This window comes from Xanthomonas sp. BRIP62411, assembly GCF_003993525.1.
GTDB classification, from domain to species: Bacteria; Pseudomonadota; Gammaproteobacteria; order Xanthomonadales; family Xanthomonadaceae; genus Xanthomonas; species Xanthomonas euroxanthea.
In genome coordinates, this window is sequence record NZ_QEZI01000006.1 from 1 (window position 1) to 57,671 (window position 57,671).

General features: G+C 66.6%; 40 protein-coding genes and 1 other RNA gene (1 of these 41 running past the window's edge). 20 read left to right on the plus strand and 21 right to left on the minus strand.

The genetic code is table 11. The annotated features are described in order from the left end of the window. The first annotated feature begins 393 nt into the window (after nt 1-393). The 3 genes from mutM (at nt 394) to EO139_RS03040 (ending at nt 4,166) form a co-directional block, all read left to right on the plus strand. Entirely contained in the window at nt 394-1,209 is an 816-nt protein-coding gene (mutM, locus tag EO139_RS03030; protein WP_126969267.1) for a bifunctional DNA-formamidopyrimidine glycosylase/DNA-(apurinic or apyrimidinic site) lyase, read from the plus strand. Nucleotides 1,210-1,393: 184 nt separating this feature from the next. After that, nucleotides 1,394-2,497: a DUF4380 domain-containing protein gene (locus tag EO139_RS03035; RefSeq protein ID WP_126969268.1), complete on the plus strand. Its 1,104-nt coding sequence runs from the start codon at nt 1,394-1,396 to the stop codon at nt 2,495-2,497. A 67-nt stretch (nt 2,498-2,564) separates the two neighbouring features. Next, entirely contained in the window at nt 2,565-4,166 is a 1,602-nt protein-coding gene (locus tag EO139_RS03040) for a glucan biosynthesis protein D (protein WP_104649900.1), read from the plus strand. 134 nt (nt 4,167-4,300) lie between these two features. On the opposite strand, the gene EO139_RS03045 is transcribed toward EO139_RS03040, so the two are convergent. Next, nucleotides 4,301-5,545, minus strand: a complete 1,245-nt coding sequence (locus tag EO139_RS03045) for a GAF domain-containing sensor histidine kinase (RefSeq protein WP_104586277.1) — start codon at nt 5,543-5,545, stop codon at nt 4,301-4,303. Nucleotides 5,546-6,052: 507 nt separating this feature from the next. Next, nucleotides 6,053-6,688 (minus strand): thymidine kinase, encoded by a 636-nt coding sequence (locus EO139_RS03050; RefSeq protein WP_016904282.1) that lies wholly within the window; start codon nt 6,686-6,688, stop codon nt 6,053-6,055. A 113-nt stretch (nt 6,689-6,801) separates the two neighbouring features. On the opposite strand from EO139_RS03050, the gene EO139_RS03055 reads away from it, so the two are divergent. After that, entirely contained in the window at nt 6,802-8,778 is a 1,977-nt protein-coding gene (locus tag EO139_RS03055; protein ID WP_126947251.1) for a UvrD-helicase domain-containing protein, read from the plus strand. Between the two features lie 65 nt (nt 8,779-8,843). After that, complete coding sequence (locus EO139_RS03060; RefSeq protein WP_126969269.1) at nt 8,844-9,434, plus strand: GNAT family N-acetyltransferase; 591 nt, start codon at nt 8,844-8,846, stop codon at nt 9,432-9,434. A 4-nt stretch (nt 9,435-9,438) separates the two neighbouring features. On the opposite strand, the gene EO139_RS03065 is transcribed toward EO139_RS03060, so the two are convergent. Then, nucleotides 9,439-9,514, minus strand: a non-coding RNA gene (locus EO139_RS03065) — sX9 sRNA. 77 nt (nt 9,515-9,591) lie between these two features. Here EO139_RS03065 and EO139_RS03070 point away from each other — a divergent pair. Further along, nucleotides 9,592-10,626, plus strand: coding sequence for a DUF4272 domain-containing protein (locus EO139_RS03070; RefSeq protein ID WP_126969270.1), 1,035 nt, complete (start codon nt 9,592-9,594; stop codon nt 10,624-10,626). A 136-nt stretch (nt 10,627-10,762) separates the two neighbouring features. On the opposite strand, the gene EO139_RS03075 is transcribed toward EO139_RS03070, so the two are convergent. Further along, nucleotides 10,763-11,431, minus strand: coding sequence for a DUF480 domain-containing protein (locus EO139_RS03075; protein ID WP_104649835.1), 669 nt, complete (start codon nt 11,429-11,431; stop codon nt 10,763-10,765). 300 nt (nt 11,432-11,731) lie between these two features. Here EO139_RS03075 and EO139_RS03080 point away from each other — a divergent pair, with 300 nt between their 5' ends. Further along, nucleotides 11,732-12,694 carry a 5'-nucleotidase, lipoprotein e(P4) family gene (locus EO139_RS03080; RefSeq protein WP_126969314.1) on the plus strand — a complete coding sequence of 321 codons (963 nt, stop codon included), beginning with the start codon at nt 11,732-11,734 and terminating at the stop codon, nt 12,692-12,694. Then, entirely contained in the window at nt 12,691-13,416 is a 726-nt protein-coding gene (gene pyrF, locus EO139_RS03085; RefSeq protein WP_126969271.1) for an orotidine-5'-phosphate decarboxylase, read from the plus strand. The genes EO139_RS03080 and pyrF overlap by 4 nt, the downstream gene beginning before the upstream one ends. A 247-nt stretch (nt 13,417-13,663) precedes the next feature. Here pyrF and EO139_RS03090 read toward each other — a convergent pair whose 3' ends face one another. The 4 genes from EO139_RS03090 to EO139_RS03105 all read right to left on the minus strand — a co-directional run bounded on the left by EO139_RS03090 (nt 13,664) and on the right by EO139_RS03105 (nt 22,857). Next, a complete protein-coding gene (locus EO139_RS03090) occupies nt 13,664-15,184 on the minus strand; it encodes a tryptophan halogenase family protein (RefSeq protein ID WP_126969272.1) in 1,521 nt (506 codons plus the stop codon). A 110-nt stretch (nt 15,185-15,294) separates the two neighbouring features. Next, nucleotides 15,295-18,327 carry a TonB-dependent receptor gene (locus EO139_RS03095; protein ID WP_115678155.1) on the minus strand — a complete coding sequence of 1,011 codons (3,033 nt, stop codon included), beginning with the start codon at nt 18,325-18,327 and terminating at the stop codon, nt 15,295-15,297. 313 nt (nt 18,328-18,640) lie between these two features. Beyond that, entirely contained in the window at nt 18,641-21,670 is a 3,030-nt protein-coding gene (locus tag EO139_RS03100; protein ID WP_126969273.1) for a TonB-dependent receptor, read from the minus strand. 134 nt (nt 21,671-21,804) lie between these two features. Next, nucleotides 21,805-22,857, minus strand: a complete 1,053-nt coding sequence (locus EO139_RS03105) for a LacI family DNA-binding transcriptional regulator (RefSeq protein WP_119129925.1) — start codon at nt 22,855-22,857, stop codon at nt 21,805-21,807. Nucleotides 22,858-23,263: 406 nt separating this feature from the next. Here EO139_RS03105 and EO139_RS03110 point away from each other — a divergent pair, with 406 nt between their 5' ends. From EO139_RS03110 to EO139_RS03120, 3 genes are all read left to right on the plus strand, one after another. Then, nucleotides 23,264-24,241 carry a hypothetical protein gene (locus EO139_RS03110; RefSeq protein ID WP_164738978.1) on the plus strand — a complete coding sequence of 326 codons (978 nt, stop codon included), beginning with the start codon at nt 23,264-23,266 and terminating at the stop codon, nt 24,239-24,241. Then, nucleotides 24,241-26,910, plus strand: coding sequence for a glycerol-3-phosphate 1-O-acyltransferase PlsB (gene plsB / locus EO139_RS03115; protein WP_126969274.1), 2,670 nt, complete (start codon nt 24,241-24,243; stop codon nt 26,908-26,910). Before EO139_RS03110 ends, plsB begins: the two co-directional genes overlap by 1 nt. A gap of 323 nt (nt 26,911-27,233) precedes the next feature. Beyond that, entirely contained in the window at nt 27,234-28,214 is a 981-nt protein-coding gene (locus EO139_RS03120) for a zinc-binding dehydrogenase (protein ID WP_126969275.1), read from the plus strand. A 406-nt stretch (nt 28,215-28,620) separates the two neighbouring features. Here the strand turns inward: EO139_RS03120 and EO139_RS03125 are convergent, their stop codons facing one another. Next, nucleotides 28,621-28,824 (minus strand): YdcH family protein, encoded by a 204-nt coding sequence (locus EO139_RS03125; RefSeq protein WP_164738977.1) that lies wholly within the window; start codon nt 28,822-28,824, stop codon nt 28,621-28,623. Nucleotides 28,825-29,556: 732 nt separating this feature from the next. Here EO139_RS03125 and EO139_RS03130 point away from each other — a divergent pair. Next, nucleotides 29,557-29,910, plus strand: coding sequence for a ribonuclease E inhibitor RraB (locus EO139_RS03130; RefSeq protein ID WP_126969276.1), 354 nt, complete (start codon nt 29,557-29,559; stop codon nt 29,908-29,910). Nucleotides 29,911-29,997: 87 nt separating this feature from the next. Here EO139_RS03130 and EO139_RS03135 read toward each other — a convergent pair whose 3' ends face one another. The 4 genes from EO139_RS03135 to EO139_RS03145 all read right to left on the minus strand — a co-directional run bounded on the left by EO139_RS03135 (nt 29,998) and on the right by EO139_RS03145 (nt 36,613). Further along, nucleotides 29,998-30,531, minus strand: coding sequence for a lipocalin family protein (locus EO139_RS03135; RefSeq protein ID WP_126969277.1), 534 nt, complete (start codon nt 30,529-30,531; stop codon nt 29,998-30,000). 342 nt (nt 30,532-30,873) lie between these two features. Then, nucleotides 30,874-31,908, minus strand: a complete 1,035-nt coding sequence (locus tag EO139_RS21620) for a glycoside hydrolase family 43 protein (protein WP_241235899.1) — start codon at nt 31,906-31,908, stop codon at nt 30,874-30,876. Between the two features lie 33 nt (nt 31,909-31,941). After that, nucleotides 31,942-33,429, minus strand: a complete 1,488-nt coding sequence (locus tag EO139_RS21625; RefSeq protein WP_241235900.1) for an MFS transporter — start codon at nt 33,427-33,429, stop codon at nt 31,942-31,944. A gap of 241 nt (nt 33,430-33,670) precedes the next feature. Further along, entirely contained in the window at nt 33,671-36,613 is a 2,943-nt protein-coding gene (locus EO139_RS03145; protein ID WP_164739704.1) for a TonB-dependent receptor, read from the minus strand. Nucleotides 36,614-37,079: 466 nt separating this feature from the next. Between EO139_RS03145 and EO139_RS03150 the strand changes: the two genes are divergently transcribed. The 6 genes from EO139_RS03150 to EO139_RS03175 all read left to right on the plus strand — a co-directional run bounded on the left by EO139_RS03150 (nt 37,080) and on the right by EO139_RS03175 (nt 46,282). Continuing rightward, on the plus strand, nt 37,080-38,405 hold the full coding sequence (locus EO139_RS03150; protein WP_126947277.1) for an MFS transporter: 1,326 nt from the start codon (nt 37,080-37,082) through the stop codon (nt 38,403-38,405). 10 nt (nt 38,406-38,415) lie between these two features. Then, nucleotides 38,416-39,408, plus strand: coding sequence for an endo-1,4-beta-xylanase (locus EO139_RS03155; protein WP_126969278.1), 993 nt, complete (start codon nt 38,416-38,418; stop codon nt 39,406-39,408). Nucleotides 39,409-39,459: 51 nt separating this feature from the next. Beyond that, complete coding sequence (gene uxaC / locus EO139_RS03160; protein ID WP_126947283.1) at nt 39,460-40,881, plus strand: glucuronate isomerase; 1,422 nt, start codon at nt 39,460-39,462, stop codon at nt 40,879-40,881. A 184-nt stretch (nt 40,882-41,065) separates the two neighbouring features. Continuing rightward, nucleotides 41,066-43,744, plus strand: a complete 2,679-nt coding sequence (galB, locus tag EO139_RS03165; protein WP_126969316.1) for a beta-galactosidase GalB — start codon at nt 41,066-41,068, stop codon at nt 43,742-43,744. A gap of 239 nt (nt 43,745-43,983) precedes the next feature. Beyond that, the gene (locus EO139_RS03170) at nt 43,984-45,168 is read left to right on the plus strand and encodes an endo-1,4-beta-xylanase (protein WP_164739705.1); all 1,185 of its coding nucleotides are present in this window, start codon (nt 43,984-43,986) and stop codon (nt 45,166-45,168) included. 76 nt (nt 45,169-45,244) lie between these two features. Then, nucleotides 45,245-46,282 carry an SMP-30/gluconolactonase/LRE family protein gene (locus EO139_RS03175; protein ID WP_126969279.1) on the plus strand — a complete coding sequence of 346 codons (1,038 nt, stop codon included), beginning with the start codon at nt 45,245-45,247 and terminating at the stop codon, nt 46,280-46,282. A 142-nt stretch (nt 46,283-46,424) separates the two neighbouring features. Here the strand turns inward: EO139_RS03175 and EO139_RS03180 are convergent, their stop codons facing one another. Both EO139_RS03180 and EO139_RS21810 read right to left on the minus strand, forming a co-directional pair. After that, nucleotides 46,425-47,471, minus strand: coding sequence for a kelch repeat-containing protein (locus EO139_RS03180; protein WP_126969280.1), 1,047 nt, complete (start codon nt 47,469-47,471; stop codon nt 46,425-46,427). Between the two features lie 539 nt (nt 47,472-48,010). Next, complete coding sequence (locus EO139_RS21810) at nt 48,011-48,622, minus strand: hypothetical protein (RefSeq protein ID WP_126969318.1); 612 nt, start codon at nt 48,620-48,622, stop codon at nt 48,011-48,013. A 284-nt stretch (nt 48,623-48,906) separates the two neighbouring features. Here EO139_RS21810 and EO139_RS03195 point away from each other — a divergent pair, with 284 nt between their 5' ends. Further along, on the plus strand, nt 48,907-49,329 hold the full coding sequence (locus EO139_RS03195; RefSeq protein ID WP_104584323.1) for a hypothetical protein: 423 nt from the start codon (nt 48,907-48,909) through the stop codon (nt 49,327-49,329). A 67-nt stretch (nt 49,330-49,396) separates the two neighbouring features. Here the strand turns inward: EO139_RS03195 and EO139_RS03200 are convergent, their stop codons facing one another. The 4 genes from EO139_RS03200 to EO139_RS03215 form a co-directional block, all read right to left on the minus strand. Next, nucleotides 49,397-51,019 (minus strand): lactate permease LctP family transporter, encoded by a 1,623-nt coding sequence (locus EO139_RS03200; protein ID WP_126969281.1) that lies wholly within the window; start codon nt 51,017-51,019, stop codon nt 49,397-49,399. A 39-nt stretch (nt 51,020-51,058) separates the two neighbouring features. After that, nucleotides 51,059-52,063, minus strand: coding sequence for a 2-hydroxyacid dehydrogenase (locus EO139_RS03205; RefSeq protein WP_126969282.1), 1,005 nt, complete (start codon nt 52,061-52,063; stop codon nt 51,059-51,061). Nucleotides 52,064-52,298: 235 nt separating this feature from the next. Beyond that, complete coding sequence (locus EO139_RS03210; RefSeq protein ID WP_104584391.1) at nt 52,299-52,457, minus strand: DUF2256 domain-containing protein; 159 nt, start codon at nt 52,455-52,457, stop codon at nt 52,299-52,301. A gap of 325 nt (nt 52,458-52,782) precedes the next feature. Beyond that, entirely contained in the window at nt 52,783-53,082 is a 300-nt protein-coding gene (locus EO139_RS03215) for a SymE family type I addiction module toxin (protein ID WP_241235901.1), read from the minus strand. 464 nt (nt 53,083-53,546) lie between these two features. Here EO139_RS03215 and EO139_RS03220 point away from each other — a divergent pair, with 464 nt between their 5' ends. Next, nucleotides 53,547-53,933: a VOC family protein gene (locus EO139_RS03220; RefSeq protein ID WP_126969283.1), complete on the plus strand. Its 387-nt coding sequence runs from the start codon at nt 53,547-53,549 to the stop codon at nt 53,931-53,933. A gap of 160 nt (nt 53,934-54,093) precedes the next feature. On the opposite strand, the gene EO139_RS03225 is transcribed toward EO139_RS03220, so the two are convergent. Together EO139_RS03225 and EO139_RS03230 are read right to left on the minus strand one after the other, a co-directional pair. Then, the gene (locus EO139_RS03225; RefSeq protein ID WP_126969284.1) at nt 54,094-55,557 is read right to left on the minus strand and encodes a mannitol dehydrogenase family protein; all 1,464 of its coding nucleotides are present in this window, start codon (nt 55,555-55,557) and stop codon (nt 54,094-54,096) included. Nucleotides 55,558-55,705: 148 nt separating this feature from the next. Then, on the minus strand, nt 55,706-57,671 hold the 3' portion of the coding sequence (locus EO139_RS03230; protein WP_206515113.1) for a glycoside hydrolase family 3 protein. The gene runs 671 nt beyond the window's last position; the window shows 1,966 of its 2,637 coding nt (coding positions 672-2,637); the start codon falls outside the window, past its right edge; it ends in the stop codon at nt 55,706-55,708.

Here is a 57,671-nt window from a genome sequence, read left to right on the forward strand (position 1 = left end):
CAGGACTGAGGGTTTCTTTTTGTCCAAAATCCGCAACGTAACCGCCAAAGACACCGCACAAGGACGCACGCTGACCAGCGGATCCGCATCCGCAGGCTCGACGCTCAGGCTGAGCCAGGTACTGGTGCCAGGGCTCGCGCCTGGCGCTTGTGTTGAAGCAGGACGCGCTAGCAAGGCCGAAAGGTCTGAATGTCACCGCAGAACCCGGACCGGCAAGGCGCAATCGGAGCAGGGCACCGATACCAGGACACGTACTTGACGCTGGGGAGCCGACTTCCTGGTACTGCAGCGGCACCTACCTTGCCCTGATGATCGCAAAGCTGGATTTACCGCGTTTGGCCACCATATTGATCCGCTCCGGCGTGCCGCCGGCCTGGTCGATTGGAGTTGTGCATGCCCGAGCTGCCCGAAGTCGAAACCACCTTGCGTGGGCTGGCACCGCATCTGGTCGGCCAACGCATCCACGGCGTCATCCTGCGGCGGCCCGATCTGCGCTGGCCCATCCCTGAGCAGATCGAACGTCTGCTGCCCGGCGCGACCATCACCGACGTGCGTCGCCGGGCCAAGTACCTGTTGATCGATACCGATGCCGGCGGCAGCGCGCTGCTGCATCTTGGAATGTCCGGAAGCCTGCGCGTGTTACCCGGCGATACGCCGCCGCGGGCGCATGATCATGTGGATATCAGCCTGCAGAATGGCCGTATCCTGCGCTTCAACGATCCGCGCCGGTTTGGTTGCCTGTTGTGGCAGGGCGATGCGCACGTGCACGATCTGCTGGCGGCACTTGGCCCGGAGCCATTATCGGATGCATTTACTGGCGATTATCTGCATGCACTGGCGAGTGGCCGGCGCGCGGCAGTGAAAACCTTTCTGATGGATCAGGCGGTCGTCGTCGGCGTGGGAAACATCTACGCGGCAGAAAGCCTGCATCGCGCCGGAATCAGCCCATTACGCGAAGCGGGCAAAGTGTCATTGGACCGTTACCGGCGCCTGGCCACGGCAGTGAAAGACATCCTCGGCTACGCCATCCAGCGCGGCGGGACCACGCTGCGCGATTTCATCAGCCCGGACGGGGCGCCCGGTTACTTCGAGCAGGAACTCACGGTGTATGGGCGCGAGGGTGAAGCCTGCAAGCAGTGTGGACGTTTGCTGAAACACGCCACGATCGGGCAACGCGCGACGGTGTGGTGCAGCAGTTGCCAGCGTTGAACGCCGGCCAGCTGACCCTCGTTGATCGAAACACCAGCCTCCAGCTCTGGATCAGTTACGACCGCTGGCCAGTAGCCCTCGGATAACAGCAAACAGCGCGCTTGGAGCAGCAGCGGCCGATTGCTTGATGGTGCGTTGCCGTGCATCGCGCCACAATCGTGACGTCCCGTGATTGGAGTCGTCCATGCCTGCCTCACTGCGCTACTTAATGCCGATCATGCTTGTGGGTGCATCAGCGTTGCCGCTGGCAACAGGCGCATACGCGGATGAGCTTGCGTCCAGCACCAAACCTGGAGTTGAGCGCATCCAGTTGCACAACGGAGTTGTTGAACTCAGTGCTACGCCCGCGTTCGGTGGGCGCGTGCTGTCCTTCAATTTGCGTGGACACCCCAACGTGTTGAAGACCGGCGAGGCGGTTGATCAGCAGCCCGCGCCAGAAGTGTCCGCGACTGCAGGCGATATCCCGTATCTCGGCCACGATGTGTGGGTGGGGCCGCAGAGTCAGTGGTGGGTGCATCAACAGGTCAACCTCACACGTAAGGCCGCCACCGCGGTTTGGCCGCCGGATCCGTATCTGTCGCTGGCAACCACACGTGCAGTCACCCGTAGTGGCGATGAACTGATGTTGGAGGGGGGGCCCAGTCCGGTCACCGGCGTGCAGCTCCGCAAGCGCGTCGCGCTTTCATCCACGCGCGCCGATACCGTGGAGGTGGAGGCCACTGCACGCAATATCCGCAAGGATCCGATCAGTTGGGACCTGTGGTTCAACACGCGGGTTGCGGCGGGCACGCGCGTGTTCGTGCCGGTTGCCGAGGCGGCAGACATTCGCCTGCAACCACCGACCGAGCCTGGCACGGTTGCGCCCACGTATCGGCATCACGGTGGTGTGTTTGCGTTGCGCGCCGATGCACGAAAGGACGGGCTGATTCAGCGCGGCAAGGTGTTGCTGCAACCTTCGGCGGGCTGGATGGCGGGCTTTGCCGGTGATCAGGTCCTGGTGATCCGCTTTGCGCATCAGCCGCTGGCGGCGATCCATCCGGAACAGGGGCAGGTGGAGTTGTATCTGGATGCGCCGCCGCAGCATCCCGAGCGCGGGCTGCTGGAAATGGAAGTGCACGCGCCGTATCGGCAGCTGGCCCCGGGTGCGCACATGCAGGCGAACGAGCAATGGACGTTGCTGCGTTATTCCGGGCCGGACGCGCAGCAGGCGCAACAACAGTTCCTGTGCAGCAAGGCGCAGGAGCTGCAGCTGATCAATGCCTGCGCGCCTTCGTCTGCGGGGCCCTGACCTGCGCATTACCTCCGTGCCGCGCTGTGGCTATGATGTCGGCCATTCCCTGATCAGATCGATGCGCATGCAACGACGCCATTTCCTGAAGAATGCCGCTGCCGCATTGGCCGCGCTCGGTCTGCCGGCGCTGCCGCAGTGGGCGCTGGCGGCCAAGGCCGTTGGCCTGCGGCGCTTGGGGCAACCGCAGCCGTTCGACTATGCCTGGCTCAAGGGGCAGGCGCGTGCGTTGGCCACGGCGCCCTACAAGAGCCATAAGCAGCTGCTTCCCGGGCCGCTGGAAGCATTGAACTGGGATCAATACCAGTCGATCCGCTACCGCCAGGATCACGCGCTATGGGCCGACGGCAACGGCAAGTTCCAGGCGAAGTTCTTTCACCTGGGGCTGTATTTCCATACCCCCGTGCACATCTACGACATCGTCGATGGCAAGGCGCAGCAACTGGCCTACGACCCGGCGGCGTTCGATTACGGCAGCAGTGGCCTGGGCGGCAAGCAGTTGCCCAAGGACCTGGGCTTTGCGGGCTTCCGTCTCAATACACGCAAGGACACCGACCGCGATTTCTCCGCCTTCCTGGGCGCGAGCTATTTCCGCGCAGTCGGCAAGGAAGGCCAGTACGGGCAGTCGGCACGCGGGCTGGCGATCGACACCGGCACCGGCGGACCGGAGGAGTTCCCGGACTTCATCGCCTACTACCTGGAGCAGCCGGCAGACGATTCGAACACCGTGGTGGTGTACGGGCTACTGGACTCGCCCAGCGTTGCCGGTGCGTATCGCTTCGCCATCACCAATGGCGAGGTGCTGGTGATGGAAATCGACAGCGCGCTCTACCCGCGCAAGACCATCGAGCGGCTGGGCATCGGCCCGTGCACCAGCATGTATCAGGTCGGCGAAAACGATAACCGCATGGATTGGGACTGGCGCCCGGAGATCCACGATACCGATGGCTTGGCAATGTGGACCGGCGGCGGCGAATGGATCTGGCGGCCGTTGTGCAACCCGCCGCAGCTGCGCTTCAACATGTTCGTCGATGAGAATCCGCGCGGGTTTGGCCTGTTGCAGCGCGATCGCAACTTCGACCATTACCAGGACGATGGCGTGTTCTACGAGAAACGCCCTTGCCTGTGGGTGGAACCGAAGAGCGGCTGGGGCAAGGGCTCGGTACAGCTGGTCGAGATCCCGACCGTGGACGAGACCTTCGACAACATCGTGGCGTTCTGGAATCCACAGGACAAGCCGCAGCCGGGCCAGGAATTGCTGATGGGGTACCGGCTGTACTGGGGCGCGCATCCGCCGGCCAGCTCGCCGCTGGCGCATTGCGTGGCCACGCGCACCGGCCTGGGCGGCATCGTCGGGCAAAAGCGCAGCCATTTCTCGTGGCGGTTTGCGGTGGATTTTGCCGGCGGCGAACTGGCTGCGTTGACCAAGGACCCGAACGCCAAGGTCGAGGCCATCCTCCAGGTCTCGCGCGGGAGCACCGAAATCGTGTCGGCGCGTCCGCTGCATGAGCTCAAGGGCTATCGGGCGATGTTCGACCTGGTGCCGCCGGATGACAGCACCCGGCAGATCGATATCCGGCTGTTCCTGCGCGCCAACGGCAAGCCGCTGACCGAAACCTGGCTGTACCAGTGGACGCCGCCGCCGCCGAGCGAGCGCAAGATCTACTAGCGCAAGGCCACGCGCGGCCGGCAGCCAGCGCGGTCCTTGCGCCAACGGCGCATCGAGATCGCGCCGGGCCGGGGAGCCGGCACGCTGCTGTTGCCACCACGCGCACGCCGAAGCGGTGCGCGACCGCGGGTCTGCTAGGCCTGGTTCGTTTTGGCGACAAGCTGCATGCGTCCACGCGGACGCATGCACGCCAGTTCCACCCGGAAGCAGGTGCCGTCCTTGCCGCTGATGATGCGCAGCTCGCCTTGATGGGCACGGGCGATCTGCGCGGCCATGTGCAGGCCCAGATCGACTTCGGGCAAGGGGCGCCCGCCGGTGTGCACGTGGGTGGAGGCGTGCAGCACGTCGAGCCGGCGCGGGTCGATACCGTCCAGATTGCAGACCTCGATGCGCAGTCGGCCCTGCTCGGTCACCGCGATCGCCTTGATCAGCGAGCTCTGTTGCCCCTGCACCACGGCGTTGATCATCAGGCTGCCGAACATCTGCGCCAGGCGCACCGCATCGCCATGCACCGGTTCGTCGATGGCCACGTGCGTGGACAGCACCTGGTTCGGATACGCGGCGCGGGTTTCGTCGACGACCTGCGATAGCGCATCGAGCAGATCGCTGCCGTTGCCGTAGTCCAGCTGCAGCCAGTCGCGCTCGATGCCGCGTGCGAAATCGCTGGCAAAGTCGATCAGCTCTTCCATGCGCCGCAGGCTGCGCTGCATCGACCGGATCGCGCCACCCTGGCGCTGGTTGAGCGAGTCGATCGCCAGCATGTCCACCACCGCATGCATGGACTGCAGCGGGTTGCGCAGGTCGTGGCCAAGGATGCCGATGAACTCTTCGCGCAGCCGGGCCGAGGCGCCGACACGCCCCAGTTCGCTGCGCGCGCGCAGCGATTCCTGCGCGCTCTCTTCGGCGCGTTGTTCGGCCTGGATCTGCGCTGCCAGCAGTTGCGCCAGCAGTTCGACCTTTTCCACCAACGGTGCGTCCATGACGCGCGGCAACGGGTCCAGCGCACACAAGGTGCCGAACACGCTGCCATCGTCGAACTTGATCGGCACCGAAACATAGCTTTCGAAGCCGTACAGCCGCGGCGTAGGGTGGTCGCGGAAGACCGGGTGCTCGGAGGCATGGCCGAACCACAACGCGTTGCCCTGGGTGCGCACGCTGTCGCAGAAGGTGGTGACCAGCGGCAGCTCGTCGCCGGGCGCCAGACCGAACGCCAGGTCGTCGCGCACCTGGCAGGTGATCCAGCGCGTATCGGTCACGCGCGCGACGGCGGCGAACCCCATGCCGGTCAGACGGGTGAGAACGGTCAGGACATCGGGCACCGACGATAGCCGGCCAACACGCGCGATATCGGCGCGTAACTCGGGAGGAAGCGGACCCATGTATTGCCTCCCGACAAGTGGATGGTCGCCAGTTTACAGGACTGCGGTTGCGCCTGGTTGCGCGCGGATCGCTGCAACGGCCCCGCAACGATACGCCTGTTGATGTGTAGCGAAGATGCAGTGGCGACCGCATGCCTGCAAGGGTTTAGCTACGCATCACAAGCGCATACCAGGCAGCGCGCCAAGAGCATCCGGCTGAATTCTTCAGCTGCCGCCCCGCCGGGGTTAGCCGTCCGCTGGCACGTAAATACCGGGCCGATAATGCCGAATCATCCGGGAGCTGGAGGATCGCGAGCGCGCATCAGGTCCATCGGGCGGGATCGGGTAACGGCCGCCGTGTGTCGCTGCAGTTGCGCGTATTCAATGCGTCGCCAGGTGCGAAACGACGTTGGCACGCCATGCCACCCGCGTCGGTGGCATGTCGATGGCCGGTCTAAGGAAGATCGGCGTTGCCAGCCGCGGGCAACCCGTCCAGCGTCGCGCTGCCCTTCCAACAGGGCGTGGGCGTTATGCGCCCGCCGGTGGCAGCGGCAATGCGATCTGCAACGGGTCGATGCGCCCTTCGCCACGCATGATCTTCTTGAACTCGGCGCGGCTGACCGACACGTAGCGCTCGTTGCCGCCGATCTCCACCTGCGGGCCGTCCTGCACCGCGTGCCCTTGCGCATCCACGCGCACGGTCATGGTGGCCTTGCTGCCGCTGTGGCAGATGGTCTTGATCTCCTCCAGCTCGTCGGCCCAGGCCAGCAGGAACTGGCTGCCCTCGAACAGCTCGCCGCGGAAGTCGGTGCGCAACCCGTAGCACAGCACCGGAATGCGCAGGCGGTCGACCACCTCGCTCAACTGCCAGACCTGGCCGCGATTGAGGAACTGCGCCTCGTCCACCAGCACGCAGTGCAGCGCGCCTTCGGCCTGGATGTCGCGCTCGATCAGCTGCTGCAACTCGGTGTTGCGATCGAAGGTGCGCCCATCCGCGCGCAGCCCGATCCGCGAGGCCACCACGCCGCTGCCGGCGCGGTGATCGAGCTTGGGCGTGAGGATCAGGGTGCGCATGCCGCGTTCGCGGTAGTTGTGCGCGGACTGCAGCAAGGTGGTGGTCTTGCCGGCATTCATTGCCGAGTAGTAGAAGTAGAGCTTGGCCATCGGTGGATTTTACCGGGCCGGGCGGCCGGCGGTGACAGCCATCTGCATGAACCGGCGGCGCAGGCCTGCCCGACGCGGCGCCGGTACAATGGCCCGCTCTGTTGGAAGTCTCTATGCACGGTCTCAATCCCCCGCAAAGCGCCGCAGTGCTGCACTGCGAAGGTCCCCTGTTGGTGCTGGCCGGCGCCGGCAGCGGCAAGACGCGCGTGATCGTGGAGAAGATCGCGCACCTGATCGCCACCGGCCGCTATCCGGCCAAGCGCATCGCCGCGATCACCTTCACCAACAAGTCGGCCAAGGAAATGCGCGAGCGTGTGGCCAAGCGCATCCGTGGCGATGGCGCCGATGGCCTGACCATCTGCACCTTCCACGCGCTGGGGTTGAAGTTCCTGCAGATCGAACACGCCGCTGCCGGCTTGAAGCGCGGCTTTTCGATCTTCGATTCCGACGATGCCGCCGCCCAGATCAAGGACCTGATGCACGGCGCCAAGCCGGATGCGATCGAGGATGCCAAGAACCTGATCTCGCGCGCCAAGAACGCCGGCCTGTCTCCCGAACAGGCGATGGCGGCAGCGCGCAGCAATCGCGAAAAGGAAGCCGCCAGCCTGTACGAGCTTTATCAGGCGCGGCTGACCACCTTCAACGCGGTGGACTTCGACGACCTGATCCGCCTGCCGGTGCAGATCCTGGAGGCCAACGAAGAGATCGTACTGGGCTGGCGCGAGCGCATCGGCTATCTGCTGGTGGACGAGTGCCAGGACACCAACGATGCGCAGTACCGGTTGCTGAAAATGCTGGCCGGGCCACGCGGCAACTTCACCTGCGTGGGCGACGACGACCAGAGCATCTACGCCTGGCGTGGCGCCAATCCGGAAAACCTGCAGCAGATGGGGCGCGATTATCCGGCGCTGGAAATCATCAAGCTGGAACAGAACTACCGCTGCTCCAACCGCGTGTTGCGTGCGGCCAATGCCTTGATCGCGCACAACCCGCACGAACACCTGAAGACGCTATGGAGCGACCAGGCCGATGGCGAGCGCATCCGCGTGTGGGAATGCCGCGACAGCGAGCACGAAGCGGAAAAGGTCGCCGCCGAGATCTCGTTCCTGGGGACCGCCAAGCAGGTGCCGTGGAGCGATTTCTGCATCCTGTTCCGCGGCAATTTTCAATCGCGGCCTCTGGAAAAGGCGCTGCAGCTGCTGCGCGTGCCGTATCACCTGACCGGTGGCACCGCGTTTCTGGAGCGGCAGGAAGTCAAGGACGTGCTGTCGTGGCTGCGGCTGATCGTCAATCCCGACGATGACGCCGCGTTTCTGCGCGCCGTGCAGTCGCCCAAGCGTGAGGTCGGGGCGACCTCGCTGGCGCGGTTGGCCGAGCTTGCCAGTGCGAAGTCGGTACCGATGTCGCGCGCGGCCGAGTCGATGGGCGCGCTGCAGCACCTGCCGCCGCGTGCGGCCAATGGCCTGAGTGCGTTCACCGATATCCTGCGCGATATGCGCGAGCATTCGGCCACGCTGCCGGCGGGAGAACTGGTGCGCATGCTGGCCGAAAAATCCGGCCTGCTCAACGACCTGCGCAACCAGTCCAAGGACGACACCGGCTTCCAGCGCCGCAAGCGCAATCTGGACGAGCTGGCCGAGTGGTTCGAAGGCGGCCCGCGTGGTGCCAGTGCCAGCGACCTGGCCGCGCAGCTGGCGCTGTTGTCGCGCAACGACAAGGACGACGGCGGCAACCAGGTGCGCATGATGACCATGCACGCGTCCAAGGGGCTGGAATTCCGTTATGTGTTCATCGTCGGCTGCGAAGACGGCGTGCTGCCGCATGAAGTGAGCCTGGAAGAAGGCAACCTGCAGGAAGAACGCCGGCTGCTGTATGTGGGCATCACCCGTGCCAAGGAGCAGCTGTGGATGAGCCACAGCAAGTTGACGCGCAAGTTCGGCGAGCATGTGCGGCTCAAGCCCAGCCGCTTCTTCGACGAGATTCCGGCCGAAGAATTGCAGCGCGATGGCGCCGACCCGGTGGCCGATGCCGAGCGCAAGAAGGAGCGTGCCAGCGCGGGCCTGGCGGCGATCCAGGCGTTGTTCGACTAGCGGTTGTTGCGCACTCTACGCAGGCTTGCCAGCGACACGTCTGCACGGCAGGCTGGGCTGCCCTGATGCCGGAGTGCGCCGTGACCGTCGTGATCGAAACCCCGCGTTTGCGCCTGCGCACGCTCGACCCCGAGCGCGATGCCGATGCGGTGCTGGCATTGGTCAACGACCCCGGTTTCATCGCCAGCATCAACGACCGCGGTGTGCGGACCCGCGAGCAGGCGCGTGATCATCTGCGCGAGTGGGCGCAGGCGCACCAGCAACGCTACGGCTTTGCGCACTGGGCGGTGGAGACGCGCGCCGAAGGCGCCTTTGCCGGCACATTGGGCTTGTTGTGCCGCGATACCTTGCCGGTGCCGCATATCGGCTTTGCACTGCTGCCCGAACATCGCGGCAAGGGGTTTGTGAGCGAAGCCGGGCGCGCGGTGCTGGCGCATGCGCGCGATGTGCTGGGGTTGTCGCAGCTGTGCGCGATCGTGTCGCCAGGCAATGTCGATTCGATCCGCGCGCTGGAAAAACTCGGGCTGCAGCGGCAAGGCCTGCGCGTGTTGAGCCAGGAGGCCGATCCGGTGCTGTATTACACGATCGAGCTGGGCTCCGCCGACATGGACAGCCGGGCAGGCCTGCGGCACCCTGGCGGCGACGCTCACCGCTGAACGCGGCCGGCACAACGTAACGAGCAGTCGTCAGCGCAGCCTGGACGGCGCGGAAGAACTCCGGTGCACACCTGGCACAGGAGACTGCGCGCACCGACCGCAGCTGCCTGGCGATGAGCGCCGTCGTGGTGTCCGTCGCCCCAACCAGGACACTTGCATGCCATTGCTGGTCAACGCCTATTCCACGCTGCGCGAGCCGATGTGGCCGGATTTCCTGCCGCGCGCCGCCGTGCAGCACCGCGACCACGCCGATCCGGAACTGGCCAATCATCTGCACGGTTTTGTCGGCTACGTGAACCAGGCCGGCGACGGCCAGATGACCCAGCCGCGCTATCACCTGATGCGGCATGTGCAACGGGTACGCCAGCACTTCACGTTCGAGGTCGACGATGCGGCGTTCGGGGAATTGGCGCAGTGGGCCGAGCAAGCCAATGCGGTGTGTTTCCTGGCCGACGGCAGCGTACGCGATCCGCACGGGCGGGTGCTCATCAGCCAGGGCGAGCCGGCGATCGATGCGCAGGCGCAGGTGCCGTATCCGCCGGATGCCTTGCAGCGGCGTGCGCAGCAACTTGCGCAGCTGACCGCGCAAGGCATCCGCGTGCCACCCGGCCTGCCGCCGGTGCCTGGCGAGGCCGAAGCGCGGGTGCGCGATGCTGCGACGGTGACGCAGCGCATGCTGGGCTTGTTTGCGGTGGCCTTGCGCGCGGAGATGCTGGCCGCCGGCGATACGCCGCCCGCGTTGGAAGAGATGGACGCCCGCCTGCCCGGCGTGGCGGCGGCACTGTCGCCGCAGGAGCGCGCCTTTTTTGCCCAACCCGCGCCGGAGCCGCAGCAGCTCGCCAACTTCGGCTGGCGCTACGAGAGCCTGGCCGTGCTGCAATGGGCCCTGGGGCTGGCCGAGGCGCTGCCGGAGCCAACCGACCTGTGCGATGTGCCCCTGGCTGCCCAGCGCGCGCTGGAGCATGCCGACGCGGCGACGCGGCCGTCGCTGACGCTACGGCCGGTGCCCGAACTGCTGGATGCGCTGGACCGGCACTTGCGCCTGCACTGGGCAGTGCGCCAGGCCGGCCAGAGCGAGCAACCGCCACCGGCCGGCATCGTGCCGGGCGTGGTCTACGAGCGGCACTACGCCCTCAACTGGCTGCTGCACTTCGAAGACGCCGACTGGGACGAGGTGGATACGCCGACGTAAGCGGGGCCGGGGCGCAACCTGCGCCACCACCGCCTGGCAGGGCCCCTCGTCCGGTAGCCGGGCCGGTCGGTGCGTGCATTGCGATCGGCGTGGGCGGCGACGTGCAGCGGGCATCTCCAGGCGCAGACCGTCGCGCTCAGGCGCCCGCCGCCTCCAGGCGCGCCTGCACCGCGGCCAGCGCCTCCTGCAGCTCGGCGACGGTGGCTTCCAGTGTTTGCACGCGCGCGTCCAGCTCGCTGTTGTCGGCGTTGCTGCGAGGGCCTGGCGCAGCGCGCGCGGCCGCAGCCTGCAACGCCTCCACATCCAGCTCGCCACTGAGCAGATGCGCATAACGCTCTTCGCGCTGGCCGCTGGCGCGCGGCAGTTGCACGGCCAGGCCGCGCTGGATCAGCCGGTCCAGATGGTGGCGCACGTCGTCGGCATCGTTGAAGCGCGTCAGCCGCTCGCTGCGCGCGAACAGCTCGCCCAGCGTCTGCGGGCCGCGCAGCAGCAACAGACCGATCAGGGCGACCTGCTGGCGGGTCAGGTCCAGCACGCTGCCCAGCCGGTGCTCGTAGCGCTCGGCGCGCGAGGAGAACTGCTGGCGCACCAACCCCAGGGTCTCGAGTTGACGCAGGGCGTGATGCACCACGCCGGTCTGCAGGTTCAGCACCGGCTCGCGTGCGGTCTTCTGGTTGGCGGCCACCTGCGCGGCGTTGACCGTGAGCGGATACGCATCCGGCGTGGTCGCCTCCTTTTCGATCAGGCAGCCGAGCACGCGGGCCTGGGCGGTATCGAGGACGGGCGGGGAAGGTGCATCTGTCATGGGGGCGACTCCGGGGCAATCAGCGCACAAGGATATGCCGTTCCTGCATCGGCGTTCTTCAGGCCACGATCCCGCCGGCGATGCCGGCACCGGCAGCGGAAGCGGAAGCGAAGAGGCGGTCAGGTGCGGAGGCGGTCGGTTGCCCGCAGCGTGCGCAGGCGCATGCAGCACTCGCGCATCGCCATGAACCCTGCGATCGCGATGTCTTCTTCCATGCGCCTGCGGCACTGCCATCAGCGGGAGCGGGCGGTGCGGCGCGAACCCGCTAAAATCGCGGTCTTCATTGCCGCTCCTGTTCTGGTGGATGCCATGCGCCCCTCGCTTTACGCACCCTTGTCCCTGCTCGCCTGCACCGCGCTGGCCCTGAGCGCCTGCAAGCCCGCTGACAAGGAGCTGGCCCAGCGCGCGCAGGACGCCGCCGTGTCCGCCAATGCGGCCGCCAGCGCCGCCGCCAAGACCACCCCGCAGCCCGCAGCCGCCAGCGCACCGGCCGGCGACGACAACCTCAATGCGGTGCTGTGGATGCAGCGCTCGGAGGAGTACCGCGCGGTGGCCGAGCAGACCTATCGCGCTGCTGCCGACAAGCTGGACGCTGCGCTGAAGCAGCCCAACTGGGATGCGCTGGTGCTCGAGGAGCGCGGCAATGCCGCCAGCGGGCTGAAGCCGGCGGTGGTGCTGGACGTGGACGAAACGGTGCTGGACAACTCGCCCTACCAGGCGCGCCTGCTGCGCGACGGCAAGGAATACGACGAGCTGAGCTGGGACCAGTGGGTGGCGGAGAAGAAGGCCACCGCGATCCCGGGCGTGGTGGACTTCGCCAAGGCCGCCAACGCGCGCGGCATCACCCTGATCTACATCTCCAACCGCGCGGTGCACCTCAAGGACGCCACGCTGGCCAACCTGCGCAGCGTCGGGCTGCCGGTGGCCGACGACAGCGTGTTTCTGGGCCTGGGCACGGTGGTCAAGGGCTGCGAGCAGAACGGCAGCGAGAAGAACTGCCGGCGCCAGCTGGCCGGGCAGACGTACCGCGTGCTGATGCAGTTCGGCGACCAGCTCGGCGACTTCGTGCAGGTCACCGCCAACACCGGCCAGGCGCGGGGCGCATTGCTGCAGCAGTACCACGACTGGTTCGGCGAGCGCTGGTGGATGCTGCCCAACCCCAGTTACGGCGGCTGGGAGCCGGCGCAGTTCAACAACGACTACGGCCAGCCCTGGCAGCAGCGCCACGACGCCAAGCGCGCCGCGCTGGAGGTGGCCCGATGAGCCGCGCACCGCTGCCGCTGGCCGCGCATGAACGGCTGATCTTCGCGCTGGATGTGCCCGGCCACGACGAGGCGATCGCCTGGGTCGACCGCCTGGGCGAGTCGGTGTCCTTCTACAAGATCGGCATGGAACTGCTGGCCTCCGGCGAGTACTTCCAGGTGCTCGACGCCCTGGCCAGGCGCAACAAGCGCGTGTTCGTGGACCTGAAGTTCTTCGACATCCCCGCCACCGTGGCCGGCACCATCCGCCGCCTGGCGCAGTGGCCGGTGAGCTATTGCACCGTGCACGGCTGGCACGCCGGCATGCTGCAGGCCGCCGCCGAGGCCAACCACGGCGACATGCGCCTGCTGGCGGTGACCGTGCTGACCTCGATGGGGCGGCCGGACCTGGCCGCGATGGGCATCGACCGCGAGCCGGTGGAGGTGGTGGTGGAGCGCGCGCTGGCCGCACAGGCGGCCGGCATCGACGGGGTGATCGCCTCCGGCCAGGAAGCCGGCCCGATCCGCAGCGCCACCGGCGCCGGGTTTTCGATCGTCTGCCCCGGCATCCGCCCCGGCGGCCCGGTCGGCGACGACCAGCAACGCACCGTGGGCGTGGCGCAGGCCTTCGACGATGGCGCCGATGCCATCGTGGTCGGCCGCCCGATCCGCCTGGCCACCGATCCGGCCGCCGCGGCGGCTGCGATCCAGGCCGAGATTCAAGCGGCGGTGGCGCAGCGCTGACGGAGCCTCCGGCGCGCGCCGGCCATGTCTACGCAAGCAAAATCAATAAGTTAAATCGATAGAATTAAAGTGTTGCTTTAACGTTAAAGCCTGCGTACGATGCCCCTCGTCCGATGTCAGTCGGAAGCTGTGCCACTCATTGTCCACCGGGCTTGTCCCGGTTTTCGAAGGGATCGGGCCTTGTGCCCGATCCTTTTTTTTGCCTGCCGATCGGTGCATGTGGCGATTGCGCCTGCCGTGGCGTCGCTCAGCGCGGCGCAGCCGCCTTGCAGTAGCGATCGATGAACTGCTGGTGGGTGGGCATGACATCCACGCAGTGGCCGATGGTCTGCGCCACGCTGGCCAGGAAGCGTTCGGCGTCGTGATCGGGCACCTGGTCCACCAGCGGGTGGTAACCCTGCGGCAGGATGCCCTGGCCCACCATCACCTGCACCCAGCTGATCTCGGCAAACATCTCCTCGGCATTGCGGTAGAAGCGCCCGCTGTCGCGGAACAGGTCCAGCGTGGTCTGCAGCTCCGGGGTGATCGGCATCGTGCGGCAGTGCCGCCAGAACGCGCTGTCGTCGCGCTCGGTGGCGTGGTAGTGCAGCACCAAAAAATCGCGGATGCGGTCGAACTCGAACGCCAGCCGGTCGTTGTAGCGCTGCACCAGCACCGGGCTGATGCCCTCGCGCGGAAACAGCTCCAGCAGCCGCGAAATGCCGGCCTGGATCAGATGGATGCTGGTCGATTCCAGCGGTTCCAGGAAGCCGCTGGCCAGGCCCAGCGCGACCACATTGCGGTTCCAGAACTGCTTGCGCCGGCCGGTGGTGAAGCGCAGCGGGCGCGGGTCGGCCAGCGGCGTGCCCTCCAGGTTGGCGAGCAGGGTGGCGGCGGCTTCGTCGTCGCTGATGTGCGCGCTGGAATACACATAGCCGTTGCCGGTGCGGTGCTGCAGCGGAATGCGCCACTGCCAGCCGGCCGCGCGCGCGGTGGAGCGCGTGTACGGCGTGGGCGGGCCGACGTTTTCGCTCGGCACCGCCAGCGCACGATCGCACGGCAGCCAATGGGTGAAGTCGTGGTAGCCGGTGTGCAAGGCTTCTTCGATCAACAGCCCGCGGAAGCCCGAGCAGTCGATGAACAAATCGCCGCTGACGACCTGCCCGGAGGCCAGCTGCAGCGATTGCACGTGGCCGGTGTCCGCATGCAGCTGCACCTGTTCGACCAGGCCCTCGATGCGGGTGACGCCGCGCTGTTCGGAGTAGGTGCGCAAGAAGCGCGCGTACTGCGTGGCATCGAAGTGGTACGCGTAGGCGATGTTGGCCAGCGGCGAATTGGCCGGCACATCGCCGGCCGAGGTCATGAACTTGCCGCGCACCGCGGCCACGGTGTTGAGCGTGTAGGCGCCCAGCGGCTGCGCCTTGCCGCGCGCGCGCTGCTTGATCCAGTACTGGTGGAACGGCAGCAGCCCGAGCGGGTGCCCGATCTGGGTGCCGAAGCCATGGATGTACGACGTGCCGGGGCGCTGCCAGTCGACGAACTCGATGCCGAGCTTGAAGCTGCCCTGGGTCTGGCGCACGAACTCGGCCTCGTCGATGCCGAGCAGATTGTTGAAGGCCTTGATGTGCGGCACGGTGGCCTCGCCAACGCCAACGGTGCCGAGCTGTTCGGATTCGATCAGCTGCACCTTGAAGCCGGGGCCAAGCACGCGCGCGAAGGCCGCGGCCGCCATCCAGCCGGCCGTGCCGCCGCCGACGATGACGATGTTGCGGAGTGGAGCGGGGAGCATGCGGCGTTCGATCCTGTACAAGAGTGGAAACCGCCAACAAGCGAACGGGGCCAGCTGGCCCCGTCCGGATCATCTGCCTGCACAGCGCAGACAGATGGCGTTGGGCTGCATCAGAACTTGGCGCCCACTTCCAGCACGACACTGCGGGGCACATAGCTGATTTCGCCGTTGTCGACCACGGTGATGTCAGGCTGCAGGCGTCCGTTGCTGCCGAAGCTGTTGTACTGGTACTGGGTGAAGTTCTTGAAGTTGAAGGCGTTGAGCACGTTGATGCGTGCGTTGAGCTTGAAGTCGCCCACCACCGTGAACTCCTTGTTGGCCTGCAGGTCCACGGTGCGGTAGCCCCAGATCTTGCCACCCAGCAGGAACTTGCCATTGCCCGGCGGGGTCACGCCCACGGCCTGGCAGGTGCCGCCATCGGGATCGGTAAACCCGTAGCAGGCGATCGTGTTGATCGGCTCGGGCGTGGCCAGCACCAACTTGGCGCCGAAGGTCACTCCCCACGGGCCATCGATCGAGCCGGACGCGACGAAGCGATGCGCCGACACGGCATCGGACTTCACGAACGGGTAGTCGCGAATGGTGGCCTTGTCGAACGCGAACGGCTCGTCGATGGTGCGGTTCTGGCGCGCGCTGGTGTGGGTGTAGGACAGGTTCAAGCCCCAGCCCGATTCCTTGGTGTAGGGCTTTTCGGCCGACAGCAACACCTGGCTGCTGCGCTGCTCCAGGCCGTTGTAGCCCAGGATCGTATTGCGGTAGCCCGGCACCGGCTCGCCCCAGGGCACGCTGCCGGTGGCGTCGAAGTACGCACCATCCGGGTAGCGGTTGACCAGGCTCATCACCAGGCCGTCATAGGCCAACACGCGCTGGAAGGTCACGTCGGTCAACCAGTCGCCCACCTGGTTGCTGATACCGATGCTGTACTGGTCGCTGTACGGGGTCTTGAGCTTGTTCTTGAACATGAAAAGCTCGGAGCTGTCACTGGTGCCATCGATCGTATTGAGCTGATCGATGCCGGTGAAATATGCCGGGTTCCACGCCGTGCACGCACGGTCGTCGCGGAAGCAGCTTTGCCCGCTGGCAGCATCGCTGAAGTACACCACCACCGGTGACAGCGCCGCCTTGACCGATTCCAGTGCGAGCTGCTCGAACAGGTTGCGATCGTAGGAGCGACCGGCGCCGCCATGCAGCACCGCGCTCTCGTCGCCGAAGAAGTCATACGAGAAGCCGAAGCGCGGTGCCCAGGCGTCCTTGAAATTCTTGCGGTTGTTGCCGGTGCTGATGTAATCGGCCACGTTGATGCCGCTGGGCAGCAGACGGTTGGCCCACGGTTGACCCGGGTTGTCGGGGTCGTCCGAATACAGCGCATTGATGAACGGCTGTGAGGTCACGAAGTCGGTGTAGGCCGGGGTGTCCTCATAGTCGTAGCGCACGCCGATGTTGAGCATCAGCTTGTCGTTCACTGCCCAGTCGTCCTGCAGGTAGATGCCGTACTGCTTGGACGGTGATTCCACCACCGGCACCTGACCGGGATTGTCGAACGCACGGATATAGCGCACCTGGAAGGGAACCGGTGCAACACCGTTCTGACCGACTTCATAGCTGAACTGCGGGTTGAGCGAACTGGACTCGCGCGACGTCAGCTTGATGTCGCGATAGGTCACACCGGTCTTGATGGTGTGCTCGCCATGCCACTGCAGTGCGTTGAAGGTCAGATCGTTCTGGAACGACCAGCCCTTCTGGCTACGTAGCTTGAAGTCTTCGCCGCTGGCGGCGCCGGTGTTGAGGAAGACCCACTGGCGCGGATCGGCCTGCGTCCGGTCGATGTAGGTATAGATGGAGCCGTTGCCGATGCCGCGCGGTGTCGGCACGTTGCGCGAATCCTCGGTGGTGAGGATGGCTTCGTTGAACCAGCTGTCGGCGCTGTGCTGCCAACGCAGGCTGGTGCGCTTGTCCTTGTTGATCTTGTCCACTGCGCGGACGGGCGCGTTCTGGCCGCCGACGTTGCTGACCTGGGTTTCGTCGCGGTACTGCGTGGCCAGCTCGATGCGGTCGTTATCGGTCGGCTCGAAGTCGATCTTGCCGAAGTACAGGTCTTCGGTGAACGGCATGTTGGACGCGCCGTACTGGTCGCGCAGATTGGACGGCAGCAGGCCGACGAACGGCGCCGCTTCGGCGCTTGGCTGCACGCTCTTGGGCGCCACGTTGTCCTTGCCTTCGTAGGCGAAGAAGAAATGCATGCGGTCCTGGATCAGCGGGCCGCCGATCGCAACGCCGTATTCCTTGGTCTGCGAGTCCACCTTTCCATCTTCTTCGTCCGGGCGCTTCTCACGCAGATCCTGATTGGTGAAGCGATAAAACGCCTCGCCATGGAACTCGTTGGTGCCGGACTTGGTGGCCGCGGTGATCGCCGCGCCACTGATCTGGCCGTATTCGGCCTTGTAGTTGGAGGTGATCACCTTGTACTCGCCGATGGCGAGCTGGGGGAACGGATTGCCCTGGGTCTCGTCCTGCCCGGCAATACCGCCACCGGAGACATAGCTCTTCTGGCTCACGCCGTCGATGTACAGGTTGCTGGAACTGGCGTTGGACGCACCGCCACGCAACTTGGTGTTGCCGTCCTGGTCGATGGTGAACACCATGCCCGGCACGGTGTCGGCGAACTCCAGGAAGTTGCGCGTGGCCTGCGGCAGCTGCTGGATCTGCCGCAGCGAAACCGTATTACCCACCTCCGATGTCTTGACGTCGCGGATCATCGGCGCGCTGACCGTCACCGTGTCCAGCGTGGTCGCATCGCCGGCCGGCGCTGCCGCTGCCTCGGTGCCGAGATCGACGGTGGCGCTGGAGGCCACCGACAGGGTCACCGTGCGGCTGACGCCGTTGGATTCGACGGTGTAGGTGCCCGGTTGCAGGCCGACGATGGTGTAGTTGCCGTTCGCATTGACCGGTGCACGTCGCACCGAGCCGGTGGCGACATTGGTGACGACGACCTCGCTGCCGCTCTGCGCGGAAGCGACCTGGCCGCGCAAGGTGGCGTTGCTGGACTGTGCCATGGCCGGGGTGGTGGCGAACAACGAGGCAGCCAGGGCGCAGCACAACAGGCTGCGTGCCGGCAGGGTGGAGACGGTGCGGTGAGTCTTCATGACTTTCCCCCTCCCAGGGGTAAAGCGCGAACCAGTGAAGTGACTGGCGCGTCGAGGTTGGTGCTTGGTGTGGATGGAACGGGTACAGCGGCAACAGACAGCAGGGACGGCAAACACAACAAAAAACGATCGCCGATGGGAGCGTGCTGGCTGCAGCATCGCGCGCATCGCGCGCCGCGCCACAGCAACACACCGCAATCGGGACGATGCAACAAGCCTGCAGGCGGCCCCTCCCCATTGCCGTGGGGCCGATGCAGCTTAGGCAGCGGGGGTGGCACCGGCGGCGGGACGCCGGATGCCGCCAACGCCGCCGTTACCAGATGATGCGTGCGCTCATGAACAAGGTCCGTGGCGGGGTGGACATCGCGCCGTACTGGTTGATGCTCACGCGCGGGTCGTACACGCCGGCACTGCCCCAGTCGATGCTGTACTGATCGTAGTTGCGGAAGTTCAGCGCATTGATCAGGTCGCCGCGCACCTGCACGGTGACCGCGTCGGTGATATGCATGTCCTTGGACAACGACAGGTCCAGCTGGCGGGTGCCGAAGATGTCGCCGCCGGCGATGAACTTGCCGCCGGGCGCATCCACCGACACCACGCGGATATTGTCCGAACTGGGGCCGCCGTACTGGTCGTAGGAGATCGCCTCGTTGCGTGGCGGCACCGTGGCCAGGGTCAGCTTGGCCGAGCCGCTGATGCCCCAGAACAGGTCGTAGATGCCGGTCAGTACCAGGCGGTGGCGCGGTACTGCATTGAGGTCCAGGAACGGGTAGTCGGCGATGGTGGCCGCATCGAAGCCGTAGCGATCGTCGTTGCCGCGATTGCCGCGTGCACGCGAGAAGGTATACGCCGCGGTCAGGCCCCAGCCGCTTTCCTGCGTATAGGCCTTGTCCGCCGACAGCAGCAGCTGGCCGGTCTTGGTCTCCACACCGTTGTTGCCGATGATCAGGTTGCCGAAGCCCTGGGGCCGCTGCTCGAACGCCTGGGCGCCGTTCTGGAAGAAATCGCCGTTGGCGTAGCGGTTGCCCAGGGTGAAGATGAAGCCGTCCTTGCTGTGGATATAGGACAGCGTGGCGGAGGTGTTCCACTCGCCCAGCTGGGTACGCAGACCCAATGAATACTGGTCCGCGTACGGCGTCTTCAGATCGTTGTTGAGCAGGTTGATCTCGCCGTTGCGCACGCGCGCATCGACCAGGTTGCCCAGGCTGTCGGGGTTGCTCACATACGCCGGATCGAACGCGGTGCAGGTGCCCGGCGCCGGGACGCAGTCGGTGGGTCCGGCAAAGCGGATCGTGTACTGCGCCAGCGCGGATTTGATCTGCTCCAGGCCCATCACGTCGAACAGGTTGCGGTCGTAGCTGCGGCCGGCACCGCCGAACAGCACCAGCGACTCGTCGCCGCGGAAGTCGTAGGAAAAGCCCAGGCGCGGTGCGAAGTTGTTGTTGTCCTGCTTGCGATTGCGGCCGTTGCTGATGTAGTCGTTGATATTCACCCCGCCCTTGGCCAGCTGCTCGGCGTAGGTGGCGCTCACCGCCGGATCGGTGCCGGGGCCGTTCAAGGCCGCTACCACTTCCGGCGGGGTCACGTTGTCCAGGTACGAGGGGATCTTTTCGCCATCCCAGCGCACGCCGAGGTTCAACTGCAGCTTGTCGTTGACGTCCCAATCGTCCTGGATGTACAGGCCCAGCTGCTTGCTGGTGGTGGTCACCGACGGTGCGGCGCCGGCGAACGGCAGGTTGAAGCGCACCTGGTAGGGAACGGCCGAGGTGCCGACGCCATCGTCCACTGCGTAATAGAACGACGGATTGGCTGCCGAGTTCTCGCTCTGGGTCAGCTCCACTTCCTTGTACTTCACGCCCATCTTGATGACGTGGTTGCCGTGCCACTCGAGGTTATTGAAGGTCAGGTCGTTCTGGAAGCTGGGACCCTTCTGGCCCTTGCGCTGGATCGCCAGGCCGCTGGTGGCGCCGTCGTTGAGCAGCACGTCGTCTTCGGCGATGCCGCGCGTGTACACGGTCTGGCTGCCCAAGGTATAGGCGGTGGGATTGAACAGCACGTCCTCGTAGGACACACGCGCTTCGTTGACGTAGCGCTCGCCGTAATGCTGCCAGCGCAGGTCGAAGCGTTTTTCGGTATTGAGGTTGATCTTGGAGGCGATCGCGGTGGTCTGGCCGCCAACGCTGTCGCGGCTTTCCTCGTCGCGATACTTGCCGGTGAGTTCCAGACGGTCGTTTTCGCCGATGTCCCAGTCGACCTTGCCGAAGTACAGGTCTTCGTTGAACGGGCGGGTCACCGAGCCCAGCCGGCCCTGCACGCCGGCCGGCAGGTCGTCGCTGAGCGCGCTGAAGCGGTCGGGTACGGCCACCGGATCGGCCGAGACCTCGAAGCCCTTGCCTTCGTAGCTGAAGAAGAAGTGCGCCTTGTCCTGCACGATCGGCCCGCTCAGCGCGAAGCCGTATTCGTCCTGGTGGGTCTTGCGCTTGCTGCCGTCGGCGTTGGGCGCGCCGGCGCGCTCGTCGGGCTGGCGCGCGCGGAAATCGGTGTTGCTGGTGCGCCCGAAGATCTCGCCGTGGAATTCGTTGCCGCCGGACTTGGTCGAGGCCACGATCGCCGCCGAACCGACCTGGTCGAACTCGGCCTTGTAGTTGGAGGTGATGACCTTGTACTCGCCGATGGCCAGCTGCGGGAACGGATTGCCCGCGCTCTGCTCCTGCCCGGACACGCCGCCGAACAGGTAGCTCTTCTGGCCGACGCCGTCGATGTAGACGTTCACCGCCGAGCTGCCCTGCGCGCCGCCGCGGATCTGGCTGTTGCCGTTGGAGTTGGTCTCGAACTGCATGCCCGGCACGGTGTCGGCGAACTCCAAGAAGTTGCGCGTCAGCTGCGGCACGGTGCTGATCTGCTTCAGCGACACGTTGGTGCCCACTTCGGACGTCTTGACCTCCTGCAGCGTGGTGGCGGTGACCTGCACCGCATCCAGCGTGGTGGCATCGCCGGCAGGCGCCGCCGCCGCGCCGCCGCCCAGGTTCAAGGTGACCGACGAGGCCACCGACAGGGTCACGGTCTGTTCGCTGCCGGGGCCGGCGTCCACCTTGTAGGTGCCCGGAGGCAGGCCGACCAGCGCGTAGCTGCCGTCGGCGCCGGTGGGCACGCGCCGGACGGCGCCGCTGGCGACATTGGTCGCGGTCACGGTGGTGCCGGCCTGCGCCGAAGCGACCTGGCCGCGCAAGGTGGCGTTGCTGGACTGGGCCATGGCCGGAGTGCTGGCCAGCAACGAGGCGGCAAGGGCGCAGCACAACAGGCTGCGCGCCGGCAGGGTGGAGACAGTGCGGTAATGCTTCATGACTTTCCCCCTCCCAGGGGTAAAGCGCGAACCAGCGAAGTGGCTGGCGCGTCGGTACGGCGTAAAGCGGGACAGCTGGCAACAACGGCAGGGACTGCAAGCAACACACGTTCGGCAAGGCGCGGTGGCGCGTCTCAGGTGGGAGGCGCCGCACGCGGCGCGCTGGATGCGCGCACGATCAGTTCGGGCACCATCTCCGAGAACGCCGGCGGTGCGGCGTCGGGGGGCGGTGCAGGCGCATCGGCCAGTTGCTGGCCCAGCAGCAACTGCAATGCGCGTGCGCCCAGCCCGGCGATATCCACCCGCATGGTGGTCAGTGCCGGCAGCACGTAGCGCGCCATCGGCACGTCGTCGAAGCCGGCCAGCGCGATGTCCTGCGGCACCTTCAGCCCGGCATGGCCAAGCGCGAACAGGCAGCCCAGCGCCATCATGTCGTTGGCCGCGAACACCGCATCCGGGCGGGTGTCCTGCGCCAGCGTCTGGCCGGCGCGGTAGCCGGACTCTTCGTCGAAGTTGCCCGGCAGCACCCACGGCTGCGCGTCGGCATCCAGCGCCAGCTCGTCGCGGTAGCCGCGCAGACGCTCGTGCGCATCGAAGTTGTCGGCCGGCCCGGCGATGAAGGCGATGCGGCGATGGCCGCTGTCGCGCAGATGCCGCGTCATCATCCGCGCGCCGCCGTAGTTGTCCACGTTGAGCACCGGGCGCTGGCTGGCGGTGCCGGCGCAGTTGAGCAGCACCGCGGGCAGGCCGCCGGGCAGGGCATCCTCGTGCACGCCGGAGTCGCCCAGCGAGGGCGACATCACCACCACCCCGTCCACGCGCCCGGGCAGGCGTTCCAGCGCCTTGCGCTGCGCCTGCGGGTCGCCGTGCGAGCTGGACACCAGCAGGTGGTAGCCCTGCTCGCGCGCCACCTGGTCGATGCCGCGGATCAATTCGGAAAAGAATTCGCCATGCAGGTCCGGCAGCACCACCCCGATGGTGTGGGTGCGCCGGCTGCTGAGGCTGCGCGCGGCGTGATGCGGGATGTAATGCAGCGCACGGGCCACCTGCAGCACGCGTTCGCGCACCGATTCGGCCACGTGCTGATGTCCGTTCATGGTGCGCGAGACCGTTGCCACCGACACCTGCGCTTCGCGCGCGACGTCCTTGATGGTGACGCTGCCGCCTTCGGAGCGTGGCCGACTCATGGCAAAACCTCCAGGACAACGCGGTTGCCGGCGCGCGCCGGGTAGGGGCGCACGGTCCGCTGGCGCAGAACGTTCGTGTCACACATGCACATGAATGACATCGGCCCCAACCGATGGCGACCTCAGAGCGAGATGGCGCGCACGCTAGCAGGAACTGCAAGCGCTTACATGATGCGCTGCACCATTGCGCCAAATGCACGTGGCACAAGGGCTTGGCGACATCGCCTGGACAAGTTTGTCCGCAAGGGACAACAGCAGTCAATGTCGGACACCGGACGACATCGTGCGTGGAACTACGAAAACCTAACATTTGGTACCGTACCCGGGCGCACGGTTGTCGCGCGCCTTGCCGCCAGTGCGTTCAGCCAGCAAGATGCGCCGATCGATCAGGGGGAACAGCGTGCGCATGTCGCCATCCACCGTCCGCGCCGGCCGGTTCCAGTCCATCGCGTGGGTGCTGCTGGCAGCGCTGTGCGTCAGCAGCTGCCAGCGTACGGACAAGACCGCCGCATTGCCGGGCGCCAGCGCCGAACCGGCCGCGGCGATGCAGTCGATGACCCTGCCATTGCGGCGCAACGACCTGGTCGCCTATGCGCGGATCCGGGTCACCCCTGCGCAATACACCCGGCTGGAAGCGGCCTGGCGCAGCGGGGCCAGCCGTTGGCCGCTGACCGAGCTGCCGTTGCCCAACGAGGTCGGCAGCCTGCTCGGGACTTTGTCCGCGCCCGGCGCCGAGCGCCAGCTGCAGCAGGCCTTCGATGCGCAGCTGGCCGGCCAGGCGCAGGGCATCCGCCAGGCCGCGCAGTCGCTGGGCCAGTTCGGCGTGCAATACCTGCGCAGCCGCAGCGACTACCAGCCCGAGCAACGCGCCCACTACGTGCAGCTGGTCGATGCCCTGAGCGCCTGGGCCGCCACCGCGCCGCTGGCCGATCGCGCGCGCGCCAAGGCCAGCATCACCGACCTGGTGACCGCCGCCCGTGCCACCGGCATCGGCTCGGATGCCGATCTGCAGCGGCTGGGGATGGAAGAGAGCCTGCGCCGGCTCGGGCCGTTCTGGGCTGCGGCCAAGCAGGTGCTGGAGCGTTACGGCCTGTCGCTGGACGGCAGCCTGGATGCGCTGCGCACCGGCCTGATCAGCCAGGACGGCGACCGCGCCCAGGTGCGGCTGCGCTATCCGCTGGCCGCGCACGACATCGACCTGAGCATCGCCCTGATCAAGCGCGACGGCCACTGGTACCAGCAGCAGACCCAGGACGAGGTCCAGGCACTGCTCGACGCCGCGCCGCCGGCCACGCCCGTACCCGATGCCGCGGCAACGCCTGACACCCCGGCGGCCGCGCCCGCCACGCCCGCCGCCACCGGGCAGCGCCCGGCTGGGCGATAATGACCGTGATGCCAGACCAGAATCCCCTGCCGTTCCCGGACGGCCAGCCCGCCCCGCCCAGCGCTGCCGCCGCCGATCTCGGCGCCACGGCCACCGCATTGCCGACCGCCACACCGGTTCCGCCGGAGGTTGCGCCGTCGATCGCGCCTGCTGTCGCCGCCGCCCGCAACGCCAAGCGCCCGTGGTGGGCGCGCCTGCTCGGCCGGCTCGCCGACCCGTGGCTGAGCCTGACCATCGAACCGGACCAACCCAGCCGCTACGACGACGGCACGCCAGTGGTCTATGTGCTGGAGGACTACGGCCTGTCCAGCGCGCTGATCCTGGACAAGGCCTGCCGCGAGGCCGGGCTGCCATCGCCGCTGGTGCCGCTGCCGGGCGATCCGCTGCAGCGCAAGCGTGCCTACCTGGCGCTGTCGCGGCGCAGCAGCAGCAACTCGCTGATCCCCGAGCAGCGCGGCGGCAAGACCCATTCCGATTCGCTGGCCAAGCTGTTGCAGGCGCACCGCGTGCGTGCCGACCTGGACGTGCACCTGGTGCCGGTGTCGATCTTCGTCGGCCGCGCGCCGGACAAGCAGAGCGGCTGGTTCGCGGTGCTGTTCTCGGAAAACTGGGCGCTGGTCGGCCGCTTCCGGCGGCTGCTGGCGGTGCTGCTCAACGGCCGCACCACCATCGTGCGCTTCGCCCCGCCGATCTCGCTGCGCCAGACCATGGCCGAGGGCCTGCCGCCCGAGCGCACCCTGCGCAAGCTGCAGCGCGTGTTGCGCACCCACTTCCGGCGCATCCGCGAGGCGGTGATCGGGCCGGACCTGTCCACCCGCCGCCTGCTGGTGGACCAGGTGCTGGCCGCCGACTCGGTGCGCGAGGCCATCGCCACCCAGGCCAAGCGCGACAACTCCAAGCCGGTCGATGCCTGGCGCAAGGCGCACGCCTACGCCTGGGAGATCGCCGCCGACTATTCCAGCCCGGTGGTGCGCTCGGCCAGCTTCCTGCTGACCCACGTGTGGAACCGCATCTACGCCGGCGTGCTGGTGCACCACCTGGACAAGCTCAAGCAGGCCGCGCCCGGGCACGAAGTGGTCTACGTGCCCAGCCACCGCAGTCACATGGATTACCTGCTGCTGAGCTACCTGCTGTACGAGCGCGGCATCGTGCCGCCGCACATCGTGGCCGGCATCAACCTCAACCTGCCGGTGGTGGGCACGCTGCTGCGCAAGGGCGGGGCATTCTTCATCCGCCGCTCCATCAAGGGCAACGCGCTGTATTCGGCGGTGCTGAGCGAATACGTCGCCCAGCTGGTGGCCGGCGGCTATTCGATCGAATACTTCGTCGAAGGCGGGCGCTCGCGCACCGGGCGCCTGCTGCAGCCCAAGGGCGGCATGATCGCGATGACCTTGCGCGCCTACCTGCGCCAGCCGCGCAAGCCGGTGCTGTTCCAGCCGGTCTATATCGGCTACGAGAAGCTGATGGAAGGCAACAGCTACCTGGACGAGCTCACCGGCCGGCCGAAGGAGAAGGAATCGATCTGGGGCCTGCTGTGGTCCATCCCCAAGGTGCTCAAGCAGAACTACGGCCAGGTGGTGGTGAACTTCGGCGAGCCGATCGCGCTCAACGACGTGCTGGCCAGGCACGCGCCCGATTGGGACGGCCAACCGCTGCCCGACGACGAAAAACCCACCTGGCTGGCACCGGCGGTGGACACGCTGTCCACCCAGATCCAGACCCGCATCAACTGCGCCGCCGACGTCAATCCGATCAACCTGCTGGCGCTGGCGCTGCTGTCCACTCCCAAGCATGCGATGGGCGAGGCCGACCTGATCGCGCAGATCGAGTTGTGCAAGAAGCTGCTGGCGGAAATGCCGTATTCGGACCGCGTCACCGTCACCCCGCACACCCCGGCGCGCATCATCACCCACGCCGAAGAGATCAACGTGCTCACGCGCGTGTCGCATCCGCTGGGCGATGTGCTGAGCGTCAGCGGCGACACCGCGGTGCTGCTGAGCTACTTCCGCAACAACGTGCTGCACCTGTTCACCGCGTCCTCGTGGGTGGCCTGCTGCTTCCAGAACAACCGCCGCATGAGCCGCGCCGGCCTGATCCGCCTGGGCCGCACGGTGTACCCGTTCCTGCAGGCCGAGTTGTTCCTGCCGTGGAGCGAGGACCGCTTTGCCGAGCGCATCGAGCAGACCATCGACATGTTCGTGCGCGAGGGCCTGCTGCTCAACGTCACCGACGACGATGGCGGCATCCTGGCGCGCAACACCGGGCAGACCGATGAAGTGTTCCGCCTGCGGGCGATCGGCCATTCGCTGCAGCAGGCCTTCGAGCGCTATTACATCGCCATTTCGGTGCTGGTGAAGAACGGCCCCGGCGTGCTCGGCGCCGGCGAACTGGAAAGCCTGTGCCAGCAGGCCGCGCAACGCCTGAGCCTGTTGTACGCCCCGGCCGCCCCGGAGTTCTTCGACAAGACCCTGTTCCGCAGCTTCATCCAGAAACTGCGCGAGCTGCGCCTGGTGTGGCCGGACGAGAACAGCAAGCTGCTGTTCGACGAGCGCCTGGATGCCTGGGCCAAGGATGCCAAGTTCATCCTTGGCCGCGAACTGCGCCACACCATCGAGCGGGTCAGCCCCGAAGCGGTCAAGCCGGATGTGGTGCTGCCGCCGGCCGAGTGAGGCGGCGCTACAGACGCCAGCGTCTCCCTGCGGTAGGTGATGCGGACAACGGTAGCGCACCAGCAAGGAAGCGCAGGTGCGCACGACGCCTCCCTTCTCCCTCCGGGAGAAGGTGCCCGAAGGGCGGGTGAGGGCAGTCAGCATGCAACCCCCCGGCGCTGCAGCAGACCAGAGTCACTTCTGGCGTCGTCCACTGACGCCAGCAGCTTCACACAACAGTTCCGCCCGTTTCATCCTCCGCTTGCGGCCGTGCCGATAGCATCGCGCCACCTTTCATCACGATCGGGTGCGTTGGACCACTGGCGTGCCCGGCAGGAGATTTCATGCGCGCAGCCATCCACACCCAATTCGGCGACCCTGCCAAGGTGCTCGAACTCGGCCAGCGGCCCACCCCGCGACCCGGCGAGGGCCAGGTGCGCATCGCCATGCGTCGCTCGCCGATCCACAACCACGACCTGTGGACGGTGCGCGGCAATTACGGCTACAAGCCCGAGCTGCCCGCCATCGGCGGCAGCGAAGCGGCCGGCGTGATCGACGCACTCGGCGACGGTGTCGACGGCCTGCAGATCGGCCAGCGCGTGGTCGCCGCCGGCGTGCATGAAAGCTGGGCGGAGTACTTCCTTGCCGACGCGTCCGGCGTGGTGCCGCTGCCCGACGCGCTCGACGACGACCGCGGCTGCCAGCTGATCGCCATGCCGCTGAGCGCCTTGATGCTGATCGAGTTCCTGCAGGTCAGAAAAGGCGACTGGATCGTGCAGAACACCGCCAACGGCGCGGTCGGCAAGACCGTGGCCATGCTCGCCGCCGCGCGCGGCATCAACGTGATCAACCTGGTGCGCCGCGATGCCGGCGTGGACGAGTTGAAAGCGCTGGGCATCGGCAATGCAGTCTCCACCGCGCAGGAAGGCTGGCAGGACACCGCGCGCGCGCTGGCCGGCGACGCACCCATCGTGCGCGCGATCGACTCGGTTGCCGGCAGCGCGGCCGGCGAGCTGATGGGGCTGCTGGCCGAAGGCGGCGAGCTGGTCTCGTTCGGCTCGATGACCGGCGAACCGTTGCAGATTTCCACCGGCGATGTGATCTTCAAGCAGGCCAGCGTGCGCGGCTTCTGGGGCACCAAGGCCATGGCCGCCACCAAGCCCGAGGACAAGCGCCGCATGATCGGCGAACTGCTCAAGGCCGCCGTCGATGGCAGCCTGGCCCTGCCGGTGGAAGCGGTGTTCGACCTGGAAGACGCCGCCAAGGCCGCCGCAGCCAGCGCCGAGCCGGGCCGCCGCGGCAAGATCCTGCTGCGGGCAGGCTGAGCGCTGCACGCAGGGAGTCTGATTGTCTCGCCTTGGCGCTTCCTTCTCCCGCTGGCGGGGGAGGTGCCCGAAGGGCGCATGCGGGAAACGCAGCGACAGTTGGTCAACGTCTGCGGACTCGCAGTCAGGCGGTTACGTGCGCGCAACGCCACGCCAAGGCCACGCTTGCTCCACCCGCCATGACACGCCGCGTCCCCCATCGTGAATCACATGTCGCGCATTCGCAGCCCCGCCAGCCAATCTGCTTACAGGCACCGTAGAAGCACGCCTGAGCGCGACGGGCTTCCAGGGGAACGCCTCATCGCGCCCAGGTGCGCTCCTACGCAGGGGACTTGGCCCCAAGAGCGGGCAGACGCCGCGATCAGCGCGCGGGTGTGGACAAGCGAACCCAACTGCAGGCACAACCTCACGCCGGCTCGTCAGGCACCAGTTCCATCTCCAGCCGCGTGATGCAGTCCTTGAGATGCAGCTTGCGCTTTTTCAGGCGCTTCATCTGCAGCTCGTCCTCCAGGTTCGCGGGCACGCGCTGGATCTCCTCGTCCAACGCGCGGTGGGCGCGTCGCAACTCGGCGATCTGCTCGGCGATCTCGGCGGGTGAGAGGGTTTCCACGGCTCCGAGCATACACAACCGCGGCCCGGTCGCGTCACCTGCTTGCCAGGCCTTGAGGCTGCGACAACGCCGGCGCGCTGCCGGGGAAGCGGGCGGCGCACCCGATCCCCTCATTGCCGCGCGGCCACGGCCGTCGAGAAAGGAGCCTTACGATGCGCCTGCGGTCTTCCCTGCCGGCCCTGAGACTGCTCGCCGCCGCCAACCCGGCCAGCGCCGCCGACAACGCAATGTCTGACAATTTCGACCTTGTGGATAAGGCAGCGGTGCGCCTATCGTCCACAAGCTAATGAAAGGTCTGGTAACAAGGCAGGATGATGTCACGCCCACGATGTGGAGCGTGGTCAGAGACCTCACAAGCAGTGGCGACCTGAGGACATGCCCCAACCACAATGGAGTTTTCACCATTGTCTGAAGTGACCTGTGATCAGCATTGATGCTCAGTCGGTTGCTCTGGATGGCGCCCACCCTGCATGCGGTTGCATGGTCACCACGCGACTCCAGTCGCGTGTCTGATTGGATTCGGGTGCTTAAGCCGGCGGCCAGACGACGGGTCTTGCTGCCTCCGCCCTACCTGCGATAACCGCGCTGCTCAGCGAGCTTCCTGCTCTGCCTGAGTACCTGCTCTTCAGTGCCGCTGGCGGCGCGCCATTGCTACGTCACATATGAATACCTGGTAAGAGCCAGGCGCTAGAATTCCTCCTCGGCCAATTGGCCGCCAAAATCCAAACCCTCATGCAACGACATCCGGACCTGTATCCCAACGACGACAACGGCGACACCCTCTGGCACATCGCCCAGCAAGGGGTGGATCTATCCAAGCCACGTGAGATTGCGTTCTCCGTGGTCTTTCCCACGAAGGAGTCGGCACTGGAGTTCTCGGTGACGCTGCTGCGCTTCGAGCAGAAGGTGCGTTGCTGCCACTACCCGGACAACACCGCGTTTCCGATGGACGTGACGGTGTATCCGACCATGATTCCGTCGTACAAGGCGATTTCGGCGTTCGAGGAAGAGCTGGCAACCGAAGCCAAGCCCTTGGGTGGCTTGAATGACGGGTGGGAATTTTCCGTGGATGACAAGGACGTCTGACGCGCGCGGCGCGTAAGCGCCTGCGATGCGGTCACTGCATCGCTGGGCGCGGTCGCAGTTTTTTTTCCGCAGCGGCGCTTTACCGCGTCAGCGCTGCGACTGCGGGACGCGGCGCAGCTGCGAGACGTCGTAGCCCATGGCGGCGATACGTTGGACGGCCTGCTGATAGTCGGCCTCGGAGACCTGCGGCGTGCGCGCCATGTACCAGACGTAATCGCGCTTGCTGCGTGCCACGATGGTCTGCGAATAGTCTGCATCGCGCCAGGCGATCACGTACTCGGCCTTGAACGGCCAGAAGAACTGCATGCTCCACAGCGCGCCATTGCCCTCCTTCGCCACCCGGCCGATCGGATGCATGGACTTGAGCGGCGCCTGGAAGCTGCCCTTGCGAAAAGTGAAGGTGGTCTGGATGCGGCCGTCCGGGCGCAGCGCATAGCTCTCCACCGCATCGTAGGCCTTGCGCTCGGGCCGGGTGGGAATGTGCGCGATGACGTACCAGTCGCCCATGAAGCGCGGCACGTCCACGGTGTCTGCGCGCGGCAAGGCGGAACGCGACTCACCGCCGCTGGCACTTCCGTGGGCCGCGAGCGTCAGTAACAACAGCATCGAACCATGTCGCATGACAATCTCCACCTGAAAGAAACACGTACATGCCCTACGGAGGTGCCATGCGTGCGGATGCAACCCCATGCGATGCAGTTCCGCACTGGCGCACGCCGGCTTGCCGTGCCAGTGAGGCGACGGTAACGTCCAACATGTCATGGCCGCGTTGAAGAGTGAGGCCGACGCGTCGCGCGCCAGGAGATGCTCGATCAAAGACTTGAGCGCTGGGGCGACGATCGGCCGCAGTAAGGATCACGACGTGCTTTGAAAGCATCGCGGTGACAGGACGTGTCGTTCAGTGCCGGCGGTGGAGCCATGACGCGCTGGTGGACGCTCCGGGAAGCAGAAGCGCAACGGCAGTCACCAGGGCGACACCGCGTCTTCGCCATATGGATAAATCGTCGCGATCCTTCCGTCGGCATCATGCTGCAACGGTGCCATCTTGATGCTGCGCAGATGCGTCTGCCCGCCCGACAAGACAGCGTCGTGATAGAACAGATACCACTGGCCTTCGAACGCACAGATGGAGTGATGCGTGGTCCAGCCGATCACCGGTGCGAGCAGCACGCCCTGGTAGACGAATGGCCCGTACGGGGAGTCGCTGGTGGCGTAGCAGATCAGGTGGGTGTCGCCGGTGGAATACGACAGGTAGTAGCGGCCCGCATGGCGATGCACCCAGGGGCCTTCGAAGAAACGGCGGGCGTGGTCGCCGGCGCGGAGCGGGGCGCCGTGTTCGTCGAGGATGACGATCTCGCGGGTGGGTTCTGCCAGTTGCGTCATGTCCTCGCGCAGGCGGGCGACGCGCGGGCCGAGCGCGGGCGCAGCGTCGTCAGGTTCCTGATGGGTCGGCGCATAGACATTGTTGCGGTAGTGCTGCAGCTGGCCGCCCCAGATGCCGCCGAAGTACAGGTAATGCGCGCCGTCGTCGTCGGCCAGGATGGCCGGGTCGATCGAGTAGGTGCCGGCAATGGGTTCGGGCTCGGCGACGAACGGGCCTTGCGGGCCATCGCCGACCGCCACGCCGATCTGGAAGATGCCGTCGGCACGTTTGGCGGGAAAATACAGGTAGGTCTTGCCGTCGCGCTGCGCGGCATCCGGTGCCCACATCTGGCGCTGTGCCCAGGGTACGTCGCGCACGTGCAGCACCTGTCCCAGGTCTTCCACCGGCGCGTGCGGATGCGCCATGCGCAGCACATGGTAGTCGGCCATGTCGAAGTGCGAGCCGTCGTCGCTGAAGGCAACGCCGGCGTCGATGTCGTGCGAGGGGTAGATGTACAGCGCGCCGTCGAACACGTGTGCGGACGGGTCGGCGGTGTAGAGGTGGGTGACCAGCGGTGCGGAAATGGCGGTGCGCGCCAGCGCCTGCAGTGCAGCGGTGTGCAGTTCATCGGACATGCGCGTACCTGTGCATGAGGTGGGAGGAGGGAGTCAGGGCGAAGCGAGTGGTGCGGCCTGACGGCGCAGGCCCAGCTCGTGTTCGATGCGGGTTTCCAGCGTCTTGTCGATCTCGTACAGCGCCAGCAACGCGGTGCCGAGCAGGAACGGGATGGACGCATACACGCTGATGGCCAGGCGAATGCCGCTCGTCACCGCAGCGCCTTGCAGCGGCAGGGCGGCGTCGTAGCCATAGAAGGCCAGGATGCCGGCGACCAGGGCGCCGCCGACGCTCAGGCCGATCTTCAGCCCGCACAACATCGCCGAGAAGATGATCGCGGTGGCGCGGCGGTGGTTCTTCCACTCCGAGTAGTCGGCCACGTCGGCGATCATCGCCCACAGCAGCGGGATGGTGATGCCGTAGAAGAAGCCATGCAGCACATAGGAGGCGAACACCCAGCCGATCGCCGCCGGCGGATACACATAGAACGCCATCAAAAATAGCGTGGAAACCAGCAGCGCGCCGCCGAACACATTGCGCTTGCCGTGGCGGTCGGCCAGCCGCTTGGAAAAACCGATGCCGACGATCATCGCCAGGATGCCGCCGGCACTGAACACGCTGAAGGCCGAGGTCGGTGCGTCCTGCGGCCATTGCAGTGCGCTCATGCCGGCGCCGGTGAGCACGCTATTGATTGCAGCGATGAAGCGGTTGAAGCCGGCATTGTCGAGGAACTGCGCCAGCGCGCCGGCGTCGAGGTAGTACTTGAAGTAGTAAATGTACATCCCGCCCTTCATGGCGAGATTGATGAAGACCAGGATGGTCAGCGCCAGCATCACCAGCCAGGGCTTGTTGCGGACCAGATCGCCCAGGTCCTGGCGCACGCTGCTGCGTTGTTCGCTGATCGGCAGCACGCGCTCGCGGGTGGTGAAGAAGGTGATCAGGAAGCACAGCGTACCGACGGCGGCGAACAGCGCCATGGTGTTGCGAAAGCCCTGCGCCTTGTCGCCATTGCCCAGGATCAGCACCAGCGGCAGCAGCAACACCTGGATGATGAACTGCGCGAATGTCACCGCCAGGAAGCGATACGCCGACAGGCTGTTGCGCTGCTCCATGCTGCCGGTGAGCACGCCGCTCAATGCCGAATAGGGCAGGTTGTTGGCCACGTACACCAGCATCAGCAGCGTGTAGGTGGCGAAGGCGTAGGCGATCTTGCCCTGCTCGCCGAGGGCGGGCGTGTTGAACGCGGCCAGCGACAACGCACCGAACGGCACTGCCGTCCACAGGATCCACGGGCGGAACTTGCCCCAGCGCGTGCGGGTGCGGTCGGCCAGGATGCCGATGATGGGCGTGAACACGAACGCGCCAAGCATGCCCACCACGAAGATCAGCGTGGCGGCCACGCCCGCCGGGATGCGGAACACATCGGTGTAGAAGAACGCCAGGAAGGTGACCAGCGTCTGGAAGATCAGGTTGGCGGCCAGGTCGCCCAGGCTGTAGCCGATCTTTTCGCGCAGGGAGAGCTGTTGTGACGGATCGTTCATGAGGCGGGGCGGGCTCGAGAAGTGCTGCGGGAAACGCCGCGGCGCGCGCCATGGCGCCGACCGCGATCAGTCCGGATCGCGGCGGCAGGCATGGCGCCTGAAGTGTCCGGCAAAACCGCGCGCGCCGCCGCCAGGGGAGCCGCAGCGGCATGCGGTGCGCGTGCCATGCAACAAGGCCACGCGCGCTCCACGGGTCGGCCACACCCGCCTGGCCTCTGTGCGGTCGTGTCGATGACCACGCTCAGAACGTGCCGCGGATGCCGAGCATGACCGTGCGGCCGGGCTCGTACAGATCGTAGGTGGCGTTGGGCCAGGCGTAGGTGGTGCGCAACGGTTCGTCGGTGAGGTTGGTGACGTTGAGGGTGAGTTGCGGCTTGGACGGCAGCCAGTCCAGCGCATAGCTGGCCGACAGGTCCAGCTGGCCACGCGCATCGGCGTTGAGGCGCGCATACGGAATGCCGTTCTGGTTGGCGCCGGAGATCACCATGTCGTCGTTCCAGGTGTAGGACAGGCGTACCGAGGCGGCGTCCTTTTCCCAGTACACGGTGCCGTTCCACAGGTTGGGCGCGACGCCGACCGCCACTGCCGGAATGCCTTCGCCTTCGGAGGATTGGGTGACGTGGGTGTAGTTGACGCTGAAGCCCAGGCCGTCGACCAGCTTGTCCAGCGGCTGCACCCAGATTGCCTCGGTGCCGCGGATGTTGAGCACGCCGTCGGCGTTGACCTGGGTCTGCACATCCACGGTGGCCGCATTCGGGCCGCCGCGCTGGTCCAGGCCGGCCTGCTGGATCGGCAGCAGGCTCTCGTACGGCACGCCCAGGTCGTTGAAGGGAATGCGCCGCACGCCGTTGACGGTGAAGCCGCTGATGCGCTTGTTGAACAACGTCAGGCCCACATAGCCTTCGCCACCGGTGTACCACTCGCCACCGAAATCCACGTTGGTGGACAGGTACGGCGCCAGGTTCGGATTGCCCCGGGTTGCGGTCTGCGCGGAAGGGTCGCTGAAGTTGGTGTTGGGCAGCATCGCGCTGGGGTCGGGCCGGGTGAGCGTGCGCGAGCTGGACAGGCGCAGCACCACGTTGTCGGCCACGTCCCAGGCGGCGTTGAACGAGGGCAGGGTTTCCTTGTAGTCCGAATCCAGCACCTGGATGCGGCGGATACCGTTGATGGTGACCGGGCCGGTGATGGTCTGGTCGGTGGTCACGTAGCGCACGCCGGCGTTGAAGCGCAGCGTGCGGTTCCACACTTCGGTTTCGGCGTTGGTTTCGATGTAGAAACCCCAGTTCTTTTCGCGGATGCCGCCGGCCGAGGCGCCGGTGTTGGCGGAGTTGGTTTCCGGGGCGGAATCGCGTAGCGCGTAGTAGTTGGTGTCGCCCAGGAAGCGGTTGAAATCGGCGGTGATGAAGCCATCCGGGCCGGGGCGCAGATAGCCGGCCAGGGCCGCATTCGGAATTGCCGAGCCGGGGCCGCCGTTGCAGATGGTGCCGCCGCCGCCGCGGCAGACCACCTGCTCCCAGGCGATGCTGTTGTCGAAGCCGCGAATGGTGCGCTCGGCCTGGTCGTAGGCGGCGCCGATCTTGATGTTGCGCTTGTCTTCGCCGAACTGCAGGTCGGCGCGCCCGCCACGTGTTTCGGTCACGCGTTTTTCGTTCTGGATATTGACCCGTCCACCGTTCCAGCCCCAGCCCAGGTTCGGGTCGTTGAGATCGAGCGGGCTGCTGATCGACGGGCGGTCGCCGCCTTCATTGCGGTAGTCGACGGTGGTGAACGGCGAGGTGACCAGGATGCTGGGCGACTCACGATCCAGCCAGCTGCGCGTGGCATTGGCCTGCACGTTGAGCTTGATGTCCTGGTCCGCGCCGAACAACAGCTCCGCACCCGGGTTGACGCTCCAGAACTTGACCTCTTCGCGGTACGGGCGCGCTTCCAGGAAGTACTGCGCATTGGCGAAGGTGGCGCTGGTGACCACGTTGTTCTGGTCCAGCTGCATGCCCAGCGGAATCATGTTGCCGTTGCGGCCGATCAGATTCATGCTGATGCGCTCGGTGGTGCGCTTGGCTTCCGAATACAGCGTATCCAGGTAGAAATGCATGCTGTCGGAGGGGCGCCATTCCAGCGACATCACCGAGGCATCGCGGTCGCGATCGCCATTCATGTACACGCTGCGGCCCAGCCGCGGAATCAGTGCGTCGCTGATCTGGTCGATGCTCAGGCCCGGATTGCGCGCCAGCAGCCAGGCCGCATCGATGGTCTCGCCGGTGGTCAGGCCGCTGCCGGCGGTGGCCGGCACGCGGTCGGGAATGCGCCAGTTGCCGCCGCCATTGACGTTGCAGGCGGCCGGCTGATTGGTGGCCGGCGTGCCCGCAGGCGGGGTGAGGCCGCACTGGGTGTAGGTCAGGCCGGGGTTGGTCCAGCCCACGCTTTCGAAGCCACGCACGCCCAGCTTGCTGCGCACCGAGGCCACGCCGAACAGCGCGCCGAAGGTGCCTGCCTCGTTGGTCCAGCTGCCCATGAAGGCGCCGCGCGGGGTGGTCTTTTCGCTGGTGCTGTTCCAGTCGGCCTGGGCCTGGTAGGTGAAATGCACGCCGGGGCGATCGAACGGCCGCGCGCTGCGCATGTCCACCACACCGGACACGCCGCCTTCGAGCATGCTCGCGGTGGGCGTCTTGCTCACGGTGAGCTGGGTGAAGAATTCGGTGGGAAACAGGTTCAGATCGACTTCGCGGTTCTGGTTCTGCGCGTTCAGGCCGATCGAGGCGGTGGCGATGCTGGCGCCGTTGAGCGTGGTCTTGGTGAAGCTGGTGCCCAGGCCGCGGATGGCGATGTTCAAGCCCTCGCCATTGACGTCGCGCGAGAGCTGCACACCGGGGATGCGGTTGAGCGACTCGGCGATATTCATGTCCGGGAACTTGCCGATGTCCTCGGCAAACACGGTGTCGGCAAAGCCCACCGAGTCGCGCTTGGCATCGGTGGAGAACTGGATGCTGCGTCGGTAGCCGGAGACGGTGACGGTGTCGAGCTGGGTCACCGCATCGCCGCCGGCAGCGGTGGCCGGTGGCGGTTGTGCGGCAGGCGCGGCGCTGCTGGCATCGCTGGACTGTGCCCAGGCGGCAGTGCTGGCCATGCCCAGCAGGATGGACCCCAACGCGCAGGACAACGCGGTTCGTGCGTAGCTGTTCTTCACCGTAATCCCTTCCCTAACAGGTGAGCAGATGTCCCACGCATCGCCCCTGCGCAGGGAGTGCCGCTGCCGATGCGCGGCGCGGCGATGGTGCGGTGGGGAAGAACGGGCGATCAGTGACGCCGGATGGTAGCGCTACCAAATTCAGAACATCACGCTGCAGGGCAGCATAGTCGGCGGGGGCAACGCAGCGACTGCGACAGTGGCGCTGCTCAAACCCGTATTCGTCATGCATGACCTTGTGGCGTGCTGCACTGCGCGATGGTTTTTGCCCGATGGCGTGGTAATGGTAGCGCTATCACCCGTGGCGCAAGGCCACCTTCGTGCAGGTGCAGTGCTCGATGAATCGAACCGAAGAACGCGGCAGCCAGAGGCCGGGCTACCCCGAGCATGCGGCAGTGCCTAGCAGTGGTCGCTGCGCGATTGCCCCGCGCATGCTGCGCGCAGCAGCGCTGCGGCGCGCGGGCACATGAGCCAGTTGCCGCACGCCGCAGCGCCCGCCGGCACGCTGGCGCGCCTGGGCCGCATGCGGTGGCGCGTGTGCGCACTGCTGCTTGCCGCCACCACCATCAACTATGTCGACCGCCAGGTGCTGGGCGTGCTGGCGCCGTTTCTGCAGACGCAGATCGGCTGGAACGAGATCCAGTACGGCTATATCGTCACCGCCTTCCAGGCCGCCTACGCGCTGGGCCTGTTGTGCAGCGGTGCGGTGATCGACCGCTTCGGGACGCGCGTCGGCTACGCGCTGGCGATCGGCATCTGGAGCCTGGCGGCGATGGGGCATGCGCTGGCCACCAGCGTGGTGGGCTTTGCGATCGCGCGCTTCTTCCTGGGGCTGGGCGAGTCCGGCAACTTCCCCGCTGCGTTGAAGACGGTGGCCGAGTGGTTCCCGCGTCGCGAGCGCGCCCTGGCCACCGGCATCTTCAATTCCGGCTCCAATATCGGTGCCATCGTCGCGCCGTTGCTGGTGCCGCTGATCGCCACCGCCTGGGGCTGGCAGGCGGCCTTCCTGTTCACCGGCGTGCTCAGCGCCACCTGGCTGCTGGTGTGGTGGCTCAGTTATCACCCGCCGGAGCAGCAGCCCGGCCTGTCGGCGGCAGAGCTGGCGCATATCCGCAGCGATGCGCACGAGCCGGTGCAGCGGCGGCTGTCGTGGCTGCAGGTGCTGCGGCACCGGCAGGCCTGGGCGTTCGTGCTGGGCAAGTTCATCACCGACCCGATCTGGTGGTTCTTCCTGTTCTGGCTGCCCAAGTTCCTGCATGCCGAATACGGTTTGAGCCTGTTGCAACTGGGCGCGCCGTTGATCGTGATCTTCGTGCTGGCCGACATCGGCAGCATCGCCGGTGGCTGGGTCGCCGGGCGCTTCATCGCGCGCGGCTGGAGCGTCAACCGCGCGCGCAAGACCGCCATGCTGATCTGCGCCGTCTCGGTGGTGCCGATCGTGTTCGCTGCACGTGCCGACAATCTGTGGCTGGCGGTCGGCCTGATCGGCCTGGCCACCGCCGCGCACCAGGGCTGGTCGGCCAACCTGTTCACGCTGCCCTCGGACATGTTTCCGCGGCATGCGGTGGCCACGGTGGTCGGCATCGGCGGCTTTGCCGGTGCGGTCGGTGGCATGCTGATCGCCACCTTCATCGGGTTCCTGCTGCAGGCCACCGGCAGTTATGTGCCGGTGTTCCTGATGGCAGGCTCGGCCTACCTGCTGGCGCTGGCGTTGGTGCACGCGCTGGTACCACGCCTGGAGCCGGCGCAGCTGCCGGCAGCGGCCTCACCGGCCGCCACCGCATCGTCCTGAGGGGAGCATCATGCACTTACGCACACTGGCAGCCGGCGTGTTGTTTGCAGCGAACATCGCAAGCCTGGCGCAGGCCGCGCCGCTGGCCGCCGGCGCGCCCAAGTTCCTGGGCAGTGCCTACAGCCCGCAACAGGCGCCAGGATTCGCGCAGTACTGGAACAAGCTCACACCCGAAAACAGCGGCAAGTGGGGCAGCGTGGAAGCGGTGCGCGACCAGATGGACTGGAGCGGGCTGCATACGGCCTACCGCTTTGCCAAGGCCAATGGCATGCCGTTCCAGATGCATGTGATGGTGTGGGGCAACCAGCAGCCGGAGTGGATCAAGTCGTTGCCGCCGGCCGAGCAACGCCGCGAGATCGCGCAGTGGTTTGCTGCGGTGGCGCAGCGGTATCCGGACATCGACCTGCTGGAAGTGGTCAACGAACCGCTCAACGACCCGCCCAGCAAGGACGACACCGGCGGCGGCAATTATCTGCAGGCACTCGGCGGCAACGGCGCCAGCGGCTGGGAATGGGTGCTGCAGTCGTTCCGGCTGGCGCGCCAGCACTTCCCGCGTGCGCGGCTGATGATCAACGACTACAGCATCACCAACAGCGCCCAGGCCACGCAGAAGTACCTGCAGATCGTGCAGCTGCTGCAGCGCGAGCAGCTGGTCGATGCGATCGGCGTGCAGGAGCACGCCTTCGAAACCACCCCGAACGTGGCGATGTCGGTGCATCGTGCCAATCTCGATACATTGGCCGCGACCGGCCTGCCGACCTACATCACCGAGTTCGATCTGGACGGCCCCAGCGATGCGCAGCAGCTGGCCGACTACCAGCGCGTCTTCCCGGTGTTCTGGGAGCACCCGGCGGTGCGCGGCATCACGCTGTGGGGGTTCCGCCCCGGCCTGTGGCGCGACAAGGAGGCGGCGTACCTGATCCGTGCCGATGGCACCGAACGGCCTGCGCTGACCTGGCTGCGCGATTACGTTGCCAGCCATCCCGGCACGTCCGCGCCATGACGCGGGCGGCCGACAGGTTTCGTTCTTCGTCTCTCTGGATACCCTGATTCCATGTCCACGCCCTCGCCCCTGACCTTGCACGACGACCGCCTGCTGCCCGCCGACCCTGGCACGCGCGCGATCGCACGGCGCCTGTATGCGCAGGTCGCCGCGCTGCCGATCATCAGCCCGCACGGCCATACCGACCCGGCATGGTTCGCCACCGATGCGCCATTCGCCAATGCCACCGAGTTGCTGCTGGTGCCGGACCATTATGTGTTCCGCATGCTCTACAGCCAGGGCATCGCGTTGGACGCATTGGGCATCCCGCGGGCGGACGGGTCGCGCGCGGCGGTGGACCCGCGCGCGGCGTGGCGCGTGTTCGCCGAGCACTACACGTTGCTGCGCGGTACGCCGTCAGCGTTGTGGCTCAACCATGTCTTCCATGACGTGTTCGATTTGCGCATCCGGCTGGATGCCGGCACCGCCGATCATTACTACGACCACATCACCGCCGCCTTGCAGACAGCGGCGTTTCGCCCGCGGGCCTTGTTCGAGCGTTTCAACATCGAGGTGATCGCCACCACCGAATCGCCGCTGGACACGCTGCAGCACCACGCGGCCATTCGCGCCAGCGGCTGGACGGGACGCGTGCTCACCGCGTACCGGCCGGACCCGGTGGTCGACCCCGAACACGAACAGTTTGCCGGCGCGCTGCAGCAGTTTGGCGCGCTCACCGGCGAGGACGTGCTGAGCTGGCAGGGCTATCTGCGTGCGCATCGGCAGCGCCGCGCGTTCTTTGCCGCACACGGCGCAACCTCCACCGACCATGGCCACCCCAGCGCGGCCACCGCCGATCTGTCGCCGGCCGAGGCGCAGCGCCTGTTCGACACCGTGGTGCGCGGTGCGGCCACGCCGGCGCAGGCCGAGCTGTTCCGCGCGCAGGTGCTGACCGAGATGGCGGCGATGAGCCTGGACGATGGCCTGGTGATGCAGCTGCATCCGGGCTGCTTCCGCAATCACAACCGGCAGCTGTTCCAGACCTTCGGGCGCGACAAGGGCGCCGATATTCCGATGCGCACCGACTACGTGCATGCGCTCAAGCCCTTGCTGGACCGGTTCGGGAACGACCCGCGCCTGCACCTGATCGTGTTTACCCTGGACGAGACCAGCTACAGCCGCGAGCTGGCGCCCCTGGCCGGGCATTACCCGTCGCTGTTGCTGGGCCCAGCCTGGTGGTTCCATGACGCGCCGGAGGGCATGTGGCGCTTCCGCGAGCAGACCCTGGCCAGCGCCGGCTTCTGCAACACCGTGGGTTTCAACGACGACACCCGCGCCTTCCTGTCTATTCCGGCACGCCACGATGTGGCGCGGCGCGTGGACAGCGCGTTTCTCGCCAGGCTGGTTGCCGAGCATCGCCTGGATGAGGATGAAGCGGTCGAGGTGGCGATCGATCTGGCCTACCGCTTGCCCAAGCGGGCCTACCACCTGTGAAGGTGGGCGAGGCAGCAGGCAGCGATGCCCACCCGTGTGCACGAAGGGCGAACATGCCGTGCGTGCATAGACGGCAGAAGAGTGTCGCGCCATGACGCGTGCCGGCAGGCAGGCACCGGTGATGCGCGATTTGAGGCGCTGCGCAGGTGTTGCACGTGTGGCGATGCTCTGCATCTTCATCGTCATGCCCGCGCTGGCAGCACCACCGGCGCCTACCGAACTGCCACGTGAGCGGGTCTCGCTCAACGCGCAATGGCGCTTCCACCGCGGCGACCCTCCCGGCAATCGCCAACTCCTGGATTACGACATCCGCCCGCAGGTGCTACGCAGCGAAGACGGCAAGGTGGCCGATGCCCGGCCCGAGCAGGCGCAGCACCTCGATGCCGCCGCAACACGCGTGCTCAAGCCGTGGATCCTGCCCACGGCTAATGCGTTGATTGCAGACCCGGCAAACCGCCACGTCCGCCCACCCGGGCATCCGGGCAGCAGCGTGGCCTTCGTGCAGCCGCAGTTCGACGACAGTGGCTGGGAGCGCGTGGATCTGCCGCACGATTGGGCCATCGCCGGGCCGTTCCTGGCCGATGGCCCGTACGGCGGCATGGGGCGCCTGCCGAGCTGGGGCGTGGGCTGGTACCGCAAGACGCTGGACATTCCGGCCAGCGATCGCGGACGTTCGCTGTTTCTGGATCTCGATGGGGCGATGGCCTATGCCACGGTCTGGCTCAACGGCAAGCTGGTCGGCGGCTGGCCGTATGGCTACAGCTCCTGGCGCGTGGACCTGAGCCCGCACGTGGTGTTTGGTGCGCGCAACCAACTGGCGATCCGCCTGGACAACCCGCCCGACTCGGCGCGTTGGTATCCCGGTGGCGGGCTGTATCGCAATGTATGGCTGACCAGGACCGCGCCGCTGCATGTCGCGCACTGGGGCACGCAGCTGACCACGCCGCAGGTGTCGGCCGACACCGCGCAGGTGCAGCTGGCAGTCACGCTGGACAATGCCGCCCGCAGTGCGGTGCAGGCGCAGGTGAGCACCGTGATCTATGTGCTCGACGCTGCACGCGGTACGCGCAGTGGCGAGCCGGTCGCGCGCATTGCCGCCATGCGGGTTGCGGTTCCCGCGGGCGGGAGCGCACGCGTGCAGGGCAGCACGCAGATCGACCATCCACGTCTCTGGGGCCCGCCGCCCACCCAGCGCCCACATCGCTATGTCGCAGTGACCGAGGTCCGCCACAATGGCCAGCTGGTGGATCGCTACGAAACGCCGTTCGGCATCCGCAGCATCGTGTTCGATGCCGAGCAGGGCCTGCTGGTCAACGGCGAACAGGTGCCGATTCGCGGCGTGAACAATCATCACGACCTCGGCGCGCTGGGAGCGGCGTTCAATGTGCGCGCCGCCGAGCGGCAACTGCAGCTGCTGCAGCAGATGGGCGCCAACGCCATCCGCATGAGCCATAACCCGCCCGCGCCGGAGCTGCTGGAGCTGACCGACCGCATGGGCCTGCTGGCGGTGGACGAGGTGTTCGACAGTTGGCAGATGAAGAAGACCCCGCTGGATTTCCACCTGGTGTTCCCGCAGTGGCACGAGCCGGATCTGCGCGCGATGCTGCGGCGCGACCGCAATCATCCCTCGGTGATGCTGTGGAGCGTTGGCAACGAGGTCGGCGAGCAATACACCGGCGAGCAGGGCGCGGCGATCGCACGCACACTGCACGCCATCGTGCATGAGGAAGACCCCTCGCGCCCGGCCACGGTGGCGATGAACTACGCCTCGCCCGAGATGCCACTGCCCGCTGCACTGGATGTCATCAGCCTCAACTACCAGGGCGAGGGCATCCGCGACACACCGGAATTCGCCGGCACCGAGCGCATCCGCAAGCAACCGCAATACCCGGCGTTCCATGCGACGTTTCCGCACAAGGCCATCCTCAGCAGCGAGACCGCCTCGGCCTTGAGCAGCCGCGGCGTGTATCTGTTTCCGGTGACGCCGGACGCCAGCGCGCCGGTGCGCGATGGGCGCGGCGGCGATTCAGTCGTGCACCAGGTCAGCGCCTACGAACTGCACGCGGTGGACTTCGGCTCCAGCGCCGACAAGGTGTTCGCGGCCCAGGACCAGCATCGGTATGTTGCCGGCGAATTCGTCTGGACCGGTTTCGATTATCTGGGCGAGCCCACGCCGTACTACAGCTCGCGCAGTTCCTACTCCGGCATCTTCGATCTGGCCGGTTTTCCCAAGGACCGCTACTGGCTGTATCAGTCACGCTGGCGCCCCGACCTGCCGATGGCGCATCTGCTGCCGCACTGGACCTGGCCCGGCCGCGAGGGCCAGGTCACGCCGGTGCATGTGTTCACCTCCGGCGACGAGGCCGAGCTGTTCGTCAACGGCGTCTCGCAGGGGCGCAAGCGCAAGGGCCCGCTGCAGTACCGGCTGCGCTGGGACGGTGTGGTCTACCAGCCCGGCGAGCTGCGCGTGCAGGCGTACAGGCAGGGCAAACCCTGGGCCAGCGACCGCGTGCAGACCGCCGGCAGCGCCGCGCGCATGCAGGTGATGCCCGACCGCAGCCGCATCCGTGGCGACGGGCAGGATCTGAGCTTTGTCACCGTGCGCCTGTTCGATCGCGCCGACCGTCCTGCGCCGACCGCTGGCGACCGCCTGCGTTTCCGCATCGAGGGCCCGGGCGAACTCGTCGCCACCGACAATGGCGACCCCACCAACCTGGAGTCGTTCGCCGCGCCGCAGCGCAACGCCTTCAACGGCCTGTGTCTGGCGATCGTGCGCGGCAAGGCCGGCGTGCGGGGCACGATCACCGTCCATGTCGAGTCCGACAGCTTGCAGGCGGCCAGTGCGCAGGTGGTGGTGGAGTGATGGGGCTGCTGCTCGGCAAGTGTGTGGCACGTGCAGGTGAGCTGTCGCGTGCGGATGGCGATGCGGTGCCTGCACGCAACAGATGCGATGGATGCAAACGTGCTCCCGCGTTCGCTAGCGTGGTTGCTGGATTCAAACGCACCTGGCAACGCATAAGCTGCGATCCCGCATTGGCGCGCATTGCCAGTCACGGTCAGCCGCGAAGAGAACAGAAAACGCATCCGATCAGGAAGCCTGTCATGCAAGAAAACAGTACGCGCGCATCAACCTGCCTGAGCATTGCGTTCGCCGTCATCAGCGCCGTCACTGCACTGCCAGCCTCCGCTGCCTGCGACACCCGCAGCACGTCGCTCCGGCGCGCCTACGCCGACGGCTTCCTGATCGGCACCGCCGTCAATGCCGACATCGTCTCCGGCAAGGATGCCGCTTCTTCCGCGCTGGTCGCCTGCCACTTCAATGCCGTCACCGCCGAAAATGTGATGAAGGCCGAGGTGGTTGCGCCACGTCCGGGCGTGTTCGACTTCAGCGCCGCCGATGCCTTCGTCGCCTACGGCCGCAGCCACGACCTGTTCGTGATCGGCCATACGCTGGTCTGGCACAACCAGACGCCGGACTGGTTCTTCGTCGATGCACAGGGCAAGCCCAACACCGCCGACGCGCAGCTGGAGCGCATGCGCGCGCACATCGCGCAGGTGGCAGGGCGGTATGCCGGCAAGGTACAGGCCTGGGACGTGGTCAACGAGATCATCGACGAAGACGGCAGTTACCGCGATACCAACTGGGTGCAGCGGGTCGGCGACGGTGACACCGTGGTGCGTAACGCCTTCGCCTTTGCCCAGCGGTATGCACCGGATGCGCAGCTCTACTACAACGATTTCAACGCCTGGCGGCCGAGCAAGCGCGACGGGATCGTGCGCATGGTCAGGATGCTGCAGCAGGCCGGCATCCGTATCGACGGCGTGGGCATGCAGGGACACTGGGGGCTCAACTACCCCAGCCTGCGCGACATCGAAGACGCCATCGATGCCTACGCCGCGCTCGGCATCAAGGTCATGATCACCGAGCTGGACATCGACGTGTTGCCGCTCACCAGGGAAGGCCAGGTCATCGGCACCGGCCTTGCACACAAGCAGTTCCAGCTGCCGGAATTCAAGCGCTTTCTCGACCCGTATCGCGATGGCCTGCCAGCGCAGGTGCAGGCGCAACTGCGTGATCGCTACGCCGAATTGTTCGCGCTGTTCTGGCGCAAGCGCGACAAGCTCGCCCGCGTCAGTGTCTGGGGCGTCACCGACGGCATGTCATGGAAGAACGACTACCCCGTGCCGGGGCGTACCAATTATCCGCTGCTGTTCGATCGCAATCACCAGCCCAAGCCGGCAGTGGATGCGATATTGGCGGTGCCGGCGCACGCTGGCGAGCGCTAGCATGGTGGCCAGCGTGCGCAGCAGACCTGCACACGCATGGTGGCATCATGGCCCGACTTCGTTACTGGACTGACCGATGCGCTTACCGCCCTATCTGCTGTTGGCCGTTCCGCTGCTGGCCATTGTCGCTGCCTGGACGAAAAAGGAAGCTCCGCCGCCGCGCTTCACGGCGATCGGGCACCTGGAAACCTTCGACCAGCGCTTCGGTAAGGTGGTTGCGGCCGACGCGCGCATCGAGAAGCTCACCGAAGGCTTCACCTGGTCCGAGGGCCCGGCCTGGGTGCGCAATGGCGGCTATCTGTTGTTCACCGATGTGCCGGAAAATAAGCTTTATCGTTGGTCCGAAGACGGAGGCTTGTCGGTGTTTCTGTCGCCCTCCGGCTATAGCGGCCCGGAGCAGGCGACCTTACGCGAGGCCGGCGCCAACGGTCTGTATGCCGAACCTGGCGGCACCGTGCTGCTGGCCGATTCCGGCACGCGCATCGTCGCCAGGCTCGACCCGGTCACGCGCAAGAAGACACCGCTGGCAACGCAGTTCGAAGGCCACCGCTTCAACAGCCCCAACGATCTGGTCCGCCGCAGCGATGGCGTGGTGTTCTTCACCGACCCGCCGTATGGCCTGAAGGGCATGAACGACTCGCCGGTCAAGGAACTGCGCTTCAACGGCATCTACCGCCTGGACACCGACGGCAGCGTGCACCTGCTGGACGACAGCCTCAGCCTTCCCAACGGCATCGCCCTGTCGCCCGACGAGCGCACCTTGTATGTGGCCAACTCCGATCCGCAGCGCCCGATCTGGATGGCCTACACGCTCGACGCCAACGGTGCGGTGACCGGCAAGCGCGTGTTCGCCGACGCCTCCGATCTGGTGGCCAAGGACGCGCCCGGCCTGCCCGACGGCATGGCGGTCTCCGCCGACGGCCACCTGTTCGCCACCGGCCCCGGCGGCGTCATCGTGTTCGCCCCCGACGGCCGCAGGCTGGGCCGCATCGAAACCGGCGAGGCCATCTCCAATTGCGCCTTCGGCGACGACGGCCACACCCTCTACATGACCTCGCACGCGATGCTGACGCGGGTGCGCGTCAAGGCGCGGGGCCTGGAGTTTGCAAGGTAGCACCCGGTAGCCCGCCACACCCAGTCGCCGCTCTTGTAGGAGCGGCCCTGGCCGCGATGAAGCGTTACCGAAAGACCCGCACGACAAGTCGCTTTCCCTTCGAGCCAAGACTGCGATCCGGCTTGGATGCACCCCACCTCGCTTAGCGTGTGGCTTCCGCCCCGCCCAACACCAACACATCATCCAGCTCCGGCCCGCCGCCACGGTTGCCGCTGCCCGCAACGATGTACAGATCGTCGCCGATGGCGGCAACCTGGGTGCCATGCCGCCCTTGCGGCAATGCTGCCAGCGTCGTCCAGGTGGATGCGGCTGGGTCGTAGGCTTCCACCTCGTCGTGCGCCTTGACCTGCCGCATGCTCTCGCCACCGATGACCAGCAGGCGGCCATTGCGTGCGATGGCCGCAGTGCCTGCGCGCTGCGTCGGCAGCGCAGCCGGTGCTACCGACCAGGTGCCGCGCTGGATGTCATACACATCGACGTCGGGGATCGTTTGCGCCAGGGTATTGCCGCTTTCGTGCGCCGACCTGCGGCCACCGGCGGCATACAGTTTTCCGTCGAGCACCACTGCATGGAAATGATCGCGGGCACGCGGTGCGTCGGCCAGCTGCGTCCATTGCTGCGTTCTGGTGTCGAACGCATCCAGCCATGGCACATAACCGCTCATATGGCCGCGCGTGTTGCCGCCCACCAGGTACAGCACGCCGTCGTGTTCTACGGCGCCTGCCGCGCCGCGGCGGCGATGCTTGGGAATCTCCGGACCCACCTGCCAGTGGTCGGTGCGCGGATCGTAGATCAGCAGATTGCTCAGCGACGCTTCCTCGGGATAGTCGCCGGTGAACCCGCCCACGACGTACAGCTTGCCCGACGACACCACCGCCTGCGCGTGGCTCACCATCAGCGGCGGCGCACTGCCCTGCGACCAGCGGCGCGTGCGGGTGTCGAAGATCTCCAGCGGGCGCTGATCGCGTCCGCCGACCAGATACAGGCGATCGCCAATGGCCACCATGCTGTTCTCATGGCGCGCATGCGGTTGATCGCGTGTGCTCAGCACCTGCCATTGGGGCGACTGTGTCGATTGCGCCGATGTGGTTGCCGGCGCCGCTGCGTCGGCAGCCTGCGCAAGCACGGGGAGCATGCCGATTGCGGCAGTGAGCAGGCCCGCGTGGAACGAGGTCTTCAACAGGCGCATGCAGCACTCTTGCGATAGCCGTGGCAGGCCAGTGTAGCGACACATGCACGGCGATCCAGCTTCCCAAGCAGGCTGATCTGCGGCTGCGCCTGGCGCGGCGGATGTCGCTTGCCGGTGCATGCTGAGCGAGAGCTCGCCTTGGCGACCGCGCAAGCGCGCGCCGCGTATCGCCGAGTCACCTCCACCGGCGTGTGGTGTGCGCAGGCCCGCTGCCAGCCTCTTCACATGCAGCAGCACGGCGCATGCGAACACTACGGCAACTCGATGCGACAGGAGCAACCCGTGCCACGCACACCAGCAAAGCAGGCGATTTCGACACTGCCACCCAGGAACGTTGCCAACGCAGCGGCACGCGGACTGCGCTTGCGCGAACAGCACGGGCGTGGCGGCACCGCGATCGGCGTTGCGCGCGCGCGCGACCTGTCGGCACAGACGTCGCTGTCCACGCAGACCATCCGGCGCATGCATGCGTACTTCGCGCGTCACAGCGTGGACAAGAATGCCAAGGGCTGGGCCGATCGCAGTGCGCCGTCTGCAGGCTACATCGCCTGGCTGCTCTGGGGCGGCGACGCCGGCCAGCGCTGGGCGGCGCGGCTGTACCAGCGTCTGCACGATGCAGCCAGCGCGAAGACCAAAGCAGGAAAGGGCACAGGCACCAGCAACACGGCCGCCGCTGGCGCCAGTGGTACGAAGACACGCACCGCCGGGCAGACCGCAGCAAAACGCACCGCAAGGAAGACCGCCGCAAAGAAGGCCGCAAGGAACACAACCGCAACGGCCTCCACGAAGAAACCTTCGGCGAGAAAAGACGCAGCCGGCAAAGCAGCGGCCGGTAGCGCGGGGACATCAACGTCCAGGTCGTCGACCGGTGCCCGCAAGGCCACCGGCACGACGGCAGCCAAGAAGGCGGCTGTAAAGAAGACCGCAGCAAGGAAGACCGCAGTCAAGAAAGCGACGGCGAAGAAAAGACCTGCAAAGAAGACTGCGACAAAAAGGACCGCCGCTCGCCGACCTGCGGCCAGCAAGAGCGCCTCCACGCGCAGCACTGCAAAGAAAGGCGAGGGCAAGGCTTCAGCGCCATGGAACAAGCCGGATCCGAAGCGTGCTTCGCGCTCAGGTTCGCTTTCTCCAGCGCAGAAGACGCAGGCCAGACAGCGCGCCAAGGCAGCGGGCCGGCCCTATCCCAACCTGGTCGACAACATGGCCGTGGTACGTAAGGGCAGCGCTGCCAAGCGGGCAGGCGGAGCGGGCGCTGCGAAGAAAACCGGTACGCATTAGCCGCAACCGGGTGTGGGGATGGCCGCCCTGGCTGGCCCGGGGCGCCGGTGAAAGCTGCGCGCGCAGTGTCTATAGTGGACCAGCTCGCCCATGCAGATGCGATCCGGAGCTCCGGAAGAGCACACGCACACTCGCCTCATCCTGGACAAGGACGCTCGTGAAGATTTTTCTACCCGTGTTATCGGCCCTGCTGTACGGCGTTGCGCTATGCCTGCCTGCATTGCATGGCGGCAATGATCACCTGGGTGGCTTCGTCATCCTGCTGCTTGGCTGGATGCAGGTGGTCGATGGCCAATGCGTGGCCTGGATGAGCAATCCGTTGTTCTTCCTGGCGTGGCTGTGTTACCTCTTCAAGGTGGACAAGGTGGCGGCGGCGCTGTTGGTAGCGGCGTGCCTGATCGGGCTGGATACCTTTCGCGCAACCCGGTTCGACAAGAACGAGGCGGGCCACCAGGTCATGATCGACCACGTGGGTATCGCGTTCTATGTGTGGGAGCTGAGCTTTGTTGCGCTGCTCGTCGTGGTGCTGATGCGCCTGTTCGGCACCGCTGGTGCCGTGCAGGGGCGGCAGGCGAAGTGATCCGCAAGCAGGCCGAAGACGCCTGGGCAATGCGGATATTCGTCCGGCCGGCACGCCGCCGCCGGCATCAGTGCAGCACCATCGACAGCAGCCACGTGCAAAGACAGACATACGCCAGCAATCCCAGGCTGGCGGCCAGGGTGGTCCGCATGATTGCCGACTCCTGCCCCACCAGTTTGACCGCAGCGGCGGCAATGGCGATCGACTGCGGCGAGACCAGCTTGGCCATCACGCCGCCGGCGGTGTTGGCCGCCACCAGCAATGCGGCCGGCACGCCGATCTGTGCCGCCGTCACCGCCTGCAGATGCGCAAACAGCGTATTGCTGTTGACCACCGAGCCGGTGATGAACACCCCCATCCAGCCGATGACCGGCGACAGCAGCGGAAACACGCCACCGGCCTGCGCCAGTGCCAGACCGATGCTCGACGATGCGCCGGAATAGTTGGTGACATAGGCCACCGCCATCACCAGCGACACGGTGGCCAGCGGTCTCCACATTTCCCTCGCCGATTGGGCCAATTCGCCGGTCGCCGAGCGCAGGGTCAGGCGCGGCGACAGCAGTACCGTGAGCACCGCGGCGATCAGGATCGCCGTGCCGGAAGCGTTGAGCCAACCGACATTCCACACCGCAGGCAGCGTGCGCACGCTGGCCACCAGTGGCGGCACTTCCTGCACGCGTTGATCGAGCAGGCCGACGGGCAGATGCAAGACCGTGGCGGCAAGCGCGCCGTCTGCGGCAAACAGTGCCTTGAACGCAGGCAGGCTCCATACCAGGATCGCGCCGGTCAGGATGTAGAACGGCGACCACGCACGCAGCACCTGGGCAAGCGTCCAGCGCTGGGTGGAGCACGGCGGCGCCTGTGCTTCGCGGTAGATGCGCCTGGGCCGCCAGAACCGCATGAACAGGGCCAGCCCCCCCATGCCGGCCAGCGGGCCGACAATGTCCACCAGTTCCGGACCCAGCAGGGACAAGGTCACCGTTTGCACGCCGCTGAACACCACGCCGACAAACAGCAGCACCGGCCAGGTCTCGCGCACGCCACGCCAGCCATCGAGCATCGCCACCAGCCCCGCCGGCACCAGCAGTGCGCAGACCTGCACCAGCGCGATCAGCATCAGCGACATCTCGTCCAGGCGCACGCCGCCCTGCTGCGCGCCCACCAGCACCGGGATGCCGATCGCCCCGTAGGCACCCGCCGCGCCATTGGCGAGCAGGCACAGCATTGCCGCCTTGAGCGGACGGAAGCCCAGCTCCACCAGCAACGCCGCGCAGATGGCGATCGGCACGCCAAACCCGGCCGCACCTTCCAGAAATCCGCCGAAGCAGAACGCGATCAGCAACACCTGGATGCGCTGGTCCTCGGACACCGTGGCAATACTGCCGCGGATCACCTCGAACTTGCCGCTACGGATTGCCAGCTTGTACAGCCACACCGCCATCAGCACGATAAAGCCGATCGGGAAGATGCCGTTGGCAATGCCCAACAGCGCGGCGCCCACGATGCTGGCCATCGGCATGCCGAACACCAGCGACGACACCGCCACCGAGACCAGCACCGCCAGCGACGCGGCGGTCAGCCCCTTGAGCCGCAGCAGCGTCAGCGCCAGCAAAAAGAACAGCACCGGCAACGCGGCCAGCAAGGCCGAGAGGTTGGCGTTACCGAGCGGGTCGTAGAGTTGTTGCCACATGGTTGGACCTGCGCGGGTGGTGAACGGGAAAGGGGACGCTTACGGTGTCGGAACAAGATTGGCGCACGGCGAGCCCGCACTGAAATCAGCGAGGTTGCGCAGGGTGATTTCGGAGATCTCCTGCAGCGCCTCGGCGGTGAAGAATCCCTGGTGCCCGGTGACCAAGACATTGGGGAAGGTCATCAGGCGCTGGAACGCCTCGTCGTCGATGATCTCGCCCGAGCGGTCCTGAAAGAACAAGGCGCTTTCCTGCTCGTAGACATCGATGGCCAGATGGCCGAGCTGGCGGGACTTGAGCGCGCGGATCACCGCATCGGTATCCACCAGCCCACCGCGCGAGGTGTTGACCAGCATCGCCCCCGGCTTCATCGACGCCAGCGCCGCATCGTCGATCAGGTGCTGCGTGGCCGGTGTCAGCGGGCAATGCAGCGAGACGATGTCTGCACGTGCAAGCAGCGTCTCCAGTTCCACCCGCTGCCCGATCGCAGCGAAGCCGGGTGTGGGATAGGGGTCAAAGCCCAGCACGTCGCAGCCCATCCCGTTGAAAATACGTGCAGTCGCCAGCCCGATCTTGCCCAGCCCGACCAGGCCCACCGTCTTGCCGTGCAAGGTGCGGCCGAGCAGGCCGTTGAGCATGAAGTTGCCCTCGCGCACGCGGTTGTAGGCGCGGTGCGTCTGCCGGTTGAGCGTCATGACCAGCGCCAGGGTGTGCTCGGCCACCGCTTCGGGTGAGTAGGCCGGCACGCGTGCCACGAACAGGCCAAGTGCGGTGGCCGCGGCAAGGTCCACATTGTTGAAGCCGGCGCAGCGCAGCAGCACCGCGCGCGCACCGCCGGCGTGTAGCGCCTGCAGCACAGCCGCATCGAGCTGGTCGTTGACGAACACGCACACCACCTGGCACCCCTGCGCCAGTGCGGCCGTCTGCAGATCCAGCGTTGCCTCGAAGTAAACGAACTCGGCTGCACATTCCGCGCCCAGGCGCAGTTTTGCTTCGTCGAGAAAGCGCTTGTCGTAAGGGCGCGTGCTGAAGACAGCCATTTTCATGCGGAAAACTCCATAGGTGCGGAAATACGGTAGCTCACCCAACCGGGCCTCTTCCACCGCGTTTTTGCCAATCGCCGCGACCCCGACCAGCTCCAGTGGCGATGCGGACATCGAACCTGTGCCGGGGTTCGTTACTGCACAGCGCGCACCCACACTACGCGAGTGCGCCCGTGTGCGACGGTCTGGCGCTGGTGCGCGCGCGTGGTGGTGACCGGCAAGGCGCACATCGTGCAGGTCACGGAGGCGGACGCGTCCGCTTGCTTTCGCCACGGCAACGGTCGGAGCAGTACTTCACCTGGTCCCACACGCGCTCCCACTTCTTGCGCCAACGAAACGGCCGCCCGCAGTGCATGCAGGGTTTCTCAGGCAACTCGTGTTTCTTGCGCATGGCCATGCGGCGCTTGAGCCTAACCGGAGGTGGGTGGAGCGTGGATGAGGCCAAGCATGTCATGTCGCGCGGTGCCCTGCAGATGCCGGTGCAGGCAACACGCTCCGTGCCGCTGGCGACCCACGGGCAACGCGGCCTTGCTTCGCTGCCCCGTATCGGAACAGACACGTTGCTCTCGCGTGCAGACGGCACAGGCAGCCTTCTGTCTCCAACGCAAACAGGATAGGGCAGGCTCCTCTCTCCAATCCGGACGAGGGCAACAAGCACACCTGCCCCCGTGCAAGGGAGCAGGTGCCGCAAGCGCCACACCAGGGCGCTTGGCCCATACGGGTCACCTTCGGCGTGATTTCACCGCAGCCAGCGCAGGTGCCACGCGGCTGATCAACAGCACGCCGCGTCCCACCGTGACCTGCAGCGCATCGCCAACCGCGAAACCGCAGTGTTCCAGCCAACGTCCGGACAGCCGCAGCTTGGGCACCGCGCAGCCGACGACATCCTCGGCCCGCCGCACATCGTAGTGCTGGCAGCTCATGGTGACCCGCTCGGGAATACGGAAGCCGGGCTTGCGCAACGGTGGGGTGGGCGCTGGCGATGGATCTGCCGCCGACTCCATGTCGGTCACGGCGGACACCGAGCTCTGCCTTGATCCGGTACGTGCGACAGCAGAGCGCTTGGCCGGCGATGCAGGGCGTGCATGGGCGGTTACGTGGGGATGGGTCATATCGAACTCCTTGTGCGATAGGAAGTCCGCCACCTCGCTGCTAAACAAGGGTGGCGAACGATGCGCGGTTAGCAGACCGGTCACAAGGAACCGGCAGACCTTGCGGTCTCCGCGCACCGCCCGCCGTAAAGCGAGCACGCCTGCCCACGCGACACGTCGGGCAAAAGAAAAGCGCCGACATCGTGCAATGGGCGCTGGTGCGCCTTGTGATTACAGGCTGCTAAACCCGGCTGCGGAATGTGCCGCAGCACAGGGATCTTGCTACTCGCCAACACAGCGAGTCAAGACAGGACGGCACGGCGCTCAACCGATCTGTCGGATATGGCGTATCGTTGCGTCCAACGGCGACTTCGTTCTCCCACTACGAGAAAGCGATGACTTCCAGTGCCCAGACGCCAGACCGTACGATTCCGCTGCTACCGGCTCGCTCCATCGAGCGCACCGTCGCCTTCTACCGGCGGCTGGGCTTTGTCGGCGATGCGCATCCGCACGATGCAGGCTACGCGATCCTGACCCGTGGCGAGGTGGAACTGCATTTCTTCGCGCACCCGGACCTGGATCCTGCTGCCTGCTATGCGGGGTGCTACATCCGGGTTGGCGATGTCGAGGCGGTCTACGCCGCCATGCGTGCGGCGGAGCTTCCGCTGCACGGCATCCCCCGGCTCGATCCTGTCGGCGACAAGCCCTGGGGAATGCGGGAATTTGCGCTTGTCGACGAGAACGGCAACCTGCTCAGGATTGGGCAGGTGATCGGTAAGTAGGCACCCAATCGCCCGCTGCATCTGCGTGCCTGCCTATCCGCAACAGGCCGCGGATCGGGTAGCTCGATGGGCGGTGTTCTGCGCATTGCTGCCCGCCAATCGCCCCCTGCAGACATCGGACCTTTGCATGCGATGTCATCGGGCGATGCAGTGCGACGCATCACCCCAAGTCAATGGCCCGCTGTATCTCTGCTGGGGTTGCTTTGCCCAGCGCAGCGTAGGCAGCGTGCAGCGCCTGCACGAAACGCGCATCGCCGGAAAGCGACGCGAATACCGCATCCACGGTGAGGAATGCCGCGATGTCATGGGCGGCATCGCCGGTGGTCGAGCGGCCGATGTCGCTTAGCTCTTCGCCCAGCGGATCGACCAGGGCCGCTCCATGACCAGCCTGCCTGCACACGAACTGCAGCCAGGCCGCCACCGGAATGCAGAGCCGGTCGATCCGCCTCCCGGCAGCCAGTGCATCGCCGATGACGGCGAGCAGGCGTACCGGAATCTTCTGCGAGCCGTCCCAGGCGATCTGGGCGAGCAGGTGGCGGATGGCGGGGTTGCCGAAGCGGGCCAGGATGGCGTCGATGTACTGCTGCGCGTCGAAGCCCGGCATGGGCTGCAGGGTGGGGGCGATGTCTTCGCGCATCAGGGCTTCGACGAAGGCGGCCAGTGGCCGGTGGCGCATGGCGTCGGCGACGGTTTCCAATTCGAGCAGGCTGCCGAGATAGGCGAGTGCGGAGTGCGGGCCGTTGAGCAGGCGCAGTTTGGCGCGTGCGTAGCCGGCGATATCGTCGCTGAGGATCACGCCTGCGCGTTCGAACGCGGGGCGGCCGTTGCAGAAGCGGTCTTCGATCACCCACTGGCTGTAGCGCTCGCGCTGGATCGGCCAGGCGTCGCGCAGGCCGGTTTGCGCTTGTACTTGCGCGCGCAGCGCGTCGTCGCTGGCGGGGGTGATGCTGTCGACCATCGAGCGTGGGAAGGTGGCCTGCTGGTCGATCCACGCCGCAAGCGCTGGATCGTGTTGCTGGGCGAGCCGCAGCACCGCGCGGCGCAGCAGGCTGCCGTTGTCGGGCAGGTTGTCGCAGCTGAGCACGGTGAACGGCGCAATACCCTGCTGCCTGCGCTGGTGCAGGCCGGCGACGAGATAGCCGATGGCGCTGCGCGGTGTGCCGGGGTGGGCGATGTCGTGCGCGATGTCCGGATGAGTGAGGTCGAGCGTGTCGCCAGCCAGGCAGTAGCCTTTTTCCGTGATGGTGAGGGTGACCAGCCGCACGGCGGGATCGGCCAGGCGCGCGAGCACGGCGGCCTGTTCGTCGGCGGCGCACAGCACCTCGCGGATGGCGCCGATGATGCGCAGTTGCGGGTGCTCGTCGAGCAGGGCGAGGGTGTACAGGCCGTCCTGTGGGCGCAGCGCGTCGCGCACGCCTGGGCTGTGCAGGGAGACGGCGCAGATGGCCCAGTTGGGATCGTCTGCGAGCAGGTCATCGATGTAGACGGCCTGGTGGGCGCGGTGGAAGGCGCCTGCGCCTAGATGGACGATGCCGATGGTGGTTGCAGCTGTGCCATAAGCGGGCGTTGAAACCACTGGCGCCAGTGTGGCGAGGGTACCGAGCGAAAGACGTGGGGCTTGCATCGTGGTGTCTGCGCATTAGGGATGTGTGGTGGAGTCGCCTGCGCCGTACCCTCACCCCAACCCCTCTGCCGAGGGGAGAGGGGATTGGGCAATCGCGGCCGGAGGGTTTCTTTGCCCACGTCCGCAGAGCGAGGGGCTTTGCAAGGCGCTACTTGTCGGTGACGGTGAAGCGTTGCCTGCTGCGGATGTCTGCGCTGGAGGCGCCGATCTGCACCTCGTAGGCGCCTGGGTCCACTGCGTAGGCCTTGCGCTGCTCGTCGTAGATGCGCAGGGCGTCTTGTGCCTTGATGGTGAAGCGCAGCTGGCGTTGTTCGCCCGGCTGCAGGGTGATGCGTTGAAAGCCGCGTAGCTCCTTGCCGGCGCGTTCGCGTTGCGGCGTGAGCGGATGCAGATACAGCTGCACCACTTCATCGCCGGCGCGTTGGCCGGTGTTCTTCAGCGTGACCGTGGCCGTGAGCATGCCGTCGGCCGCCAAGGTGGTGCGATCGAGGCGCAGATCGGAATAGGCGAACTGTGTGTACGACAGGCCATGGCCGAACGGGTACAGCGGCTTGCCGGCAAAGTAGCGATAGGTGCGCCCGCGCATGGCGTAGTCGTCAAAGGCGGGCAGGCGCTCGTCTTCGCGGTAGAAGGTGATCGGCAAACGGCCGCCGGGGCTGGCCTGGCCGAACAGCACATCGCCCACCGCGCTGCCGCCGCGTTGGCCGGGGTACCAGGCCAGCAGGATGGCGGGCACATGCTGCTGCGCCCAGTCGATGGCCAGTGCCGAGCCGGTGGTCAGCACCGCGACCACCGGCGTGCCGGTGGCCTGCAGCGCCTGCAGCAACTCGCGCTGCGGTTTGGGCAGGCGGGTGTCGGTGCGGTCGCCGCCCGCAAAGCCGGGATAGTTGACGTCCATCTCCTCGCCTTCGACATCGCCGGTGAGCCCGCCGACGAACACCACCACCTCGGCATTGCGTGCGGCGTCCACCGCCTCCTGCAGCGGCGGTTTGGCGCCGGGCATGCGCCAGGCCAGGCGCACGCCGGCATCGCGGGTGGCCTCGAAGTACTCCACGCGCAGGTCGTAGGCCTTGCCGCCTTCCAGCGCAACGCTGGCATTGCCGCCGCGCATGCGCGGGGCCTGGCTCCATTGATCGATGAGCAATTTGCCATCCAGATACAGGCGCACGCCATCGTCGGCGGCGATCTGCAGCTCGTAGCTGCCCGACACCGGCGGCAGCAGCTGGCCATGCCAGCGCACGCTGAAGTCGTCCTTGGCCAGCGCACGCTCGGCCTGCAGTTCACCGCGGCCCACTGCATCATCGGTGGGTGCGTTGCGGTCCCAGCGGAAGGCGATGCGCGGGTCGATGCGGGTCAGCACCGGCTGGCCGGCCAACGCACGTCCACGGAAGTACTCGCCGGTGAGGCCGTTCTGCTTGGCATCCGGCGACGGTCGCAGATAGCGCGTGTCGATCGGTGCGGCGGCGTTGGGGTCTTCGCGCCCCTCCACCAGGTCGCTGCCGCGTGCGTAGACCACCTGCGCCTGCGGCGCGGCCTCGCGGATGCCCTGCAGGATGGTGACCGGCGCAGCCGGGGTGCCGTAGTAATTGCCCAGCAGCGACATCGGGTCGTCGGCGGTGGGCCCGATCACGGCGATGCGCTTGAGCGTGGGTTTGAGCGGCAGCAGGCCATCGTTCTTCAGCAGTACCAGCGATTCGCGCGCGGTGCGGCGCGCCAGTGCATCGTGCTGCGGCGATTGATTGGCCGAGGGCGGAATCTGCGCCCACGGCACCTTGGCCGGCGGGTCGAACATGCCCAGGCGCATGCGCGTGGTCATCAGCCGCTTGAGCGCGGTGTCGATGCTGGCTTCGTCGATCAGGCCCGCCCGCACCGCCGCCGGCAACGCGGCGTAGGTGTCGCCGCAATCCAGGTCGGTGCCGTGCTTGACGCCGAGCGCGGCGGCGGCCTCGGGCGTGGGCACGATCTTGTGGTTCTGCCAGATATCGCGGATGGCGGCGCAGTCGCTGACGATATAGCCCTCGAAGCCCCAGTCGCGGCGCAGGATGCCTTCCAGCCGCGTGCTGGCCGAGGCGGATTCGCCGTTGACGCGGTTGTAGGCGCCCATCACCGCGGCG

What these genes read in the sequence shown, in the direction of transcription:
- mutM (WP_126969267.1), top strand. Translation starts at nt 394, where the DNA reads ATGCCCGAGCTGCCCGAAGTCGAAACCACCTTGCGTGGGCTGGCACCG.
- EO139_RS03035 (WP_126969268.1), top strand. Translation starts at nt 1,394, where the DNA reads ATGCCTGCCTCACTGCGCTACTTAATGCCGATCATGCTTGTGGGTGCA.
- EO139_RS03040 (WP_104649900.1), top strand. Translation starts at nt 2,565, where the DNA reads ATGCAACGACGCCATTTCCTGAAGAATGCCGCTGCCGCATTGGCCGCG.
- EO139_RS03045 (WP_104586277.1), bottom strand. Translation starts at nt 5,545, where the DNA reads ATGGGTCCGCTTCCTCCCGAGTTACGCGCCGATATCGCGCGTGTTGGC.
- EO139_RS03050 (WP_016904282.1), bottom strand. Translation starts at nt 6,688, where the DNA reads ATGGCCAAGCTCTACTTCTACTACTCGGCAATGAATGCCGGCAAGACC.
- EO139_RS03055 (WP_126947251.1), top strand. Translation starts at nt 6,802, where the DNA reads ATGCACGGTCTCAATCCCCCGCAAAGCGCCGCAGTGCTGCACTGCGAA.
- EO139_RS03060 (WP_126969269.1), top strand. Translation starts at nt 8,844, where the DNA reads ATGCCGGAGTGCGCCGTGACCGTCGTGATCGAAACCCCGCGTTTGCGC.
- EO139_RS03070 (WP_126969270.1), top strand. Translation starts at nt 9,592, where the DNA reads ATGCCATTGCTGGTCAACGCCTATTCCACGCTGCGCGAGCCGATGTGG.
- EO139_RS03075 (WP_104649835.1), bottom strand. Translation starts at nt 11,431, where the DNA reads ATGACAGATGCACCTTCCCCGCCCGTCCTCGATACCGCCCAGGCCCGC.
- pyrF (WP_126969271.1), top strand. Translation starts at nt 12,691, where the DNA reads ATGAGCCGCGCACCGCTGCCGCTGGCCGCGCATGAACGGCTGATCTTC.
- EO139_RS03090 (WP_126969272.1), bottom strand. Translation starts at nt 15,184, where the DNA reads ATGCTCCCCGCTCCACTCCGCAACATCGTCATCGTCGGCGGCGGCACG.
- EO139_RS03095 (WP_115678155.1), bottom strand. Translation starts at nt 18,327, where the DNA reads ATGAAGACTCACCGCACCGTCTCCACCCTGCCGGCACGCAGCCTGTTG.
- EO139_RS03100 (WP_126969273.1), bottom strand. Translation starts at nt 21,670, where the DNA reads ATGAAGCATTACCGCACTGTCTCCACCCTGCCGGCGCGCAGCCTGTTG.
- EO139_RS03105 (WP_119129925.1), bottom strand. Translation starts at nt 22,857, where the DNA reads ATGAGTCGGCCACGCTCCGAAGGCGGCAGCGTCACCATCAAGGACGTC.
- EO139_RS03110 (WP_164738978.1), top strand. Translation starts at nt 23,264, where the DNA reads ATGTCGCCATCCACCGTCCGCGCCGGCCGGTTCCAGTCCATCGCGTGG.
- plsB (WP_126969274.1), top strand. Translation starts at nt 24,241, where the DNA reads ATGACCGTGATGCCAGACCAGAATCCCCTGCCGTTCCCGGACGGCCAG.
- EO139_RS03120 (WP_126969275.1), top strand. Translation starts at nt 27,234, where the DNA reads ATGCGCGCAGCCATCCACACCCAATTCGGCGACCCTGCCAAGGTGCTC.
- EO139_RS03130 (WP_126969276.1), top strand. Translation starts at nt 29,557, where the DNA reads ATGCAACGACATCCGGACCTGTATCCCAACGACGACAACGGCGACACC.
- EO139_RS03135 (WP_126969277.1), bottom strand. Translation starts at nt 30,531, where the DNA reads ATGCGACATGGTTCGATGCTGTTGTTACTGACGCTCGCGGCCCACGGA.
- EO139_RS21620 (WP_241235899.1), bottom strand. Translation starts at nt 31,908, where the DNA reads ATGTCCGATGAACTGCACACCGCTGCACTGCAGGCGCTGGCGCGCACC.
- EO139_RS21625 (WP_241235900.1), bottom strand. Translation starts at nt 33,429, where the DNA reads ATGAACGATCCGTCACAACAGCTCTCCCTGCGCGAAAAGATCGGCTAC.
- EO139_RS03150 (WP_126947277.1), top strand. Translation starts at nt 37,080, where the DNA reads ATGAGCCAGTTGCCGCACGCCGCAGCGCCCGCCGGCACGCTGGCGCGC.
- EO139_RS03155 (WP_126969278.1), top strand. Translation starts at nt 38,416, where the DNA reads ATGCACTTACGCACACTGGCAGCCGGCGTGTTGTTTGCAGCGAACATC.
- uxaC (WP_126947283.1), top strand. Translation starts at nt 39,460, where the DNA reads ATGTCCACGCCCTCGCCCCTGACCTTGCACGACGACCGCCTGCTGCCC.
- galB (WP_126969316.1), top strand. Translation starts at nt 41,066, where the DNA reads ATGCCCGCGCTGGCAGCACCACCGGCGCCTACCGAACTGCCACGTGAG.
- EO139_RS03170 (WP_164739705.1), top strand. Translation starts at nt 43,984, where the DNA reads ATGCAAGAAAACAGTACGCGCGCATCAACCTGCCTGAGCATTGCGTTC.
- EO139_RS03175 (WP_126969279.1), top strand. Translation starts at nt 45,245, where the DNA reads ATGCGCTTACCGCCCTATCTGCTGTTGGCCGTTCCGCTGCTGGCCATT.
- EO139_RS03180 (WP_126969280.1), bottom strand. Translation starts at nt 47,471, where the DNA reads ATGCGCCTGTTGAAGACCTCGTTCCACGCGGGCCTGCTCACTGCCGCA.
- EO139_RS03200 (WP_126969281.1), bottom strand. Translation starts at nt 51,019, where the DNA reads ATGTGGCAACAACTCTACGACCCGCTCGGTAACGCCAACCTCTCGGCC.
- EO139_RS03205 (WP_126969282.1), bottom strand. Translation starts at nt 52,063, where the DNA reads ATGAAAATGGCTGTCTTCAGCACGCGCCCTTACGACAAGCGCTTTCTC.
- EO139_RS03210 (WP_104584391.1), bottom strand. Translation starts at nt 52,457, where the DNA reads ATGGCCATGCGCAAGAAACACGAGTTGCCTGAGAAACCCTGCATGCAC.
- EO139_RS03220 (WP_126969283.1), top strand. Translation starts at nt 53,547, where the DNA reads ATGACTTCCAGTGCCCAGACGCCAGACCGTACGATTCCGCTGCTACCG.
- EO139_RS03225 (WP_126969284.1), bottom strand. Translation starts at nt 55,557, where the DNA reads ATGCAAGCCCCACGTCTTTCGCTCGGTACCCTCGCCACACTGGCGCCA.